Consider the following 57394-nt stretch of genomic DNA (forward strand, 5'->3'; position numbering starts at 1 on the left):
TGACGGCGGATCAACGGCTTGGCGAAGTGGCCCGGCTTATGCATAGGGGAGGCAGGGGAGAACAACAGCCACGTGCATCGTCCGGGAAGGGATCGATCATGAAGCCAACAATGATCCATGGGCTCGCCGCCGCCGCGGCTCTCCTCTTCTGCAGCCAGGCGCAGGCCACCGCGGTGGTGTTCGGCGGCCTCAACGACACCACGACGCTGCTCTACACCAGCACGCTCGACGGCGCCACGCTGTCGGCCACGGTGAAGTTCACGCTGACCAGCTGGTCCGCGACCAGCGCCACCTTCGCGACCATCGTCACGAACAACTCCTTCGGGCCGGGGCAGAACGCGCTGCTGTCGTTCGGCATCGACGTCGTCACGCCGGCACTCCAGGGCGCCACCGCCGGTTCCGGGTGGTCCGCGTCGATCGACGACAACTTCCCGAGCTTCAAGAAGGTCGACCTGTGCGTCTGGGCCGGCAACAACTGCTCCGGCGGACCGATCGGCGACGGGCTGGGCGAGGGAATGATGTCGTCATTCAACCTCGTCCTCACGGCCGAGGCCGGCGGTGATTTCACGCAGGGCATCACCTTCACCAGCCCCTACTCCGCGAAGTTCCAGAGCGTGGGCACGCGCGAAGTCTCGGTGGAATTCGCCGGTTGCGTCGCCAGCCAGCCGGGCTGCGGCGAAGGCGGTGGCGGCGGCTCGGGCGGCGGCGGCGGCGGCAACGTGCCGGAGCCCGACGCGCTGGCGCTGATCGCCATCGCGGCACTCGCCGCCGGCCTGTCGCGCCGGGTGCTGACACGCCCGCTGCGCCGCGCGTCCTGAGACCTGGCTCGGCAGGAAGCCCTCGACAGAAAGCCCGCTTCGGCGGGCCTTCTTGCGTTCCGGCGAGCACTCGCGCCGGTCCGCCCACCTACTTCGTGAAGGACGTCGTCGCCACCGCGGTGTTGCCGGCGGCATCCCTCGCGACCGCCTGGATCGTGTGCGTGCCAGCCGAGGCCTTCTTCAGGTTCCAGGTGAAGCTCAGGGTGGCGCCGGTGCCGCTCGCCACCTGCGCGCCGTCGACGTAGAGGGTCTGGCGGATGCCGGCGTCGCCGGCGTTGTCGCTGGCGCGGGTCGAGATCGTCAGCGTGTTGCCGGCGAGCTTGGCATTGGCCGCAGGCGTCGCGATCGCGATCTCCGGCGGCTGCGTGTCGACCAGCGCCGCATTGGCCACCGTCAGCGTCACCGCCGCGCTGGTGCCGGCATTGCCGGCCGCGTCGACCGCGGTGGCGGTGAGCGTCACCGCGCCGTTGGCGACCCGGGTCGAGTCCCAGCTGAAGCCATAGGGTGCCGAGGTGTCCGAGGCGACGACGCTGCCGTTGACCCGCAGGTCCACGCGGGCGATGCCCTGGTTGTCGGAGGCGCCGACATCGACCGCGACCAGCCCGTTGACCGTCGCGCCGTTGAGCGGCGCGCTGACCGAGACGGCGGGCGGCTGGGTATCGGGCGCGGGCGCGCTCAGCACCGCCTGCATCGCCGCGCCGGCGTTGATGCGGCCCCAGCCGAAATACGGATCGCGCCCGGCGGTGCCGAGATCGACGGCGGTGGTGAACAGCGCGTTCTGGATCGCGCTGCCGCTGAGCGTCGGCCGGGCCGACATCAGCAGCGCGACGGTGCCGGCCACGACCGGGCTGGCCAGCGAGGTCCCCCACCAGGCGCCGTAGCTACCGCCGCGCTGGGTGGTCCAGATGTTCTGCCCGGGCGCGGACAGCGCGACGAAGTTGCCGTAGCTCGACCAGCTGGTCCTGGCATCGGTCTCGTTGGTGGCGGAGACCGGGATCATGCTGGCCGTGGGCGTGATGCCTTCGTCGATGCCGTTGTTGCCCGCCGCGACCACGACCAGCCCGCCCTTGCTGCGCAGGTAGTCGGCAGAGCTCTGCACCGAGACGCTGCCCGCGACGCCGCTGTAGCTGATGTTGGCCACGCGGGCGCCCTGGTCCGCCGCCCAGCTCAGGCCTTGCGCGACGGTGCTCCAGTAGGCATAGGCATTGGGGTCGGCGATGCGCACCGGCATCAGCTGCGCCTGGCCGGCGACGGCCGCGACGCCGATGCCATTGTTCACGGCCGCCGCCGCCGCGCCGGCCACCGCCGTGCCGTGGCCGTGGACATCGCTGGTGTCGGCGTTGCCGTCATAGAAATTCCAGCCCGGGACCATGCGGCCGGCCAGGTCGGGATGGCTGGCGTCGATGCCGGTGTCCAGGATCGCGATCTTGATGCCGGCGCCCTGGGCGGTGTCCCAGGCCTGCGGCGCATTGATGCGCACCAGGTGCCACTCGCTGCCCATGTAGGGGTCGTTGGGCGTCATCGCGGGCGACACCCGCATGTCCAGCTCGGCCGTCTTGAGCTGCGGATGGCGGGCCAGCGTCATCGCCACCGCGGTCTCCGAGGCATTGGGCGGCAGGTCGACGATGGCGACCTGCGTGCGGCCGATGCGACGCGCCTTGCCTCCGTGCGGGCCGAGGATCTTCGCCAGCGCCTTGTCGTCCAGGCCCGCCCGCGTCTGCACCAGCAGCCGCTGGCGCGCCCAGCCGTTGGCCGTGCCGGCCGCGGGCGGCGGCAGCTCGAGCTCCGTCTGCGGGCCGCCGGGCCGGATGCGCAGCGCCTGCGCGAGCGCGTCGAAGGCATCGGGCTTGCGCCGGCTCAGGCGCGTCAGCACGCGGCCGTCGACAGTCAGGGCGACGCAGGTGTCGCCCTCGCAGAACACCAGGGCGCTGGCCTCGTCGGTCGCCTTCCACGACGACAGGTCGAGCCGGTCGCAGAGCAGGTTGCCGATCAGCGCGTGGCGGATCTCGTCGTCGTAGCGGTACTGGCCGTTGACGCCGGCGCGGCTGAGCATCACCAGGTCGTCGATGCGCAACTGGTCGATGCGGCGGACGAGCGCCTCGCGCACGGCGGGGCTCAGGTCGGTATAGCGCTCCAGGCCCTGCGATGGCGACAGCTCGTTGCGCAGTTGCTCCGGACGCGCGGGCGCGCAAGGCGGCGTCGAAGCCGGCGTGGCCGCGGCGGTGGCAAGGACGAAGGATGCAAGCACGGACATGGCGGTCTCCTCCGCCCCGAGCGGCGGTCCCCGGCCTGCGGAGCCGTCCCTGCGGAGCTCGTTGTCGTCCCCCTGACGGCGGCCGGCGCGTCTGCGCGCGCACGGTCGGTCTCTCGCAGCAAGGCCCGGGCCAGAACTGCAAGTGGGGACGGCGATTGAGGTTTTTCCGTCGGCCCCGGCGGGACGGCGCGCGAGTGTCAAATCCGTCGACAGCGCGGAGGCGTCATGGCCTCACGGCCGCGCCGCATTGCCGCCCGCGTCAGTGCGCCTGCGCGGCCAGGCGCAGCCGGCGGTGCACCGCCCGCGCCTGCGGCACCCAGCCCAGTCGCGCCCAGCGGCGCCACATCAGCAGCCCGCGGATCCATTCGTCCGCCGCATAGGCGATCCACAGGCCGACCAGGCCCAGCCCGAGCACCTCGCCCAGCAGCCAGCTGCCGCCGGCCAGCACCACCAGCATCGAGCCCGCGCCGACCATCACCGGATACTTCGCGTCGCCGGCGGCGCGCAGGGCGTTGATGACCACGAGGTTGAAGGTCCGCCCCGGCTCCAGGATCACCGTGATCCACATCAGCACGGCCGCGCTGGCGAGGATGGCCTCGTCGTGGGTGAACAGCGTCAGCAGCCATGGCGCCGCCGCCGCCGCCGCGCCCGCGACCACCACGCTGATCGCCAGCCCGCGCGCCAGCGCGCGGCGCACCAGCCGGTGCGCCTCGTGCAGCTGGCCGGCGCCGATCAGGTGGCCGACGACGATCTCCGCCGCGAAGCCGGTCGCCAGGCCGGGCAGCAGCACGAAGTACATCAGCTGCGAGGTGTAGCTGTGCGCCGCCAGCGCCGACGCGCCCAGGTGCCCGGCCACGGCGATGCTCACCATGTAGGCCAGGCGGTAGGCGATGTTCTCGGCCGCGCCGGGCAGGCCGATGTGCAGCACCGCGGCGAGCTCCGCGCGCGGCAGCCGCCACCAGTCGGAGGCGCGCGGGCGCAGGTCCAGGCGCGCGCGCCACAGCCAGACATGCAGGCCCAGGCCGAAGGCGCGGCTCAGCGCCAGCGCCAGGGCGAAGCCCGGCAGGCCCAGGCGCGGCATCAGCAGCACCGACAGCAGCAGCTGCGCCACCTGCATCGCCACCAGCACCAGCAGCGTGTCGCGGCTGCGCAGGTGGGCGCGCATGACGCTGGCCATCGAGGCATTCCAGGCGTCCAGCATCAGCGCCGGCGCCAGCGCCATCAGGAAGGGCTGCGCCAGCGGCAGCACTTCCGCCGGCGCATTCATCAGGCGCAGCAGCGGGCCGGCGAACAGCAGCGCCATCACCGCGGTGGAGCCGCCCAGCCAGCTGCTGGCGCCGAGCGCGGCGCGCGCGGTCGCGTCCGCCACCGCGCGGCGGCCGCTGCCCAGCGCCTGCGTGATGACCACGCTGATGCCGGCGCCGATGATGCGGAAGAGGATGAACAGCGTGGCCGCCAGCTGGTTGGCCAGCGCGAAGGCGGCCCCGGCGGGATCGGAGATCCGGGCCGCCATCATGGTGCCGATCACGCCGACGGCGATGCCCAGGCAGAGCTCGAGGAACAGGGGCCAGGCCAGCGAGAACAGGCGGGGCGACGGCGGCGTGTGCGAGGGGGACGACATGGTGCGGCGGCGGGAGGCGGACGCGCGCCGCCGCTGACAGCGGTGGACACGAGCGCGGGATTCTCTCGTGGCGTCGCCGCGCCCGGGGGCCGTAACCGCGATGAAACCGACCGGGCCGTCGACGTTGTCGTTTCGCCGCCACCGGGCGGTGGCGAGGCCGGGCCGCGTGCGCCGTATTGGCCGTATCGGTCGGGCGGGGACCGCGTGCGGCGGGGGCGCCGCTCAGGCGGCCGAGGGTCCGGCCGGCGCGGCCACCGGGCACATCGGCAAGCCGCCAGCGAGGAAGGCGCCGCGTTCGGCGTCCAGGGCCGGGCGCAGCGAAACCAGTTCCGCGCGCTCGCCATAGAGCTCGTCGAGCTCCTCCAGCAGCAGCGCGCGCACCGCCGCCTCCGCCGAGGGCGGCAGGGCGCGGACCCATTGGCGGTCGCGGCCGTCCAGGCGATAGAGCACCACCCAGATGACGCAGGTGTCGATGAAAGCGGACATGCGCGCAGCCTAGTCGAGCCACCGCGCGAAGGCGATGGGGGCGGCCCGGCCGGGGTGCGCCATATTCATCGAAACCGGGCCCCGTGACGCGGCGGCGGCGGCCGGTCGTGACGGAAGTCCGCCGGCGGCCGGTCGCGATGAGCGGCCGCGCCTAGCGCCATTCGATGACGGACACGCCCAGCCCCACCCGCGATTCGCGGAAGTTGTAGTCGATCAGGCTCTCGCCGTAGCCGCTGAACAGCTGCAGGTAGCCGTGCAGGCCGCCGCCGATCGGGAAGGCCCATTCCAACTGCGCGGAGCCGCGCGAGCGGTCGCCGAAGCGCAGGCTGTGCCGCGCCGTCAGCGCCAGCACGTGGCGCCCCAGCTTCTGCGTCACCAGCACCTCGCCGCGGCCGACGTAGTCCTGGATGCGCGGGTTGTCGTCGCTGCCGCCGTTCAGGATCCGCCACCAGGGCCGCAGGCTGACGGTGGTCTCGCCGTGTTCCAGGCTCAGGTCGCCGATCAGCCGGTTCCAGCTGCGCGACAGCGGCGCCGCCCGGCCGTTGGACTGGTGGTTCAGGCTCAGGCCCACCATGCTGGCCTTCCAGCCGAAGGGCAGCGCCACGTCGGCGCCGTGGGTCACGATCAGCTCCGGCTCGTAGTTGGTCTCGCGGAACGGCCGCGACACGCGCCCGTTGTAGACCTGCCAGCGCGAGCTCTGGGTGTAGGCGCCCCAGACGGACAGGCTGCCGTGGTCGTCGAGCGACCAGATCTTGGACTTGAGGCTGATCTGGAACTTGGCTTCGTTCTTGTCCAGGTCCAGCGCCTGCACCACGCCGTTGTCCGGCGTTTCGGACGACGGCGCCGGGGAGCGGTTGGAGCGCGAGGTCCAGGACACCGGCAGCAGGTAGACCGGCTTGTAGGGCCGCGGCAGGAAGCGCGGGAGCTGGTCACGGCAGGACAGCTCCCAGCGCTCGGACAGCGTCGAGCCCAGGTAGTTGCGGGCGCTGCCCGAGGCCTCCGGCAGGCGCGAGCACGGATCGTCCACCCGCGGCACGCTGGCCGCGGCCGCCACCGGCAGCGCGGCGGGCACCGGCACCGGCGCCGCCTGCGCGACCGCCGACGGCGGCGCCGCGTCGGGCGCGCGGCCATGCAGGCGGTCGTAGCAGGCCAGCCGGGCGTCGTTGTCCGGGATGGCGGCGCACTCGGACGGCGTCTTCGCCGCCGCGGCGGCGTTCAAGGCCGGGGTCTGCGCCGGCAGCGCCGCGACCTGCGCCGACGCCTCGTCCGACCAGGCGGCGATCAGTGCCGCCAGCACCGCCGCCGCCCACGTCATCGCCTTCGCGAGGCGCAGGCGCCACGTCCTCATCGACACCATCGTGCATCCGTCCTAGTCCAGTCGAAGCGGGCGGGATGCAAACGGCGTTCCCGGCCCAGGCGGCAGAACTTGCCGAGGCACGCTCCCTAGAATCGGCCGCCATGCAGCCGTCCACCGCCCCCGTTTCCTTGTCGACCGCCCCGGCGCCGGGCAAGTCCTGGCCCCACTGGCACCACCGGCCCCGCTGGCCTGCATGGGCCGCCCTGGCCGCGCCGCTGCTGCTGAGCGCCTGCGCCCAGTGGTCGCGCGCGCCCCAGGCCCCGGCCACCACGCCCCAGGCCGTGCCGGGCGGGCCCTTCGCGCCCGCCGCGCTGCAGGCCTTGCGGCCGGAGCAGTTCCGCTCCACCGTCGGCAGCGGCGCCGACGCGCAGGCGCGCTGGATCAACGACCGCGCCCGCATCCGTACCGCCGCCGCGCAGGCACTGGCCGCGCCGCAGGACGGCGCCGCCCTGCGCGAACTGGCGCAGGCGCTGCGACTCGTCGCCCATTACCGGGCCGAGATCGACACCGCCCGCCAGGCGCTGCTGGCCGCGCTGCCCGCGCTGGACAACCAGCCGGCGGAGGTCCAGCGCCCGCTGCTGACGGCCGCCTTCACGCTCTACGCCTTCGACGCGGCGCCGCTGCTGCGTCCGCTGCTGCCGCGCCTGGCCGCGCCGCGCGAATTCGCGATCGCCGCCTATGCGCTGATGCAGACCCGCCAGCCGGCGGACCTGGCGCTGATCCAGTCGCAACTGGCGCAGCGCGACCGCGACGAGCCGCGCCTGCAGGCGCTGGCCCAGGCCCTGGCGACGGCGCAGGGCGTCCCGCAGCCGGCGCGTCCGCCGCTGGCCGATCTGCTGGCGATCCGCCCCGGCTACCCGGTGGTGTTCAGTTTCCAGCGGCCGGGCCGGCAGCAGATGGGCCTGGCGCTGGTGCGGCAGGCCGACGGCCGTTTCGTGCGACGCGCCGATGGCGGTCTCTTCAACATCGAGCAGCTGGCGCTCTCCAGCAGCGGCCTGCCGGGCACGATCACGCTGGGCAACACTCCGCAGGGCCTGTTCACCATCCAGGGCGCCGGACGCGCCGCCTCCAACATCTGGATCGGCCCGACGCCTTACCTCCACACCAAGGTGCCGGGCGAAGCCAGCGTTGCCGAGTACGAACAGCGGGTCCCCGGCGCCAACGAGCCGCCCTGGACGCTGGACCGCTACCGCGCGCTGCTGCCCGCGTCCTGGCGCGACTACGCCCCCTTGCAGGAGGCCTGGCTGGCGGGCCGCGCCGGTCGCGACGAGATGCTGATGCATGGCAGCACCATCGATCCGCGCTACTACGTCGGCAGCCGCTTCTATCCGGGCACGCCGTCGGACGGTTGCCTGGTGGCGATGGAGTACTGGTCGCCGGAGGGCACGATGGTGCACAGCGACCAGATCGCGCTGCTGCAGGCCTTCAGCGCCCAGGGCCGTGACCGCGGCTACATGGTGCTGGTCGAACTGGACCCGGCCCCCACGCCCGTCGCCCTGGCCGAGGTGATCCAGTCCGTGCTCGACGCCGAGGCCCGCACGCCCGGGCGCCGGTGAGGCTCGAACAGGGCGTGAGGTTCGCGGACGCGAGGCCTCATGCCCTGGTCGGGCCTGCGCGCCGAAGGTGGCAGTCCTTGCCAGAGCCCTTGCGATCACCACCGGTTATGGCGTTCCCGCGCCGTTTCATTGGCAGCCGCCGGGCGCGCCCACTAGAGTAGGCCGCACCATGCCCGATTCCCCGCAGCCTCTGAACACCGAAGCCCCGAGCGAGCATCACCCGGATCTGGACCTGTATGAGAGCCTGCGCCTGATGGAGGTCTTCATCGACGACCAGCGCGCGGCCGTGGCGGCGGTGCGCGCGGCGGCCGGGGCGCTGGCGGCGGCCGTGGACGCGGCGCTGCCGCGGCTGGTCGCCGGCGGGCGCTTGCTGTACGCGGGCGCGGGCACCTCGGGCCGGCTCGGGGTGCTGGACAGTGTCGAGCTGGTGCCGACCTTCTCCTGGCCGCGCGAGCGTGCCGTCGCGGTCCTGGCCGGCGGCGAGGGCGCGATGTTCGTGGCCGTCGAGGGCGCCGAGGACGACGAGCCGCAGGGCCGCCGCGACCTGGAGGCGCTCGCGCCGACACCGGACGACGTCGTCATCGGCATCGCCGCCTCGGGCCACACGCCGTATGTGCTGGGCGCGCTGGCGGCTGGGCGCGCGGCGGGCGCGCTGACGGTCGCGCTGGCCAACAACCCGGGCGCCGCGGTGCTGGCCGCCAGCGATCATCCGATCCTGCTGGACACCGGCGCCGAGGTCATCTCGGGCAGCACGCGGCTGAAGGCCGGCACGGCGCAGAAGATCGCGCTCAACAGTTTCTCGAGCGCGCTGATGGTCCGCCTGCACAAGGTCCACGGCAACCTGATGGTGGACATGAAGGCGACCAACGCGAAGCTGGTGCGCCGTGCGGTCGCGCTGACGATGCGTGCCAGCGCTGCCGACGAGCCGGCGGCGCGCGCCGCGCTCGAGCGCTGCGGCTTCCACGTCAAGACGGCGATCGTGATGCTGCGGCGCGCGATCGATGCGGAGGCGGCCCGCGCGCTGCTCGCGCGCCATGCGGGCAATCTGCGCCAGGCGCTGGCCGAGCGCTGATCCGCAAGCGGCCCTCGCACGCAAGCGCGGCAATCCCCATGCGGCCGCCGCTGCGTTTGCACCGACACTGAGGCCCATGTCCGCCGCGCCTGTTTCTCCCGCTTCTCCCGTGACTCCCGCTTCGCCGTCGCCGCGAGGTCCCTGGGCCTGGGTGCCCACGCTGTACTTCGCGCAGGGCATGCCTTACGTGGTTGTGATGACGCTGTCGGTCATCATGTACAAGAACCTGGAGATCTCGAACACCGACATCGCGCTCTACACCAGCTGGCTTTACCTGCCCTGGGTCATCAAGCCGCTGTGGTCGCCGCTGGTCGAGCTGCTGGGCACCAAGCGGCTGTGGATCGTGACGCTGCAGTTCGCGGTCGGCGCGGCGCTGGCGATGGTGGCGCTGACGCTGCCGATGGAGCGCTTCTTCCAGCTCTCGCTGGCGGTGTTCTGGCTGATGGCCTTCGCCTCGGCCTCGCACGACATCGCCGCCGACGGCTTCTATCTGCTGGCGCTGGAGAAGCATCAGCAGGCCGCCTTCGTCGGCGTGCGCTCGACCTTCTATCGCGTGGCCAACATCGGCGGCCAGGGCGGGCTGGTGTGGCTCGCGGGCGAGCTGCACGACCGCGGCGGCAGCTGGGCGCTCGCCTGGCAGGGCGTGATGGCGGTGCTGGCCGGCGCCTTCCTGCTGCTGGCCGCCTGGCACCTGTGGCGGCTGCCGAGACCGGCCGTCGACGCGCCGGTGCCGCCCGCCGAGCGCCGCTGGGCCACCTTCTTCGAGATCTTCCGCGCCTTCTTCCGCAAGCCGGGGCTCGCGGTCACGCTCGGCTTCCTGCTGCTGTACCGCTTCCCCGAGGCGCAGCTGTTGAAGCTGGCCACGCCCTTCCTGCTCGATCCGCTGGACCAGGGCGGCCTGGCGCTGAGCAACAAGGAGGTCGGCCTGGCCTACGGCACGATCGGCCTGATCGCGCTGACGCTGGGCGGGTTGCTCGGCGGCTGGATCATCTCGCGCGTCGGACTCCGGCGCGCGCTGTGGCCGCTGGTGCTCGCGATGCACCTGCCCAACGTGGCGTTCCTGGCGATGGCCTGGGCGCATCCGGGCAGCCTCGCCCTCATCAGCGCGGCCCTGGCGGTCGAGCAGTTCGGCTACGGCCTGGGCTTCACCGCCTACCTGATGTACATGGTGCTGGTCGCCGAAGGCCCTCACAAGACTGCGCACTACGCGATCTGCACCGGCTTCATGGCGCTGGGCATGATGCTGCCCGGCATGTGGAGCGGCTGGCTGCAGGACCAGCTCGGCTACCTGCACTTCTTCGGCTGGGTGCTGCTTGCGACGATCCCGTCGCTGGTCATGACCGCGCTGATCCGCATCCCCGAAGGCTTCGGCCGCAAGGAGCCCGGCGCGTGAGCGCGGCCGCGCCCGGCATGCGACCGGCGGCTGGCGAGCGGCTGCTGTCGCTGGACGCCTTCCGCGGCTTCGCGATCGCGGCGATGCTGCTGGTCAACAACCCGGGCGACTGGTCGGCGCTGTACGCGCCGCTCGGCCACGCGCAGTGGCATGGCTGGACCTTCACCGACTGGATCTTCCCGTTCTTCGTCTTCATCAGCGGGATCTCGATGAGCTTCAGCCTGGCCCGCCGCGGCCAGGTCGACGACCGCGGCGCGCTGCTGCGCCATGCCTGGCGACGCGGGACGACCATCGTCCTGATCGGCCTGCTGCTGAACCTGTTCCCGTTCTTCCACTTCGAGACGGTGCGGCTGCCGGGCGTGCTGCAGCGGCTCGGACTCATCACGATCCTGGCGGCACCGATCGCGCTGTGGTGTGGCTGGCGCGCGCAGCTGGCCGTGTTCATCGGCCTGCTGCTGGGCTACGGCCTGATCCAGACCTTCGTGGCCGTGCCCGATGCGCAGGGCGTCTGGCACCGCGGCTCGCTGCAGCCGGGCGAGGACGTCGGCGCCTGGCTGGACCGGGCGCTGCTGGGCGGGCATCTGTGGGTGAAGAGCAAGACCTGGGACCCCGAAGGCCTGTTGAGCACGCTGCCGGCCGTCGCGAGCCAGATCGCCGGATTGCTGGCGGGCCGCTGGCTCGCGCGACGCGGCCGCGATCCCGCCGAGAAGGCGATGTGGTTCATGGTGGCGGGGCTGGGCTGCCTCTGGGCCGCCCAGGTCCTCGATGCCTGGACGCTGCCGATCAACAAGAATCTGTGGACGCCCGCCTTCGTTTTCCTGACCACCGGCTGGGGGTGCCTCGTGTTCGGCGTGTTCTACTGGCTCCTCGATGCCGCGCCATTGCCCCGGATGCGCGACGCGATGGCGCGGCGCTTGCAGCCGCTGGTGGTGTTCGGCATGAACGCGCTGTTCCTGTTCGCGCTGTCCGGGCTGGTGGCCCGGCTGCTCGGGCTGGTCCACGTCGCCGAGGGCGTGTCGCTCAAGGCCTGGCTCTTCGCGCCGCTGCGCGCGCTGCCGGTGGATCCGCGTTTCGCGTCGCTGCTGTTCGCCGCCGGCTTCGTGGCGGCGTTCTACGGCATCGCGTGGGCGATGTGGCGGCGCGGCTGGATCGTGAAAGTGTGAGCGGGCCGCACGGCGCCGCCGGATGAAGTTTCGATGCGACGACGACAGTGGATGACCGCGGCCCTGGCCGCACCGGTGTTCGGCAGCCTGGGGACGGCGCTGCCGGGTTGCTCGACGGGACGGTCGAGCGCCGTGCCGGCCCGGACCGAGGCCGCCACCGCCGAGGACGGCCCGCCGCCCGCGCCGCGCGAGTTCCGGGCCGCCTGGGTGGCGACGGTCGCCAACATCGACTGGCCCAGCCGCCGCGGCCTGAGCGACGCCGCGCAGATCGCCGAGATCCACGCGATCCTGGACCACGCGCGGGCGCTGCGCCTGAATGCGATCGTGCTGCAGGTCCGCACCAGCGCGGACGCGCTGTACCGCTCCACGCTGGAACCCTGGAGCGAGTACCTGTCCGGCGTCCAGGGCCAGGGACCGGGCTACGACCCGCTGGCGCTGTGGATCGAGCAGGCCCGCGCGCGCGGTCTTGAACTCCACGCCTGGCTGAACCCGTATCGGGCGAAGCAGAGCGGCGGCAAGTCCGCCCCCGCCGCCACGCACCTGAGCCGCACGCGGCCGGACTGGGTGAAGAAGTACGGCGACCAGCTCTGGATCGATCCCGGTGAACCGGGCGCCGCCGACCACACGCTGGCGGTCTGCCGTGACCTGCTCACCCGCTACGACGTCGACGGCCTGCACATCGACGACTACTTCTATCCCTACCCCGTCCAGGACGCGGCCAAGCAGGACATCGACTTCCCCGACGACGCGAGCTGGCTGCGCTACGTCCGAGGCGGCGGCACGCTGGCGCGGGCCGACTGGCGTCGCGACAACGTCGACCAGCTGGTGCGACGCTTGTACGAGCTGGTGCGCGAGCTCCGGCCGGCGGCGCGCGTCGGCATCAGTCCCTTCGGCCTGCCGCGGCCCGACCTGCGGCCGGCGGGCATCACCGGTTTCTCGCAGTACGACAAGCTCTACGCGCACGTCGAGCACTGGATGGCCATGGGCTGGCTGGACTACCTGGCGCCGCAGCTCTATTGGCCGCGCGCGCAGAAGCCGCAAGCCTTCGAGCCGCTGATGCGCGCGTGGCAAGGGCTCAATCCGCTGGGGCGGCACGTCTGGCCGGGGCTGTTCACCAGCCGCGCCGGCAACGAGGCCGATGGCTGGCCGCTGGAGGAAATCGCCGAGCAGGTGGCGCTCACGCGCGCCGCGCCGGGCACTGGCGGTCACCTGCACTTCAGCATGGTGGCGCTGCTGAAGAACCGCCGCGGCATCGCCGACGCGCTGCGCGACGGGGCCTATGCGCAGGCGGCGCTCGCGCCCGCCACGCCCTGGCTCTCGGCGCCCGCATGCGGCGCCGTCTCGCTGTCGCGCGAGCCGGACGGCGCGCTGCGGGCCTCCGCGGCGGGCGCGCCGGCACGTGGCTTCGCGCTCTGGCGCCGCGTGGCCGGCCAGGCCTGGCGCTTCGAGGCCCTGCCCCCGGACGGTCGCATCCCGCGGCCCTCGCCGAGCGAGGCGCTGGTGCTGTCCGCAATCAATGCGATCGGTGAGGAAGGCCCTCGCACTTCGTTCGTCGCCTGAACGCAGGGCCTTCACTGTCGATTCGGCGCAACGACCGACCCCGGCGGCGTGCGCTCATCAGCCCTAGGGGAAACCCTCGAACATCGACGCCGATCGGCGGGTTGCGCCGCGGGGCGCGCGCCCCGTCCCAGGGCGCTGTTGCGCTTCGGTGTGGCGTCAGTGCCTCACCTGAAAACGCCAGTGAACACTTGTCACAGCTCCTCAACATTGGCTATCCAGACTGCGCCGCTGACGCGTTGGTGAGGCCGCCGTGAGCGCCCCGAAAAAGGGCTCGAATGAGGCATTGACGACGCGCTGTGAAGGAGAGGTCTCCCGATATTGCCGCATTGATGTGGCAGGTTTCGGCTGGTAGGCTTTTTGCTTCATAAGCGGAGATGGCGCGCCCAAGAGCGCGCCCGACGCAACAACAAACGAGGGCGGGCATCGCCGCGACGCGCACCACATCGCGTTGAAGTCGGCGACGGAAAACGTTTGCGGAACGTTCACAGCCCCTCGGAACGGGTTTCGGTCTGACGTCGCACAGGAGCACAGGAATGAATCAGAAGGATTGGTTGGGTTTTTCGCGGACGGCGCTGGCCGCCGCGGTCGCCATCGTGGCGGCCGCGCCGGTGATGGCGCAGAACACCACCTCGGCCATCGGCGGCCGCGTGGTCGGCGCTGACGGCAAGCCCGTCGCGGGCGCCACGGTGGTGATCCTGCACAAGGAGTCCGGCTCCTCGAACACGCAGACCACCGATGCCGACGGCCGCTACAACGCGCGCGGCCTGCGCGTGGGCGGTCCGTACACCATCACCGTGACCAAGGGCGGCGACCGCGAGGTCAGCGAGAACGTCTACCTCGCCCTGGCCGAGACGCTGGGCCTGGACGTGCAGCTGGGCAAGAGCTCCACCCAGCTCGAGACCGTGGTCACCACGGGCAGCGCCACCGCGGCGAAGTTCAACAACTCGACGATGGGCTCGGGCACGCAGATCAACCGCGCCGAACTGGACGCCTACGCGTCGATCGCGCGCAACCTGCAGGACTACGCCCGCAACGATCCCCGCCTGGCGCAGACCGACAAGGAACGCGGCGAGATCTCGGCGATGGGCCAGAACTCGCGCTACAACTCGATCACGATTGACGGCGTCGCCATCAACGACAGTTTCGGCCTGGAAGCCAACAACCTGCCGACGGCCAAGCAGCCGATCTCGATCGACGCGATCCAGTCGGTGCAGGTCAACCTGTCCAACTACGACGTGACCCAGAAGGGTTACACCGGCGCCAACATCAACGCCGTCACCAAGTCGGGCACCAACGAGTTCAAGGGCAGCGTCTATTACGTCTACCGCAACGACGACATGGTGGGCAAGCGCTTCGACCGCGGCAACCAGCGCTATACCGATTTCCTGCCCTTCAAGGAAGACACCAAGGGCTTCACCCTGGGCGGCCCGATCCTCAAGGACAAGCTGTTCTTCTTCGTCAACTATGAAGAGCTGAAGAGCAACCGCGCCCAGCCCGAGTTCGGACCGATCGGCAGCTCGCTGACCAACAACGCGATCTCGCAAGGCCAGCTCGATGCGATCACCCAGACCGCAAAGAACGCCTACGGCATCGACACCGGCTCGGTGATCGGTCAGTCGCAGCTGTCGGTCAAGGACTATCTGGCCAAGATCGACTGGAACATCAACGACAACCACCGCGCCAGCATCCGCGTCGCGCGCACCGAGCAGTCGGACACCAACAACGGTTCCTTCGGCGGCTACAGCGCGACCGGCCTGCAGATGACCTCGCAGTGGTGGCAGCAGAAGAAGAAGATCGACACCGTCGTCGGCCAGTGGTTCGCCGACTGGACGCCGGACTTCTCGACCGAGCTGAAGATCTCGAACCGGGACTACAACAGCGTTCCGCAGAACAACAGCAACCTGCCCGCGATCGGCATCCGCTTCAACGGCGCGCTGCCCGACGGCGCCCCGGCCGGCGCGAGCACCGGCAACCGCTTCGTGAACTTCGGCACCGAGCAGAGCCGCCAGTTCAACGTGCTGGACACCAAGACCCTGGACGCCTACTTCGGCGCGACCTGGATCAAGAACGACCACGAGATCAAGTTCGGCGGCGACCTGCAGCGCAACAAGATCTACAACGCGTTCTTCCAGAACGTGAACGGCAACTACACGTTCGGCTGCGAAAGCGCTTGGACCTACAGCTTTGGCGCGATCAACTGCAACACCGCCTCCGCGGCGCAGGTGCAGGCGGCGGTGCTGGAGAACTTCACCCGCGGTCGGCCCTCGAGCTACCAGGTCCAGGTTCCCGTGGCCGGCGGCACGCTGGATGACGGCATCGCCAAGTGGACGCTGGGTCAGACCGGCGTGTTCCTGCAGGACACCTGGAATGTCTCCAAGGACCTGAACATCACGGCCGGCTTCCGCGTCGACCAGCTGAGCACCAACGACAAGCCGACCTACAACGCCGCCGCAGCCGCGGCGGTCGTGCCGGGCGCGGTGACGGGCGCCAGCAGCGTGACGCGTGCCACGGGCGGTTTCGGCCTGGACAACTCGACCACCGTCGACGGCGAAAACCTGTTCCAGCCGCGCTTCGGCTTCAACTACGCGCTGGACAGCCGCACCGGCCACAAGAAGCAGATCCGCGGCGGCGCGGGCCTGTTCCAGGGCGCCGCGGCATCGGTCTGGCTGACCAACCCGTACTCCAACACCGGCATGGCCACGCGCCTGGTCGGTTGTGGAACGGCCGGTCTGAACGCCTGCTCGGGCACCGCCTCGGGCGTGTTCAGCGCTGATCCGAACAACCAGCCGATCCTGGCAGGCGCAACGCCGGCCGCCAACGTCGACTTCATCCAGAAGGGTCTGGGCCAGCCGTCCGTCTGGAAGATGAACCTCGCCTACGACGCGGAGCTGCCGTTCTTCGGCATGAACTTCGGCGTCGAGTGGGTCTACACCAAGGTCAACACCGGCATCTACTACCAGCACCTGAACCTTGGCGACCCGACCGCCACCGGTCCTGACGGCCGCTCGCTGTACTACACGCCGCAGAGCTACAGCCCGAACTGCTGGACCAACACGAACGGCAGTCTGAGCACCACCGGCGCTTGCGCCAACGGCCGCTCGCGCGCACTGTCCAACGCATCGTTCGGCAACGTGACCCTGGCCACGAAGACCAAGAAGGGCGACGGCAACGCCATCACCCTGTCGTTCCAGCGTCCGGCCCGTGACGGCTTCGGCTTCGGCGTCGCCTACACCTACACGGAAGCGTCGGAAGTCAGCCCGCTGACCTCGTCGGTGGCGAACTCCAACTTCAACTCGCGCGCCGTCTTCAATCCGAACGAGAACGTGGCCGCCAACTCGGCGTACATGATCCGCGACCGCTTCACCGCCAACGTGACGTGGCAGAAGGCCTTCATCAGCAACCTGAAGACCAACGTCGGCCTGTTCTGGGAAGGCCGTCGCGGCAAGCCCTACAGCTGGACCTTCCTGAACGACATGAACGGCGACGGCGTCGCCGGCAACGACCTGCTGTACATCCCCGCCTCGCGCGGCGCGGCGGGCGTCAAGTTCGCCACCCCGGCGGACGAGGCGGCGTTCTGGAACATCGTCGACAACAACCCCGACCTGTCGAAGTACAAGGGCGCCGTGGTGCCGCGCAACAGCTCGTTCTCGCAGTTCGTGAACAGCTTCGACCTGCGCGTCAGCCAGGAAGTCCCCGGCTTCTTCCCGCAGCACAAGGGCAAGGTCACCTTCGACATCCTGAACATCGGCAACCTGCTCAACAAGAAGTGGGGCCGCATCGACGAAGTCACCTTCCAGTCCGCCGGTGGCAACCGTCGCAGCTTCGTGAACTTCGCCGGCATCGATGCCCAAGGGAACTACGTCTACCGCACCAACGCCAACGCGATCAACGACAACCTGGCCATCCGCCAGGTCAAGGGCGAATCGCAATGGGCCATCCAGGTGACGGCCGCCTACGAGTTCTGATCGACGCACGATCGATCACGCTCCCTGCGGGCGACCGGCCTCGACGGCCGGTCCTCGCGGACACCACGGGCTCCTTCGGGAGCCCGTTTTTCATGGCGGCCATGAGCCCAACTCATACCCGCCCCGCGCATTGACAATGGCGGGCCCGCGACGCGCCTCTTAAGCTCCGCGCGCCACGCCCTCCCCCATGAGCCTCACTCCCGACGCCACCGCCTCCGCCCACGCGCCCGACCGGCCAGGCAGCGCGCGCGCCGGCGCCGGGCTCGGCCTGGGGCTCGACGCCGGCGGCACGCAGACGCGCTGGGCGCTGTCGCGGCCCGACGGCACGCTGGTGGCGCGCGGCGAGGTCGGCGGCTTCAGCGCGTTGCTGCTGGACAGCAGCGCCGGCCGCGTGGCGCTGGCGCAGACGCTGCAATCGCTCGCCGCCGCAGTGATCGCGCATGCGGCGCCGGGCGCCCTGCGCGGCCTGCAGGCCGGCATCACCGGGCTCGGCGAACCCGACGGCCCCGCCGGCCGGCAGCTGCGTGCGCTGCTGGCGCAGCAGCTGGGCCTGGCGCCGGCGCAGATCCATTGCGACAGCGACATCGCCCAGGCCTGGCATGCGCTCTACCGCCCCGGCGAGGGCTACCTGGTCTACGCCGGCACCGGCGCGATCGCGGCCTTCATCGACACGGACGGCACGCTTCACCGCGCCGGCGGCCGCGGTCCGCTGCTCGGCGACGAAGGCGGCGGCCAGTGGATCGCCCGCGAGGCACTGGCGCTGGTCTGGCGACGCGAGGACGAGGCCCCCGGCGCCTGGACGGATTCGGCGCTGGCGCGCCATCTGTTCGACGAACTCGGCGGCGCGGACTGGCCGACCACCCGCGCCTTCATGTACGGCGGCGACAACGCGGCACGGCGTGGCTCGATCGGCCGGCTCGCGCTGGCCGTCGCGCGCGCGGCCGAGGCCGACGATCCCGACGCCCTCGCGCTGCTGCACCGCGCCGGCCGCGAGCTCGCCCGGCTGCCGCTGGCGCTCGTGCGCCGCCTGGGCGTGCGTCCCGTCACCGCCGCCGGACGTGTGCTGCAATTGCACCCGGCGATCGAGGCCGGCCTGCGCGCCGCGCTGCCGCACGACCTGCCCCTCGCCGTTCAACAACCCGACACCGCCCTGGCCGCTGCGCGGCGCGCGGCCCTCGCCCCATGAAGACCAAGCTCCTGACCCTCGCCGCCGCCGCCCTGCTCGCGGCCTGCGCCTCGCCCACGCTGCAGATCGACAAGACGCATGTCTCCGAGAACCAGGACAGCCGCGCGCAGTTCCTGATCCTCCACTACACGGTGCTCGACTTCGACAAGTCGATGAAGGTGCTGACCACCGGCGGCAAGGTCTCCGCTCACTACCTGGTGCAGGACAACCCGTCCAAGGTCTACCAGCTGGTCGACGAGAACCGCCGCGCCTGGCACGCCGGCGTCAGCTACTGGGGCGGCGCGACCAACCTGAACTCGGCCTCGATCGGCATCGAGATCGTCAACGCCGGCTTCACCGACACGCCGCTGGGCCGCGTCTACGCGCCCTATCCGCAGAAGCAGATCGACGACGTCATCCAGCTGACCCGCGAGATCGTCGCGCGCCACGGCATCCGTTCCGATCGCATCCTCGGCCACAACGACATCGCGCCGGGGCGCAAGCAGGACCCGGGTCCGGAGTTCCCCTGGAAGCAGCTCGCCGACGCCGGCCTGATCGCCTGGCCGGACGCGGCGCAGGTGCAGATCAAGCGGGCGATCTACGAGGTCGGCCCGGTGCCCGACGTCAACTGGTTCCAGCAGCGCCTGGCGCAGGTGGGCTACCAGACGCCGCGCACCGGCGAGTTCGACGTCGCCACCCGCGAGGTGATCAGCACCTTCCAGATGAAATACCGTCCGGCCAACTTCGCCGGCGACATGGATGCCGAGACCGCCGCGCTGCTGGAGGTGGTCACCACGCCCGGCGGGATGCTCATGAAGCAGCCACGCGCCGCGGATTCGCAGGTGCGCTCGGCGTATTGACCTGGCGCCGCCTGCCTTGCTGAACTTCTTCCTCCGCCGCCTGGCCACCTTGCTGCCGACGCTGATCGGCGTGACGCTGGTCGCCTTCGGCCTGATCCGACTGGTGCCGGGCGATCCGATCGCGATCATGATGGGCGAGCGCGCGCTGGACGAGGCCACGCATGCGCGGCTGATGCACGAGCTCGGCCTGGACCAGCCGCTGTGGCGCCAGTACGCGGACTATGTCGGCGGCCTGCTGCACGGTGACCTGGGGCGATCGCTGGTGTCGCACGAGCCGGTCTCGCACGAATTCCGCGCGCTGTTTCCGGCCACCGCCGAGCTGGCGCTGTTCGCGCTGCTGCTGGCGATCGTGCTGGGCATGGCCCTGGGCATCGCCGCGGCGCTGCGTCGCGGCTCGCTGCTGGACCAGGGCGTGATGGGCGTGGCCACGGTCGGTTATTCGATGCCGGTGTTCTGGTGGGGGCTGATCCTCATCATGCTGTTCTCGGTCGGACTGGGCTGGACGCCGGTGTCGGGCCGCATCGCCGTCGAGTACGACGTGCAGCGCGTCACCGGCTTCATGCTGATCGACGCGGCGCTGCACGACGAGGCCGGCGCCTGGCGCTCGGCGCTGCGCCACCTGCTGCTGCCGGCGCTGGTGCTGGGCACCAGCACGACGGCGGTGATCGCGCGCATGACGCGCTCCAGCCTGCTGGAGGTGCTGCGCGAGGACTACATGCGCAGCGCCCGCGCCCGCGGCCTGTCGCCGGCGCGGGTGGTGCTGGTGCACGGCCTGCGCAACGCGCTGATCCCCGTCATCACGGTGATCGGGCTGAAGGTCGGCAGTCTGCTGGCCGGCGCGGTGCTGACCGAGACCATCTTCAGCTGGCCCGGCATCGGCAAGTGGCTCATCGACGCCATCGCGCGCCGCGACTATCCGGTCGTGCAGGCCGGCATCCTGATCTCGGCCTGCACCTTCATCGCGGTCAACCTGCTGGTGGACCTGCTGTACGGCGTGGTCAATCCGCGCATCCGCAAGCAGGGCTGAGATGAGCATGAGCGATCCCACCCGCCCGGCGCCGACGAGCCTCCCACCCGAGGTCCCGCCCGTCATGGCGCCGCCGGTGCTGCCGCCCGGCCCGCTGGCCGAGTTCTGGCGCGGTTTCTCCGCCAACCGCGGCGCGCTGGTGGCGCTGGTCGTGTTCACGCTCCTGGCGCTGGCGGCGCTGCTCGCGCCCTGGATCGCGCCGCACGATCCGGTGAGGCAGTACCGCGAGGCGATGCTGACCCCGCCGCTGTGGATGGACGGCGGCCAGACGCGCTTCCTGCTCGGCACCGATGAACTCGGTCGCGACCTGCTGTCGCGGCTGCTGCACGGCGCGCGCGTGTCGCTCGGCATCGGGCTCGCCTCGGTGGTGCTGTCGCTGATCCCCGGCGTGCTGCTGGGGCTGCTGGCGGCCTTCCACCAGCGGCTGCTGGCGCCGGTCGTGATGCGGCTGATGGACGTGATGCTCGCGCTGCCCGGCCTGCTGCTGGCGATCTGCGTGATCACGGTGCTCGGGCCGGGCCTGATGAACACGGTGATCGCGATCGCCGTCGGCAGCCTGCCGGAGTACGTCCGGCTCACCCGTGCCGCCGCGCTCGCCGAGCTCGGCAAGGACTACGTCACCGCCAGCCGCGTCGCGGGCGCGTCGACCTGGCGGCTGATGTTCTCGACGGTGCTGCCCAACTGCCTGGCGCCGCTGATCGTCAACGCGTCGCTGAGCTTCTCGGCCGCGATCCTCGAGGCCGCCGGCCTCGGCTTCCTCGGCCTGGGCGTCCAGGCGCCGATGGCCGAGTGGGGCACGATGCTGTCGTCGGCGCGCGACTACATCGTGCGCGCGCCCTGGGTGGTGACGCTGCCCGGGCTCGCGATCCTGGTCTCGGTGCTGAGCGTCAACCTGATGGGCGACGGCCTGCGCGACGCGCTCGACCCGCGCCTGAAGAGGGTCTCGTGATGCTGGAGATCCGTGACCTGCGCGTGCGCTTCGGCGCCTTCCCGGCGGTGGACGGTGTCGACCTCGATGTCGCGCCCGGCGAGGTGCTGGGCATCGTCGGCGAATCGGGCTCCGGCAAGTCGGTCAGCATGATGGCGCTGATGGGGCTGATCGACGCGCCCGGCGTCACCAGCGCCGCCTCGCTGCGCTTCGAGGACCAGGACCTGCTGGCGATGCCCGCGGCCGCGCGCCGACGGCTGGTGGGCAAGGACATCGCGATGGTGTTCCAGGATGCGCTGGCCTCGCTCAACCCGAGCTACACCGTCGGCCACCAGATCGAGGAGGTGCTGCGGGCCCACCTCGGCCTGCGCGGCGCGGCGGCGCGCCAGCGCGCGCTGGAGCTGCTGCAGCAGGTCGAGATCCCCGACGCGGCGAGCCGGCTGGGGGCCTATCCGCATGAACTCTCGGGCGGCATGAACCAGCGCGTGATGATCGCGCTGGCGATCGCCTGCTCGCCCAAGCTGCTGATCGCCGACGAACCGACGACGGCGCTGGACGTGACGATCCAGGCCCAGATCATGGACCTGCTGCTGCGCCTGCAGCGCGAGCGCGGCATGGCGCTGGTGATGATCACGCACGACCTCGCGGTGGTGGCGGAGATGGCGCAGCGCGTGGCGGTGATGTACGCCGGCCAGGTGGTCGAGACGGGCCGGCTGCCCGATGTCTTCGAGTCGCCGCGGCATCCCTACACGGCGGCCCTGCTGGCCGCGATCCCCGAGCACAACCGCGGCGGACGCCGCCTGCAGGCGCTTCCGGGCATCGTGCCGGGCGCGCTCGACCGGCCGTCGGGTTGCCTGTTCTCGCCGCGCTGCCCGCGTGCGCAGGACCGCTGCCGCGCGCAGCGTCCGGCGCTGGACGCCGGCGTGCGCTGCTTCTATCCGCTGAGCGAGGAGACCGCCGCATGAGCGCCGCGGACGACGCGCCGACGCCGGCGTCCTCGATGTCCGGGGCGGACGCGACGACAGGCGCTGCGCCGGTGCTGCAGGCGCGCGACCTGGCTCGCCACTACCGCGTGAGCCGCGGCTGGTTCGCGCCGGCCGCGACGGTGCGCGCGCTGGACGGCGTGAGCTTCGAGCTGGCGGCGGGCAAGACCCTGGCGGTGGTGGGCGAGTCAGGCTGCGGCAAGTCCACGCTGGCGCGGGCACTGACGCTGATCGAGGCGCCGAGCGCCGGCACGCTGCGCATCCATGGCCGTGATGCCGCCGACGCGGCCGCGCGCAAGGCCTTGCGGCGCGAGGTGCAGATGGTGTTCCAGAACCCCTACGCCGCCTTGAATCCGCGCAAGACCATCGCGTCGACGCTGGCGGAGCCGCTGGTGATCAACACGACGCTGGGCCGTGCCGAGCGGCGGGAGCGGATCGAGGCGCTGGCGGCCAAGGTCGGCCTGCGGCCGGAGCACCTGCAGCGCTACCCGCACATGTTCTCGGGCGGCCAGCGCCAGCGCATCGCGATCGCGCGGGCGATGGTGATGCAGCCCGGCATCGTGGTCGCGGACGAGCCGACCTCGGCGCTGGACCTGTCGATCCAGGCGCAGATCCTCAACCTGTTCATGGACCTGCAGGAGGAGTTCGGCACCGGCTACGTGTTCATCTCCCACAACCTGGCGGTGGTGGAGCATGTGGCCGACGAGGTGATGGTGATGTACCTGGGCCGCGCGGTGGAACACGGCGACAAGCGCCGCATCTTCGCGCGGCCGCTGCACCCGTACACGCAGGCGCTGATCAGCGCGACGCCGGCGCTGCGCCCGGCCGACCGCCGCCAGCGCATCCGCATCCACGGCGAGCTCCCGAGCCCGCTCAAACCCCCGACCGGTTGCGCGTTCCACCAGCGCTGCCCGCTGGCCCTCCCGCGCTGCGCCGAGGTCCGCCCCGAACTGCGTGAGCTGGACGGGCGGCTGGTGGCGTGTGATGTGATCTGAGCCTGCGATGGCGCGGGGGGAACGCGACTCAGCCCCCGTTCCAAGTCAGCAATTCGACTGGTCGATGCGATTGCCGATCCGAGCGGGTCCAAGTGAAATGACGTCCCCTTCGTTCCGACAGGTGACCTCATGCCCCTCCGTACGCCCGAGATCTCTACCCCGCCCTTGAGCCGTCCCTACCGACCGCGCCTCGAGGCGACACCCATAATCGTCTCGCCTGAAGGAGCCGATATGGAAGCCAGCGACCACGAACTCACCGTCACCCTCTCCGAGTTCAAGAAGCAGACGGCGCTCGTCCTGGACGCCGCCAACCATCGGCCGATCACCGTGCTTCGCAACGGCCATGCGGCCTTCTACGTGATGGATCCCCTCCTGTACGAGGCCATCATGGACGACCTCGCGGACCAGGCCACCTACAAGAAGACGATCGAGCGCCTCGCGGACAAGTCCACGCTGATCGAGGTCGACCTTGACGAACTCTGAACCGCCACCGGGACCCCGCCCGTATGGCCTGCGCTTCCTTCCGCAAGCCTGGGATGAATGGCGGGCGCTGGACGGATCGATTCGCCAAGCGCTCAAGGGCTTGCTGATCAAGCGACTGCATCGTCCTCATGTGCCGGGGTCGGCGCTGAAGGGCGAGCTCTCCGGCCTCTACAAGATCAAGCTGCTGCGGCAAGGCATCCGCCTCACTTACGGCGTCGAAGACGGCCTGCTGATCGTCATCGTGTTTTGCGTCGGCAAACGGGAAGGCGCCTTGGCCTACCGCATGACGCTGGTCCGCCTCAAGCAGGCGAGAGGGGCGGGCAACGGGCTACCGCTGAAGCCAGCGCCCGCATAACCCGGTGTTATGGTCCAACCGCCCCATTTCAGTTGTGACCGTCGCGCCCGCGTTTCGACAATGCGCCGGCTAGCCCTCCCCCCGATGCGCCCTGCCCTTTCCCTCTCGCTGGCCGCGTGGCTGCTCGCGGCACTGCCCGTCGTCCAGGCGGCCGATGCCGCCGCGCCCAAGCCGCTGGTCTACTGCACCGACGCCAGCCCCGAGGGCTTCGATCCCGGCCTGTGGGATTCCGCCAGCACCAACAACGTCAACAACCAGATGTTCCAGGGGCTGGTCCGCTTCGAGCGCGGCGGCACCGCGCTGCAGCCGGCGCTCGCCACCGCCTGGACCATCAGCCCCGACGCCCGCGTCTTCACCTTCACGCTGCGCGAGCACGTCCGCTTCCACACCCGGCCGTGGTTCACCCCCACACGGCCGATGAACGCCGACGACGTGCTGTTCACCTTCGGCCGCTTCCTCGACCGCGAGCACCCGTTCAACAAGGCCTTCCCCGCCAACTTCGTCTATCCGCAGAACCTGGGCCTGGCCAAGGCGATCACGAAGATGGAGAAGCTCGACGACCGCACCGTCCGCTTCACCCTCGCGCAGCCCAACGTCACCTTCGTCACCTGGTTCGCGATGGCCTTCGCCGGCATCCAGTCGGCCGAGTACGGCGCCCAGCTGCTGCGCGAGGGCAAGGCCGCGCAGATCAACCGCCTGCCCATCGGCACCGGCCCCTACCGCTTCCGCAGCTATGCCAAGGACGACGTCGTCCGCATGGAAGCCAACCCCGACTACTGGGGCGAACCGCAGAAGACGCAGAAGCTGATCTTCACCATCAGCCGCGAAGCCGCGGTGCGGGTGCAGAAGCTGCTTGCCGGCGAATGCCAGATCACCTCGCCGCTGCGCGACATCGACGTCGCCGCCATCGACCGCCATCGCGAACGCATCCGGCTCGAGAAGATCCAGGCGCTCAACATCTCCTACCTGTCCTTCAACCTGCGCAAGCCGCCGACCGACAACCGGCTGGTGCGTGAGGCGCTGGACATCGCCGTCGACCGCGACGCGATCTTCCGCGCGCTGTTCCCGCGCGGCGACGCGATGCAGGCGGTCAACCCGTTCCCGCCGGCCATCCCCGGCTACAACCGCGCGCTGAAGAACGAGTACGACCCCGAGCGCGCCAAGGCCTTGCTCCGGCAGGCCGGCTTCCCGGACGGCCTGGACATCGACCTCTGGGCGCTACCCGTCACGCGCCCGACCAATCCCAATGGCCAGCTGATGGCGCAGCTGATCCAGCAGGACTGGGCCCGGATCGGCGTGCGCGCGCAGATCCGCACCTACGAATGGGGCGAGTACCTCAAGCGCGCCAACGCTGGCGAGCACTCGGTCTACATGAGCGGCTGGTCCGGCGAGAGCGGCGACGCCGACGACTTCCTGACGCCCAACCTCAGCTGCGCCACCAACAAGTCGGGCGTCAAGTTCTGCAACCCCGAGTTCGAGCGCCTGATCGACGCGGCCCGCGCCACGCCCGACCAGGCGCGGCGCATCGCGCTCTACGAGCAGGCGCAGGTGATCTTCAAGCGGGAGCGCCCGTGGATCACGATGGCACACTCGACGGTCTACATCCCCACCAGCAAGGACCTGCGCGGCTTCAGGATGCAGCCCAACGGCGGGGTGGTCTTCGAGAACGTCTACCGTGAATAAGCCTGCTCTTCCTCTTCGCGCGCCGGCCCGAGCGCCGGGCCGCCCCCGGCCGGGCCGGGCCCCCTCGGGGGGCCGGACGACGTATTCGTCGGACGGGGGGCCGACATGAGGCTTCGTCACATTGAAGTCTTCCACGCCATCATGCAGGCCGGCACGATCAGCGGCGCGGCGCAGCTGCTGCACATCTCGCAGCCGGCCGTGACGAAGGTGCTGCAGCACTGCGAGCTGCAGCTGGGCATGCCGCTGTTCGACCGCGTGCGCGGCAAGCTGTATCCGACGCCGGAAGCGCAGCGGCTGTTCGTCGAGATCGACAAGCTCAACCGCGACCTCGTCGCCATCCGGCGCCTGGCGGCCAACCTGCGCGGCGGCGAGTCCGAATCGCTGCGCCTGATGGCCACGCCGACGCTGGGCGCCGCGGTGATTCCGGCGGCGATGACGCACTGGGCGCAGGCCTTCCCGCGCAGCCGCTGCCAGCTCAGCACCAACCACACCCGCGAGATCGTCTCGGCGCTGCTGCTGGGCGAAGCCGACCTGGCGCTCAGCCTGCAGGACCCGCGCCATCCCGGCATCAAGGCCGAGGTGCTGGCCAGCGGCACGATGATGGCGCTGTGCCCGGTGCAGGGCCCCGAGGCGCAAGGCAGCGGCCCGCTGCCGCTGGAGGAGATCCAGTCCGAGCTGATCGCGATGGCCGAGGACGACCCGCTGGGCCACATGCTGCACAACGCCAGCGAGGCCGAGGGCCGGCACCTGGACAGCCGCATCACCGTCCAGACTTACCAACTCGCCCGCGCGCTGGTGGAGGCGGGCGTGGGCATGACCGTCGTCGATCCGTTCACCGCCGCGTCGGCCGACCCGACCCGGGTCAAGGTCCGGCCGCTGGCGCCGCCGATGGCCATCCACCTCTACCTGCTGACCTCCGCCAGCGCGCCGCTGGCCCAGGCGGCGCGCCGGCTGGTCACCTACCTGCGGGACGCGGCCCGCGCCAACCTGGACAGCCTCGCCGGATGAATGCCATTCCCTGCGAAGAGATCGCGGCGCACACCGAGTTCCGCTCGCTGCTCACCATCCCCGGCATCGCGGTGGACCTGCGCTACGCGACGCCGGACAACTTCGTCGGCCGCAACGTCTACGGCGGCCTGGACTGCGCCTTCCTGCGCCGCGAGGCCGCCGATGCGCTCGGCGAGGCGGCCGCCTGGCTGGGCCGCCACTGCCCCGGCCTGACGCTGGTGGTGCTGGATGCGCTGCGACCGCAGCGGGTGCAGGAAGCGCTGTGGGCCGAACTGGAGGGCACGCCGCTCACCAAGTACCTGGCCCATCCGGCGCGGCGCTCGATCCATTCATTCGGCATGGCCGTCGACGTGACCCTGCTGGACGACCAGGGCCGCGAACTCGACATGGGCACCGGTTTCGACGAAATGACGCCGGCATCCCATCCCGAGTTCGAGGCCGAGCAGCTCGCCGCGGGCGGCCTCACCGCGGACCAGCTGCGCCATCGCGGCTGGCTGCGCGCGGCGATGCGCCATGCCGGCTTCCAGACCATCACGACCGAGTGGTGGCACTTCGACTTCGGCGACCGCGAGCGCGTGCGCCGCGAACTGCCGCTGGTGCTGTGAGCGGTGGCCGGCGTCGCTCGCGTGCTGCGACAGGCGCCTGAAACCCTCGTACGTCGCTGCTTCCGGAGATCCTCATGACCGCTTCCCGCCGCCACCTCCTCACCGGCGCCGCTGCGGCGGCCGCACTGGGCGCGCTGGGCGCGCTGTCGCCGGCGCGGGCGCAGACCGCCGCGCCGGCCCGCGCCGCACGGCCCAATGCCGCGCCAGAGCCGCTGCGCGCACGCCGACTGCGCCCCGGCGACACGATCGCGCTGGTCAGCCCCGCCAACGCGACCTATGAGCGCGAGCCGCTGGAGATCGCCGTCGAGTCGCTCGAGGCGCTGGGCTTCAAGGTCAAGCTCGGGGCCAACGTGCGCGGCCGTTACGGCCAGTTCGGCGGCACCGACGTGCAGCGCGCCGCCGACATCAACGACGCCTTCGCCGACGACGAGGCGGCCGGGATCCTGGCCCTGACCGGCGGGTCGGGATGCAACCGCATCGTCGACAAGCTGAACTACGCGCTGATCCGCCGCAAGCCGAAGTTCTTCGGCGGGTTCTCGGATCTGACCAGCCTGGTCAACGCGATCCACAAGCAGACGGGGTTGATCACCTTCCACTGCCCGGTCGCGGGCTCGGAGTGGAACGAGTTTTCGCTCCAGCATTTCCGCGCCGTGGCGATGGACGCGCAGGCCGACCTGCTGCAGAACCCGCAGGGCGAGCGCGGGGCCCACCTCGTCCAGCGCGAGGACCGCATCAGCACGCTGCGACCGGGCCTGGCGCGCGGACCGCTGGTGGGCGGCAACCTGGCGGTGCTGAGCTCGCTGGCCGGCTCGCCCTACTTCCCCGACACGCGGGGCGCGATCCTCTTCCTCGAGGAGGTCAACGAGTACATCTACCGCGTCGACCGCATGCTGTCGACGCTGCGGCTGTGCGGCGCGCTGGACCAGCTGTCGGGCGTGGTGCTGGGCAAGTTCACCCAGTGCGGGCCCGGCGATGGGAGCTACGGCACGCTGACGCTGGATGAGGTGTTCGACGACTACTTCCTGCCGCTCAACATCCCGGTGTACCGCGGGGCGATGATCGGCCACATCAAGCGCAAGTTCACCGTGCCGGTGGGGCAGCCGGCGGAAATGGACGCGACCGCGGGAACGGTGCGCTTGCTGTCGCCGGCGGTGAGCTGAAGACCCTCACCCTCTGCGCTCATTGCCGCGCCACCCAGTCGACCAGCGCGTCGATGGCGGGGCGCGCCTTCATCGCCTGCTCGTCGTTGACGATGGCGACGACGATCCAGGTCCGGCCGGTCGAGTCCGGCACGTAGCCCGCCAGCGCCACGACGTCGCGCAGCGTGCCAGTCTTCATGCGGGCTCGGCCCTCGGCCGCCGTGCCCTTCATGCGCCGCGCCAGCGTCCCGTCGACGCCCGCCACCGGCAGCGTCGCCAGCAGCTCCGGCCCGTGCGGCCCGCGCGCCGACGCCCCCAGCATCGCCGCCAGCTGCGCCGCAGTCGCCCGCTCGGTGCGCGACAGGCCTGAGCCGTTCTCCAGCGTCATGCCCGTGGTGTCGATCCGCTGCGCCGCGAACCAGTCGCGCACGACGCGCGCGGCGGCCTGGCGCGTGTCCTCGCCCGGCTGCGCCGCGGCAGCGCCCAGGCGCAGGAACAGCAGCCGCGCCAGCGCGTTGTCCGAAGCCTTCATCACCGGCCGCAGCAGCTCCGCCAGCGGGCGGTCGCGATGCTGGACCAGCACGCGCGCGCCCTCGGGCGTCGCGCCTTCGCGGATCTCGCCCGACAAGCTCCCACCCAACTCACCCCACAACTGGCGCAAGGCCTGCGCCGTCTCCCACTGCCGGTCCAGCACGTTCAGCGACTGCGTCACCTGGCAGCCGCGCGGGAACTCCCCCGCCAGCACCAGCCGGCCCCCACCGCCGGGCAAGGGCTCGAAGCGGGACGGCATCCAGCCGTCGTCCCAGTCCTTGCAGGGCTTGTCGTTGAGCCTCACCGCGCTGGTGTCGATCACCAGGGCGCCGAATTGCGGGAAGGGCCGCACCGTCAGCCCGCGCTCATCGGCGGCGAGGTCGTACTGCAGCAGGCTGCCGTTGAGGTGCAGCGCGTCGGGGATGACGTTGTAGGGAAATTCCGCCTGCTCGTCGAAGCGCGGCGCGTCGATGTCCAGCCGCGACGGGTTGAACAGGCCGCGGTCGACGACGATGCCGCCGGCCAGTTCGCGCACGCCATGGCGCTCCCGCAGCTCGCGCAGCATCGCCCACAGCGCGGGCCAGTCCAGGTCCGCGTCGGCCCCGCCCTTGAGCACCAGCGGCCCGTCGAGTCGCCCATCACGGACCTCGCCCGCGGCCAGCAGCTGCGTCTGCCCGCGGCTGCCCGGCCCCAGCCGGTCCAGCGCGACCACCGCGGTGATCGTCTTCATCGTCGAGGCGGGCGCCATCGGCCGGTCCGCGTTCAGGCGCAGGCCGGTGCCGGGCGCCTCCAGCGGATGGGCCACCACCGCCAGCGAGGCGGCCGGCACGCCGGCCTCGCGCAAGGCGGCCTGGACCGGCGCGGGCGGCGTGTCGATGAGGGTGGCGCAGCCGGTCGTGGCCAGCGCGGCGACCAGGAGAGCAAAGGCGGTGATCGATCGCATGAGGGGCGACTGTATCGGCCCGGCGCCTTTGCATTCCCGCAGGTTATGGACGCGCGACAAGCATTCATCGGGACGGAAGCAACAAATGGGTGAGGTTCCTAGGACCTTGAAATCGTCTCGTGCTTGAAGATCGTTCGCAGCTCGCAACAGGTCGATCGCCAATGGTCGCGCCTCCGTCGTTGGCGGCGTTGCAGGACGCCGGGTCCGGTTAACAAGGAGAAGGTCGTGAAACTGAATCAACTCGCTCGCTGTCTCGTGGTGGTGGGGCTGGGCGCCCATGCGGCGGCCTGGTCGCAGGAGGTCCAGAAGATGGAGCGGGTGGAGATCACCGGCTCGAGCATCAAGCGCATCCAGGACGAAGGCGCGCTGCCGGTGCAGACCATCTCCCGCCGGGACCTGGACCGCCAGGGCATCGTGTCTGCCGAGCAGCTGATCGCCACACTCTCGGCCAACGGCAACGGCCTGGACAACCTGGCCTCCAATGCCGACGTGGTCTCGGGCCAGGCGCGGGGCAACAACGGCGCGACCTCCGCCAACCTGCGCCTGCAGGGCGCCAACGCGACGCTGATCCTGCTGAACGGCCGCCGCATCGCCGCGCACGGCCTCAACGGCGGCGTCGTCGACCTGAACCAGATCCCGATGGCCGCCATCGAGCGCGTCGAGGTGCTCAAGGACGGCGCCTCCTCGACCTACGGCACCGATGCCGTGGGCGGCGTCATCAACTTCATCCTGCGCAAGGACTACCAGGGCCTGCAGGCCAGCGCCTTCACCGACGTGACCGAACACGGCGGCGGCAACATCTACCGCGCGTCGCTGACCGGCGGCGCCGGCAACATCGACAAGGACGGCTTCAACCTGCTGGCGGTGCTGTCGGTGACCGACAACAAGCGCCTGGACGGCTCGCAGCGCGATTTCGTCAACAGCTTCCAGCCCGATCGCGGCCTGTCGCCGGACACGCGCGGCACGCCCTTCGCGACGCTCTTCCTGCCCACGACGACGGGCACGACCATCCGCAACGTGCTGAGCCGCCCGGGCTCCAACGCCAACACCGGCCCGCTGTACAACGGCGCCGCGATCAACAGCGTCAACATCCTGGACCTGCCCGGCCAGGCCGGTTGCGCCTCGCAGCCGGGCATGGGGCCGTATGCGGAGAAGCTGTGGAACTCGGCCTCCGCCTCGCCGGCCAACCAGTTCGGCTGCGCCTGGGACACCGGACGCGCCGCGGTCATCCAGCAGCCGGTCAAGAACACCAACCTGGTCACCCGCGGCCAGCTCAAGCTCGGCGAGCACCTGCTGACCGGCGAGCTGCTGCTGGGCAAGTCGGAGTCGACCAAGTACTTCTCGCCCAACCAGATCAGCAGCGCCGCGTCGACCTCGACGCTGGGCCTGCCCAATGGGACGACCACGCGCAACCCCTTCGCCGACCTGGCCTATCCGTCCAGCGGTGCCGGCTACCAGCGGGTGTTCGACGCGCTGGTGGCGCAGTTCCCTTCGCTGGCCGCCAATCAGGGCCTGCCGATGACCTTCCGCTGGCGCTGCATGGAATGCGGCGAGCGCGCCATCGGCACCGACACCGACACCGGCCGCTACCTGCTGAGCCTGGACGGCCCGCTGCCCTTCCTCAAGGACTGGGACTACAAGGCCGGCGCCTCGCACGCCTACAGCAAGAGCACCTCGACGCTGGGCAGCGGCTATCACAACTACGTCGGCCTGGCCAACCTGATCAACACCGGCGTGCTCAACCCCTTCCTGCTGGCGGGCGAGTCGCAGACGCCGGCGGCGCTGGCGGCGCTCAACGCCATCTCGGCGGCGGGGACGGAGCTCTATGGCGGCAAGTACACGACCGACCAGTTCGACGCCACCGTGTCGGGCCCGGTCTTCAAGCTGCCGGCGGGCGAGGTGATGGCGGCGCTGGGCGTGGACTACCGCATCGAGAAGTACCGCTTCGACGGCAACACCTCGGTCAACACCAACGACATCAACACCTGGGTCTACAACGCGCCGTTCGACAACATCAACGCGCTGAGCGGCGTGAAGCGCAAGGTGGGCGCGATCTTCGGCGAAACCATCATCCCGATCGTCAAGAACCTCGACCTGAACCTGTCGGTGCGCTATGACAAGTACACCGGCTTCGGCAGCACGACCAACCCGAAGGCGTCGGTGCGCTACCAGCCGCTGGAGAGCCTGGTGTTCCGCGCCTCGTACAGCACCGGCTTCCGGGTGCCCACCTTCAACCAGCTGTTCAATGGCGTGACCGAGTCGCCCTACACCGGCGCCGGCGTGCCGGATCCGGCGACCTGCCCCGGCAACGTGGTGAGCAACGCGCCGGGCTGCCAGGCGATCACCTTCAACACGCTCTTCGGCGGCAAGCCGGACCTGCGGCCGGAGGAGTCGAAGATGTCCAACATCGGCTTCGTGTGGCAGCCCTCGCCGGCCTTCAACATGAGCGTCGACCTGTGGGACATCAAGCGCGACGGCCAGATCCAGAGCCTGACGCTGTCGCAGATCCTGAACAACTACCAGCTCTTCCCCGAGGCCTTCCTGCGTGACAGCACCGGCGCGCTGAAGATCGTCGACACGCGCTGGATCAACACCGGCGAGACGCGCACGCGCGGGCTGGAGCTGTCGATGCGCGGCAGCACGCCGCTCAACGGCGGCCGCCTGACGGCCGGCCTGGATGGCACCTACCTGCTGGAGAAGAAGTCCAAGCTGCTGGACAACGTGCCCTTCGGGCCGAGCGAGGTCGGCCGCTTCACGCGCTCGAGCGAGCTGGGCCTGCGCTGGAAGCACAGCGCCTACATCACCTACGCCTATGGCGACTGGGCCTGGTCGCTGCGCCAGCAGTACTCGACGGGCTACTACGGCTACGTGCCGCCGGGCATCGCCAACGGCAACGCGACGGCCCCGGCCTTCGACCCGTGGGTCAAGCCGTACTACCTGCACCACGTCAGCGTGGCCTACACCGGCATCAAGAACCTGACGATCACGGCCGGCATCAAGAACATCCTCGACCAGGACCCGCCGTTCGCGAACAGCTACGACAGCAACACCGGCTCGGGCAGCTCGTGGGAGCCGCGCGTCGCCGACCCGCGCGGGCGCTCGTTCACGCTGGGGCTGGACTACAAGTTCTTCTGATCGCTCCGATGGCCTGCCGCCTCGCGCGGCGGGCTCGGACACACGAAAGCCCGCCGGGGAACCGGCGGGCTTTTTTACGCCTTGCCGCCCAGTGCGGCCGAGGTCAAGGGGAAGATGCGCTGCACGCCCTGCTCCCGGATCGTGTGCAGGAATCGCAGGAGCGGACCGGTCGGTCGATCCAGCCCTTGCTCGTAGCGGCGCAGCAGCCGCGCTGTCGTGCTGAGCATGTTCGCGAAGACATAGAGGCTGAGGTCCGCCTCCTCCCGGATGGCCCGGACCTCGTCGGGCGTCAGCGGCGCCGGCGGTGCAATGCCGCACCACGCCAGGCGTTGGAAATGCTCACCGCTGACCAACCCGCAGGCGTGCATGCCGCGTCCGGTCTTCACCATTCGATCAATCGAGTCGTACTTGCGCTTGCGCATCACAGAGCACCTCCGTCAGAAATCCAGAATTGATTGCGGCATCCCGCTGAACGATGAAGCCATCGCGTTTGCCGGCGCCGGATCGTGCAATCCGCTTCTTGAAGAGTCCACTACCAAGATCTGCATCGATCAGGCCGCGTTCCATTTCAGCCACGGCACGGCAGAGATCACCGTCTGCGCATGCCCTGCTTGCGCCTCCACTTTTGAAAGCCTGGGACCAGATAGACGGCGCGAGCCATGTCGACCTCCTCGCATCTTCGCGAACGAGAAGAGTGCCAGGCCTTGCGTGCCAAGTCGTCGCCCTGAGGTCGGCCCTCCGATGGGGGCAACCTGCTCAGGCTTCGAGCGTTCTCGCGACCGGATCCAGCGTCACCGCGACACCAATCGGCAGCGGAAGGTTCGGCGACGCATGGCCGCTTGGCCAACCGGCAAGCACCGGCACGCCGAGCCCGCCGAAGTAATCGGCCAGCACCTCATCCGGCGAGTCCGCATCGCTGAAGCTGCCCAGCAGCACGGCCGTCAGCTGGTCGAGCGCGCCGCTCAGGCGCAGCTGGCACAGCAGGCGATCGATCTTGTAGGGGTCCTCCCCGACGTCCTCGAGGAACAGCACCGAGCCCCGCAGGTCCGGCATGAACGGCGTGCCCAGCAGCGCCACGAGCACCGCGAGATTGCCTCCCGTGAGCACGCCGCGAACGGGTGCCGTCCCGCGATTCAGCGGGTGCGGTGCGAGCGCAGGCCCAAGCCGCTCTCCTTCCCGCAGACCCCGCCGCAGCCGCTGCGCGAGCGCGACGGCATCGGCCCATCCGGACTCCCCCTTGCACCAGTCCGAGGCCGGCATCGGCGCATGCCAGCTGGCGAGGCCCTCCTGCTGTCGCAGCGCCATCAGCGCCGTCAGGTCGCTGTAGCCGATCAGCGGCTTCGGGAAGCGGCGCAGCAGCGCGCGATCGATCCGGTCCAGCAGCCGCATGCAGCCGTAACCGCCGCGCAGGCCGATGACGGCGTCGACGTCGGGATCGGCCAGCGCGGCCTCCAGGTCGTTCAGCCGCCGGTCGTCGTCCGCCGCGAGATGGCCGAGGAACGCGGGACCCGCGCAGCCCGGGAACACCTTCGCGCGAAAGCCCAGCCGCTCGATCATCGGCACGACCTGATCGAGCCTGCCTTCGCGCGGCGGACCGGCGGGGGCGATGATGCCGAGGCAGGCGCGCTCGGGCAGGGGAGGCAGCAGCATGGGGGTGGAAGGCATCACGATCAACCGTCGAGTTCAGGCCTCGAGCCACGCCGCCATCCGCGCGTCGATCGCGGCGCCGAGCGCCGGGATGCGCCACGTCGTCGGGCAGCGGGAATCGGGAGCGTAGCGCGACCCGAGGCTGGTCAGCAGCGCGATCAGGTAATGGCGCCGGCGCGGCGCGATGCCGCGCACGATGCCGGCATCGGACGCGTAGTTCTCCGTGTTGCCGGTCTTGTGCGCGAACCAGACCTCGCCGCCGGCCGCGAAGCGCCGCAGGTCGCCGGGCAGCGACACCTCGCCCGCCTGCAGCGATCCGTCCGGCTGCAACCACCGCGACGGCAGCCGCGCCGGCAGGCCCGGCACCCAGCCCGGCACGCCCGCCAAGGCGCCACTCGACAGCACCTGATGCAGCGCCTGGTCCTGCAGCGCATGCATCGCCTGATTGCGGCTCTCGGGCGACAGCCGCGGCGCGTCGGCCGCCAGCCAGGGCGCGCGGGGCGCGGTCGGGTCCAGCCACCAGAGCAGGCGCACCGTGTCCCACGCCGTCATCTGGATCTGCCCGACGCCGGACCCCGCCGCGTTGCCCCAGCCGCCCTCGGCCGTCGTGTTGGCCAGGCGCAGCGTCGTCAGCCCGAGCGACGCGAACAGCGCATGCAACTCGTTGCGCACCTCGCGTCCGCCGTCGCGACGGATCGCACCGGCCGCATGCATCAGCGTCACCAGCGCCGAGGTCGCCTCGTTGCTGCTCCAGGTGACCATGTCATAGGCCCAGTCGGCCACCACGCGCTCGCGGCCGCCGTATTCCAGCGACTGCCACCAGCCAGCGCGTCCCTGGTCGACCAGCCGCCCGATGCCGACCAGCACCATCAGCTTCAGCAGCGACGCCGGATAGGGCGCGACCACGCGGCCGCCGCCCTCGCCCGCGGCGCCCGCGAGCGGCACCCAGTCCATCGCGGACCAATCCGAGCCCGGGCGCCACGCGATCGAGTTCCCGTCGGCATCGCGCTGGTCCGCCAGGAAGCGCAAGTTGCGCACCGGCCCGCCATCGGCCGGCAGCTCGGCGATCAAGCCCTGCGGATGCTCGCGCGAGAACGCCACGTTCGCCCACACCGGCGGTCCCGACTCGGGGAAGGCCGCGACGGCCAGGTCGATGCTGGGGAAGTGCCGGATCGGTCGCCCCTCGTCCTGCGGATCCAGCGTCGCGCCGAAGTCCTGCGCCAGGACCGCCTCGCGCAAGGCCTGGGCCAGGGCGGCTTGGGTCAACGGCTGTGCGGGACGAGCGCCCGGACGAAGCGGCGCGCGGCGGTCCGCCGGCGCGGCGGGCGATGGCGCCGTGGGCGAGGGCGCGGTGCGTCCGTCCGTCACCGCGAGCCCTCAGGCAGCACGCAGCTGCAGCCCGTCCAGCGCGATCGGGCTGGGTTTGCCGGAAACCAAGTCGGCCACGATGCGGGCCGAGCCGAAGGAGAAGGTGAAACCCAGGGCGCCATGGCCGACATTCAGCCACAGCCCGCGCAGCGGGGTCTCGCCCAGCATCGGCGCGCCAGACGGCGTGGCCGGCCGCAGCCCGGCCCAGGGCACCGCGCGGTCGTAGTCGGCGGCCTTCGGGAAGGTCTCGCGCACATTGCGCTGCAAGGCCGCCAGGCGCTTGGGATCGATGCGGGTGTCCTCGCCGACCAGGTCGACCATCGCCGCCACGCGCAGCTGCTGACCGATGCGGGCATAGAGCGTCTTGCGTTCGAAGTCAGTCACGCTGACCGTCGGCGGACGGTGCACGCCGTTGATCGGCGCGGACAGGCTGTAGCCCTTGAGCGGATACAGCGGCAGCCGCAGGCCGACCAGTTCCGCCAGCGCCGCGCTCTGCAGCCCGGCCGCCAGCACGACCCCGCCGGTCGCCAGTTCGCCCTGGTCGGTGCGCAGCGCGACGACGCGCTCGCCCTCGACGACGAAACCGGTCGCATGCGCCTGCAGCCGTCCCTGGAAATTCGGATGCCGCGCGAGGCGCTCGCCCAGCTGGACGCTGAGCGCGTGGCAATCGGCCACGGCCTCGCCCGCGGTGAAGATGCCACCCGCGAGCCAGTCCGCGCCGCCATCGCCCAGCGCGGGTTCGATGGCGAGGCATTCGTCCCGGGTCAGCGCGCGTTCCGGTCCGCCCGGCGCGCGCGCGGCCACGCGGGCGAATTCCTCGGCCTTCCGGTAGACGACCAGCTTGCCGGGCGTGCGCAGCTCGATGGCGTCGAGCGCCGCGTGGCGTTGCAGCTCGCCGAAGCATTGCTGGCTGAAGGCGCCCAGTTCGAGCAGGCGCTCGGTGGTGCGCTGGTTGATCGGACCGCGGCAGTGGGCGAGGAAGGCGGCCAGCCAGCGCCACTGCGCGGCGGTGCCATCGGGCTTGAAGCGCAGCGGGCCGTCGGGGTCCAGCAGCCAGCGCAGCGCCTTCAGCGGCACGCCGGCATCGGCCAGCGGCGACACGTAGCGGTAGCTGAGCTGCCCGCCGTTGGCCCGGCTCGCGCCGGTGGCGAGCGCGGCCTCGCGCTCCACCAGCGTCACCCGGTGCCCCGCCTCCGCCAGGGCCCAGGCGGTGGTGACGCCAACGACGCCGCCACCGATCACCACGAGTTGCTTCATCCCGGACGAATTCATTCTTGAATGGTCCGGGAGGGTACGGATTCGCGCCGCCCTCAGCCAATGAAAGCGAGGCCGCCACCCATAACCCTGTTGAATGCGCGCAAATGCGGTGCCAGCGGGTGGCAGCGCAGTGACGGCGCGGTGACAGACAACGCGCCAACCGGGTTACTCCCTCTCCCCGCCGCGTGCGGGGAGAGGGCGGGGGTGAGGGGTCTTTCGATCTGCCGCAGCGCTACGGCGAGAACCCCCTCACCCTGCCCTCTCCCCCTCCCGGGGGGAGAGGGAATGATGCGGGCGCGAGGGGTGTCGAGAGAGGGGATGAATCCCAGGCGAAGGGACCAGACGGAGACGTCGGTCAGGCCAGCACGGCTGCCATCGCGTTCGCGGTGGCTTCGACATTGCGGGTGTTCAGGCCGGCGATGCACATCCGGCCCGAGCGCAGGATGTAGACGCCGAATTCCTCGCGCAGGCGGTCCACCTGCTCCGGCGTCAGCCCGGTGTAGCTGAACATGCCGCGCTGCGTCAGGAAGTAATCGAAGTTGCGCCCCGGAATCTTGGCCGTGATGACCTCGAACAGCGCGTTGCGCATCGCCAGGATGCGCTCGCGCATCTCCTCGACCTCGCCCTCCCACAGCGCGCGCAGCGCCGGGTCGCCCAGCACCTTGGCCACGACCTGGCCGCCATGCATCGGCGGGTTGGAGTAGTTGCGGCGGATGGTGAACTTCAGCTGGCCCAGCACGTTGGCCGCCTGCGCCGCGTCCGGGCACACGACCGACAGCGCGCCGCAGCGCTCGCCGTACAGGCTCATGTTCTTGGAGAAGCTGTTGGCGACGAAGAAGCTCAGCCCCTCGGCGGCCAGCGCGCGGATCGCGAAGGTGTCCTGCTCCAGCCCGTCGCCGTAGCCCTGATAGGCCAGGTCCAGGAAGGCGATCAGCTCGCGCTCCTTCAGCACCGGGATCAGCGCGTCCCATTGCGACTGCGACAGGTCCACGCCGGTCGGGTTGTGGCAGCACGCATGCAGCAGCACGATGCTGCGCGCAGGCGCCTCCGCCAGCGCCTGCAGCATCGCGTCGAAGCGCAGGCCGCCGGTCTTGGCGTCGTAGTACGGGTAGCTGCGGCACTCCAGCCCCGAGCCCTCGAAGACGGCGCGGTGGTTGTCCCAGGTCGGGTCGCTCAGGTAGATGGCGCTGTCGGGGAAGTAACGCTTGATGAAATCCGCGCCCACCTTCAGGCCGCCCGACGAGCCCACGCCCTGGATGGTCGCCACCCGGTTGCTCTTGAGCGCCTCGCTGTCGGCGCCGAACAGCAGCTTCTGCACCTCGGTGCGGAAATTGGCGGCACCTTCCATCGGCAGGTAGGGCCGGGCGCCGGCCTGCTCCACCACGGCCAGCTCGGCCCGGCGCACCGAATCGAGCATCGGGATGCGGCCGTCGTCGTCGAAGTAGATGCCGATGGACAGGTTGATCTTCTGCGTGCGCGGGTCCTTCTGGAAGGCCTCGTTCAGGCTGAGGATGGGATCGCCCGCGTAGGCGTCGACGTGCTGGAACATGCTGGGAACTCCAGGTTGGACAAACGGCGGCGGCCATTATCCCCAGCCGGACCCCGCCGCACCGCAACAGCCCCGCCGCCGGCGCACCGGTACAGCACGACGACAATGCCGGCTTCGCATCACCTGCCCCACCGAATCACATGATCACCGACTTCAACGCGCGTGGCGCCGCCTGCCTGCCGGGCCACCTGGGCATCGAGATCGTCGAGGTCGAGAAGGGCCGCGTCCACGCGCGGCTGCCCGTGCGTCAGCAGGTCATGGCGCCCAACGGCTACCTGCATGCCGGCAGCGTCGTCACGCTGGCCGACACCTGCTGCGGGTACGGCTGCATCGCCTCGCTGCCGGACGGCGCCAGCAACTTCACCACCGTCGAGCTCAAGTCCAACCACCTGGGCACCGCCCGCGACGGGGTCATCGAATGCACCGCCGTGGCCGTGCACATGGGCCGCACGACGCAGGTCTGGGACGCGACCGTCAGCCACGAGGGCAAGACGATCGCGCTGTTCCGCTGCACGCAGATGGTCCTGTATCCGAAGGCTTGAGCCCTCCCGGAATCAGCGACGGGATCGTCAGAGCGCCTTGCCGCTGCCGATGGCCATCACCAGGCGCGTGACCAGCACGAGCTTGGGCGCGATGGCGTCGATGACGACGAACTCGCTGTCGCTGCTGTGCGCGCCGTAGCCGCGCACGCCCAGGCCCTCGATCACCGGCGCCTTGGTCGCCAGCGCCGCATAGGCCGCATCGGTGCCGCCGCCGGTGGGGCGGTCACGCACGACCAGCTCCAGCTTCTGCTCGTCGGCCAGCGCCTTGGCCTTGGCGGCCAGCGCGCGCGAGGCCTCCGTCGCCTGCAGCGGCGGCCGGCGGCGGTCGAAGCTCAGCGTGATCTCCGACTCCGGCAGCAGCTTGTTCTGGATGCGCTTGCGCAGCTCGGCCTCCATGCCGTCGAAATCGGCGACGCGGTCCGCCCGCGCGTCGCCGTTGGCCTCGGCCCGCTCCGGGATCGCGTTGCGGACCGAGCCCGCCTTGGCCATCGTCCAGTTCAGGTGCTTCCCGTTCTTCGGGTCGGACAGGTCGCGGGTCTGCATGATCTGGTGGGCCATCTCGTACAGCGCGTTGACGCCCTTCTCCGGCGCCGCGCCCGCATGCGACGAGCGCCCCTTGACCTTCAGGTCCACCGAGGCGATGCCGCTGGTGGCCAGGCGCACCGTGTCCGGCGTCGTCGGCCCGCCGCCGCCCTCGAAGGACAGCACCGCGTCGTGCTCGCCGCCCAGCCGGGTGATCAACGCGTTCGATCCGGGCGAGCCGATCTCCTCGTCGCCGTTGATCAGCACGGTGATCTCCGCGTAGTCCTTGAAGCCGACCGCCTTGAGCATCGCCAGCGTGTGGAGGATGGTCGCCACGCCCTGCTTGTCGTCGGCGATGCCCAGGCCGTAGGCATGGTTGCCGTCGATGCGGAAGGGCTGCTGCTTCAGGCCGCCACGCTGGTAGACGGTGTCCATGTGCGCGATCAGCATCACGCGCTTGCCGGTGGCGCTGCCGCCCTTGAACGACGCGCGCACGATCTGGCCCACCTTGGCCGGGCCGTCGCCGGCGTCGGAGGTCGGCGACGCGATGGTCGTGTCGGGATCGATCAGCTGCACCTGCCCGCCGAGCTCGCGCAGCCGCTGGGCGATGAGGCCGGCGATGCGGTCCAGGCCCTGGCGGTCGGAGCTGCCGGACTCGATCTCGACGAGTTGCTGCAGCGTCTTCATCAGATGGGGCTGCTCCCTGGCGGCCAAGGCCTGCAGCTCGGGCACGGTCTGCGCCTGGACGCCGAGGGCGGCCATCGCGGCCAGGGCGAGCGCCGCGCGGCGCCAGACGGGGAAGGAAGCCAGCATCGTCGAGGTCTCCGATCGGTGGGGTGCTTGTCGTCGCCGCTCCCTCGGGGGAGCGAAGGAAGGGCCGATCCTATCGGCAGACCGCTCCGCCGTCCGCGCTGAAAGTGTTTCGTGTGCGGAGCGACGCAAGCGCTCGCGGCATCCCTGGCGGCGTCACCGATGCGCTGAGGCCCTTCAGCCGTCGCGGCGGCCCTGGCGGCCGGGCGCGCGTTGAGGCAGGCTCGCGCTCATGCCATCGACACCCTCGCCCGTGGGCCGCTCCCCTGTCACGGATTTCCCGCGCCCGGCACCGGCACGGCGCCGACGGCTCGGGAGCGTCGTGCTGGTCCTGGCCCTGGCCACCGGCCCGGCGCTCGGCGACGACGTCCGCCGCAATGTCTTCGACGATCCCTTCGTCCAGTTGACGTCGGCGATCCCGCCTTCGGTGTGCCCGGTCCCGGCGGGCCCGCTGCTCACCGAGGCTGAAGCCCGGGCCCAGGCCCACGGTCGCATCGAGCGCGGCACGAGCTGCTTCCAGAGTGGCCGCTGCCGCCTGCCCAACGCCTATCTCTACGACAAGGAAATCATGCCGCGGGTGCAGAAAGCCATCGCCGCGGACGGCCGTTTCGCCGCCACGACCAGCGTCTGGGCGCTCGGCCAGCGGCGTTGGATCTGGCTGCAGGGCTGCGTGCGGAGCGCCGGGGACGCCGCGGCGCTGGAAGCGCTGGTGAAGCAGCTGGACGATGTCGAGGCCGTCATCAACGAGCTCCAGGTCGTGCCGGGCGGACCGGCCGCGGCGGCCTCTCACTGAACCGGCGGTGGAGGCGCCTGCGTCAGCCGCCGGCCTCGAACGCCGGATTTCAAGCCTCCAGCCATTCGATCCACCGGCCATGGGGGTGGGACCACGCCAGCGCCCCGGTCCGCGGCTCGCCGCCATCGGCCCACTGCAGCGTCCACAGGGTGCTGCTGCCCGGCGACTCGCCCGGCGGACAGTCGGGCGGCGACGGCAGCGGCGCCAGCTTGCCGATCTCGCCGCTGATCCAGGCCAGGCCGCGCTCGCGGACCAGGCGTTCGATGCGCTCGACGTGCGCGCGAAAGGCCTCGGCGTCGAAGTAGGCCAGCACCCAGACATTGACGAGCACCGGCGTGACGCCGGCCGGCAGGTCCGCCATCCAGCGCTCGAGCACTGACAGGCCGTCCGCCGAGCGGACCAGCGGCACCGGATGCCGCCGCGCATCGGCGAGCGCACGGTCCAGGCGCTCGCGCCGGGCGGCGTCGCCGGGCCACAGGCAGGCGCGCAACCAGCGAGCGGCGGTTTCGTCGGCGGGGTCGGCCGGGTTCAGGTCGACGCCCATCCGCCGCGCCGCCCGCCAGCACGGCGCGCCCAGCAGGCCGGTGGGGCGTTCGCCGCGCCAATGCGTCCGGATCACCGGCGCGTCGGGGCTCGCGCCCGGCGTGACCTCGACACCATCGTCATAGGCATAGCGGTCGACGCCCAGGTTCAGGCCGGCGCTGCAACCGAAGTCGAACAGCGCGAGTTCCACCGGCGCCGACGTCGTCCCGCCCAGCCGCGTCGCGAGCGCCTGCAGGGCCGGCCGCAGCACCGCGCAGCGACCGGTCTCGTTGGTCTGCGTCGTGCGGGTGCGGATCAGCGCGCGCAGCGCCGGGTCCTCGCGCTGGATGAAGTCCCGCAGCGTCGCCGGCAAGGCGTCGTCGGGCGCGCGCGTCCCGCCGACGCTGGCGTAATACGCCGCCAACGGATGCGGATCGCCCGCGAGGATCCGCTCATGCAGCGCCGCCAGCAGCAGCACGGGCAGGCGCTGCGTCGAGGGCGCCTCCAGGAGCAGGCCCATCAGCGCGGCATCGCCGCCGATAACCGTCGCGAGGGCGCGGTACAGCGGGTCATCCTGGCCGTCGATCTCGGCGAAACGGGCGAAGTGGTGGGCGATGCGCCCGAGTGCGTCTTCCATGGCGATGGACTCCAGGCCGTCGTGCGCGGCCAGAATGTCGGCCATCCGACAAATCCGCGTTGCCGGATCGGTCCGGTCGCGGCCGGCCTCCCCGAACGCTGAGGCCGCTCAGCCGCCCAGCGCCGCCTCGATCTCGCCGCGGATCGCCGCCGGCGCGTCGTTCGGCGCGAAGCGCTTGAGCACCTGCCCATCGCGCCCGACCAGGAACTTGGTGAAGTTCCACTTGATGCCCTGCGTCCCCAGGATCCCGGGCTTCTCGCCCTTGAGCCACTGCCACAGCGGATGCGCCTCACCGCCGTTGACCTTGACCTTGGCCATCATCGGGAAGCTGACCCCATAGTTCAGCTGGCAGAACGAGGCGATCTCCTCATTGCTGCCGGGGTCCTGGCCGCCGAACTCGTTGCTCGGGAATCCGACGATCACCAGCCCGCGGGCCTGGTAGTCGCGCCACAGGTCCTCCAGGCCCTTGAACTGCGGGGTGAAACCGCACTCGCTGGCGGTGTTGACGATCAGCAGCACGCGGCCGCGGTACTGCGACAGCGCGACCGGCTCGCCAGCGATGCTGACGGCGTCGAAGTCGAAGGCAGTCTTGCCATTGGCGCTCATGGGGGACCTCCTCGTTGGGGCCGGGTGGGCCGGGGTGCATCCTAGCGCGGCGCGGCGGATCAGGCGCGGTGGCGCTCCAGGGCCGCCAGCATCGCCGCTCCCAGGATCGCCGCACCGCCCAGCGCCGTCTTGCCGTCCAGCGTGCCGCCGCCCAGCAGCAGCGCCGAGATCGCCGCCACCGGGACCTCGGTCAGCATCACGACCGCCGTGACGTTCGCCGGCAGCCGCGCCGCGCCGTACTGCAGCGACAGGTTGGAGACGAAGAACAGCAGCGCCATGCCCGCCAGCGGCAGCAGCCAGATCGCGCCCGGCAGCGAGGGCCAGGGCGCCAGGCCGTGGCCCGCCATGGCGATGGCCGACAGGCCCGCCACCAGCACGCCGCCGGTGAACATCGCCAGCGCCCGCGCCCCCGGGCTGCGGGCGGCCTCGCGGCGCAGCATCACGTTGTTGAACGCGAAGGTCATGCCGCCCACCAGCCCCAGCACGTCCGGCAGGCTGGACGGCACCGGCCAGCCGCCGTCCGCGGGCGCCAGCACGGCCAGCGCGCCCCCCAGCGCCAGGGCGATCCGCAGGCCCGCCATCGCCGTCAAGGGCTCGTGCAGGACCACCCGCGCCAGCAGCACCGCCCACAGCGGCATCAGGTAGAAGAGCAGCACGACCCGCACCACGTCGCCGGTCGACACGCCCCAGTTGAAAGCGGTGTTGGTCATCCCGGCCGCCAGCGTCACCACCCACAGGCCGGGGGAGCGCAGCCATTCGGACACCGCCCCGCGCTGGCTCAGCAGCACCACCGCCCAGGACAGCGCGTACATGATCACCGTGGTCCAGAGCGGGTGCATGCCCGCCCCCTCGAATTGACGGAAAGGCCACCAGGACAGCCCCCAGATGGTGGCGTTGAGCATCAGGGCGAGGATCGGCATGCGGGAACGGCGGCGGGAGCCAGGGGACAGAGGGAAGGGACAGGGGTGGGGCTTGCGCAACAGTCCCCGGGTCGGGACTTGGAACCGGCTCGCGGCGCGGCCAACAATGCCCAGGGTTTGTAGCATGGCGCAAGGACTGACCCTGCCCTCCAATCGGGGCGCCGTGCGCCTGTCATGCACGCGGCCTACCCTGTCGCGTGTGACCCGTCCACCAAACTAGGGAGAGCTTCTCTTGGATCACCTGGCCTGTTTCGCCCCCGAGGATCTGCAGTCCAACCCCGGGCCCGACCTGCAGGGCTACCACTGGCGCCTGCTGGCCCAAGGGGACTCCTGGTTCTCCACCGCCCAGGCCAAGCTCAGCGCGCATGCGAACCTGCTCCAGGAACTGGTGCTGACCAAACCCGCCGTCGCGATCAACTGCGCCGGCCAGCGCGAAAGCCTGTCCAAGGTGGTCGAGCTCGAATCCGCGCCGGACTTCGTGCGCCTGCTGACGGCGCCGGAATCGCCGGTGTGGGACGGCATCCTGCTGTCCGTCGGCGGCAACGACCTGATCAAGGCGGCGCAGACCCCGACCCAGATCGACGGCGCCGAGGTGCCGCTGCACCTGCGCCTGCTGCGCCGCCAGACCGAATGGGGGCCGCCGTCGGCGGGGGTCGGCCGCTACTTCTCGGAGCCGGGCTGGGCGACCTACGCGGACTACCTGAAGGCCAACCTGCGTCATCTGCTGACGCTGCGCGACCAGGGGCCGTCCGCCGGCAAGCCGGTGTTCATGCACTGCTACGCAGTGCCGATGCCGCGGCCGGCCGGCGCGGAGGATGCGGGCCACGGGCCGTGGCTGTATCCGGCGCTGAAGGCCTACGCGATCCCGGCGGCCGACTGGGCCGCGGTCAGCCGGCTGATGGTGATGCACCTGGCGCAACTGCTGAAGTCGCTGATGGCGGACAAGGAGCAGTTCCCGGGACTGTTCGTGTTCGATTCGACCGCCGTGCCGCTGGCCGCGGCCGCGCCCGGTGCCAGCGGCATCAGCGGCGACTGGCACAACGAGATCCACCTCAACCACAGCGGCTGCCTGAAGATCGGCCGCGCGTGGTCGGAGCACATCGAGCAGGTGCTGACCACCGGCGGCCTGGTCGTCGAGACGCCGCCCAGCGGCCGAGGCCGCGCGCGGCGCTGAGCCGCCCGGCCACCGCCGCTGGCCCTCACCCCTGCTCTCTCCCGCAAGCGGGAGAGAGCGGCCTCAGTGCTTGTCGCTGCGCGCGATCGCGAGCAGGCGCTCGAGCTCTTCGGTGTGCTCGCGCTTGTTGTGCGCATGCCAGCGCCCGACGACCCACATGATCCCCGCCACCAGCAGGCCGAAGATCGTGATCGAGCCGAAGGCCGAAGTGCCGAAGCGGGTCAGCATCGTGTACAGCGCGCCCAGCCCCAGGATGCAGGCCTGCTCGTTGAAGTTCTGCACCGCGATCGAACGCCCGGCGCCCATCAGGTTGTGGCCGCGATGCTGCAGCAGCGCGTTCATCGGCACCACCAGATAACCGCCGATGCCGCCCAGCAGGATCAGGAACGGGATGGCCAGGTAGAGGTTGTCGATGAAGTTCAGCACCAGCATCAGCAGCCCCATGCCGATGCCCAGCGGGATGACGCTGGTGGCCTTGTCCAGCCGCACCGCCACCGAGGCGACCACCGCGCCCACCGCCGTGCCGATCGCCACCACGCCCGCCAGCGCCGAGGCCTGCGTCGTGCCGTAGCCCAGCGCCGCGGCGGCCCAGGCGAAGACGATGTAGCGCATGTTGCCCGACACGCCCCAGAACAGCGTCGTCATGCCCAGCGAGATCTGGCCCAGCTTGTCCTGCCACAGCCGCGAGTTGCAGGCGGCGAACTCCCGCACCAGGTCGGTCGCGCTGTGGGCGATGGGCTGGAGGGGGGCCTCCGTGCGGGGGATGCGCAGGTTGAAGAGCGCCGCGATGAAATACAGCACCACCATGAAGGCGATGGCGGCCTCCGGCGGGGTGTCGATGCCGGTGTCGATGAAGGGCACGTCGATCGCCAGCAGCACCGCCGAGGCCTTGGCGCCGATCAGCTGCCCGCCGAAGACGGCACCCAGGATGATGGAGGCGATGGTCAGGCCCTCGATCCAGCCATTGGCCTTGACCAGCTGGGACGGCGGCAGCAGTTCGGTCAGGATGCCGTACTTGGCCGGCGAATAGGCGGCGGCGCCCAGGCCCACGATCGCGTAGGCGATCAACGGATGGACGCCCACCAGCATGCTCAGGCAGCCCAACACCTTGATGGTGTTGGAGATGAACATGACCTTGCCCTTGGGGACCGCGTCGGCGAAAGCACCGACGAAGGGCGCGAGCACCACGTAGAACAGCGCGAACATCGGCACCAGCGCGGCGCGTTGCCATTCGGCGGCTCCACTGGTGCGGAGCAGTTCCACGGCGGCGACGAACAGCGCGTTATCAGCCAGCGAGCTGAAGAACTGCGCTGACATGATGGTGTAGAAGCCTTTTTTCATCGACCCGGCATACCTGGAACTGCGGTGATCACGCTGGGTCCACGGGGTGGGGAAAGGCAGCGCTGCGGCGGGTTTATAGCACGCGCTCGTTTTCGTAACAGACCTTCCCGGGACAGCGGCTCTGTGCTATTTCGCACCGCTTTTCCGACCCTCGCGACCTCTCCCCCCTCGCACCGCCGCGGGGCGTGAAACCGTTCCTGCGCGGCACAATGCCGACCCATGCCGCGTCCGATCGAAGCCATCGTCCACCAGCCCGCGCTGGCCCACAACATCGCCTGTGCCCGCGCCCGCGCGCCGGACGCGCAGGTCTTCGCCGTCGTCAAGGCCAACGCCTACGGCCATGGCATCGAGCGCGTGTTCGACGCGCTGCGCTCCGCCGACGGCTTCGCGCTGCTCGACCTGGACGAGGCCCAGCGCCTGCGCGACCTGGGCTGGCGCGGCCCGATCCTGCTGCTGGAAGGCTGCTTCGAGGCGCGTGACCTGGAGCTGTGCTCGCGGCTCAAGCTCTGGCACACCGTCCATCACGAGCAGCAGGTGGACTGGCTGGCGATGCACAAGACGCACGAGCCGCACCGGGTGTTCCTCAAGCTCAACAGCGGCATGAACCGGCTGGGTTTCACGCCCAGCGCCTTCCGCGGCGCCTGGACGCGGCTGAACGCCCTGCCGCAGGTGGACGAGATCTCGCTGATGACGCATTTCTCGGACGCCGACGGCCCGCGCGGCATCGCGCACCAGACGGCGGTCTTCAAGGAGGCAACGGCCGACCTGCCCGGCGAGCGCTCGCTGAGCAACAGCGCCGCGATCCTGCGCCACAGCCAGGATCCGGCGGTGCGCGCCGACTGGGTGCGCTCCGGGATCATGACCTACGGCAGCGCGCCGGACTTCCCCGAGCACGACATCGCCCACTGGGGCCTGAAACCCACGATGACGCTGCGGGCCAAGGTGCTGGCGGTCCAGCATCTGCGCGAGGGCGACAGCGTCGGCTACGGCAGCAGCTTCGTGGCGCAGCGCGCGATGCGCATCGGCACGGTGGCCTGCGGTTATGCCGACGGCTACCCGCGCCACGCGCCGCACGGCACGCCGGTGCTGGTCGGCGGCCAGCGCAGCACGACGATCGGGCGCGTGTCGATGGACATGCTGGCGGTCGACCTGACGGACCTGCCGGCCGAAGGCATCGGCAGCGAGGTCACGCTGTGGGGCCAGGGCCCGCAGGGCGCGGTGCTGCCGATCGACGAGGTGGCCCGCGCCGCCGGCACCATCGGCTATGAGCTGATGTGCGCCTTGGCCCAGCGCGTGCCGGTGCACGTCGAGACCCTGGGCTGAGGCCCGGCGAGCGCCTGGTCGCGTCGGCGTCATGCATCTGGACTGGACGCCGGCCGACTGGGAGCTGGAGATCTCCGCGATCCGCGCCAGCGGACCCGGCGGGCAGAACGTCAACAAGGTCAGCAGCGCCGTCCACCTGCGCTTCGACATCCGGCGCTCGACGCTGCCGGCGGTGATCAAGGAACGGCTGCTGGCGCTCAGCGACCAGCGCATCACCGCCGAGGGCATCGTCGTCATCAAGGCCCAGGAGTCGCGCAGCCAGGAGCAGAACCGCGCCGACGCGATCGCGCGGCTGGTCGCCCTGGCGCAGAGCGTGGCGCACACGCCCAAGACCCGCCGGCCGACGCGGCCGACGCACGGCTCGCAGAAGCGCCGCCTGGAGGCCAAGTCCCAGCGCGGCGACATCAAGGCCGGACGCGGCAAGGTGCGCGTCGACTGAAGCCATTCACGAGGGAGAACATATGTTCAAGGCACTCCGCATCCTGGTCCTGCTCGGGATCCTGGTGACGGTGGCGGGCACGACGCTGGTCGGCCGCTGGCAGGCGCAGTCGTGGAAGCGGCCGCAGGTGGTGACGCTCTATCCGATCAGCGCCGGTGGCGACGCCGAGACCGAGGCCTACCTGGGCCGGCTGGACGAGTCGGCCTTCGCGCGGCTGGAACCCTACTTCCAGGACGAGGCGCGGCGCTACGGCGTGCCGCTGTCGCAGCCGGTGCGGGTGGTGCTGGGCAAGCGCGTGCGGGTGGCCCCGCCCCCGGCGCCGGCCAGCGCCAATCCGCTGTCGGCGATCGCCTGGAGCCTGCGGATGCGCTGGTGGGCCTGGCGCCAGACGCCGGCGAGCTCGCCGGTGCCCGATGTGAAGCTGTTCCTGATGTATCACCCGCCGGACTACGCGGGCGCGCTGCCGCACTCGATCGGGCTGGAGAAGGGGCGGCTGGGGCTGGTGCATCTCTTCGCCGCGCGCGGCCAGCAGGCGCAGAACGAGGTGGTGATCGCGCACGAGGCGCTGCACACCTTCGGCGCGACGGACAAGTACGACCGCTCGACGCTGGCACCGGTGTTTCCGGACGGCTACGCCGCGCCGCGGCAGGAGCCGCGCTATCCGCAATCCGCCGCGGAACTGATGGCCGGCCGCATCCCGGTGCGCGAGGGCGAGGCGCGCATTCCCTCGAACCTGGGCGAGACGGTCATCGGTCCGGCGACGGCGGCGGAGATCGGCTGGGCGAAGTGACGATCCGCGAGCAGCCCCTGCGAATGCGGGGGGGTGAGCGGCGGCTTTGCAGAACTGACACGAAGAGAATCCCCCCGGTTCGGGAGGGACCTCATGCACAAGAAGATGGGCGGGCGGATGCTCGCCGTGGCGGCGCTGGCCGCAGCCTGCGCCAGCTCGATGCGGCGGTGGTGCCGGAGCCGGCGAGCTAAGCGCTGATGCTGGCCGGCGTCGCCGCGATCGGCGTGGCGGTGCGCCGGCGCAAGGCGGGCGCCGCGGTCAGGGCCTGAGGTCCTCCAGCGGATCCTGCGGCGGCTGAACTCAGCGCTGCGGCCGCGTCGCCGCGTAGATGCTGCCCAGGCACAGCACCATGCCGGCCAGCGCCAGCAGCGTCGGCCGCCAGCCTTCGAAGATCGCGGAGATCCCCAGCGCGATCACCGGGATCACCACGCCGGTCAGCGCCGCGCGCGCCGTGCCCTGGCGCTGCGCCAGCTTGAAATACAGGACGAAGGCGATCACCGAGCCGAACACCGCCAGGTACAGCAGGCTCAGCACGTAGGACGAGGTCCAGGCGAAGTTCAGGCCCTGCCCCGTCGCCACCGACGCCACCAGCAGGAAGACCGCGCCGTAGCCCATGCTCCAGGCGAGCACCGGCACCAGCGGCAGCCCGCGCCGGGTCAGGGTGAGCGTCAGCACGTTGCCGATGCAGGCGGCCAGCACCGCCGCCAGGCCGATCGCCAGGCCGTAGGCCGCGGTCGGGCGCGCGCCGGTCGAGGCGATCTCCGGCCAGAAGATCATCACCACGCCCGCGACCGCGCCGGCCGACGCCGCCAGGAAGCGCCCCGTCACCCGCTGGCCGAAGAAGATTCGCCCGGACAGGGCATTGCCGAACACCATCAGGCAGAACAGCACCGCGACTAGGCCGCTGGGGATGTGGCGCTCCGCCTCATAGACGGAGAAGTAGTTGCCGCTGTACTGCACGATGCCGGTCGCCAGCATCAGCCCGTGCGCCGACAAGGGCAGCTTCAGCGACAGCTTCTGCCAGCGCGCGAAGCCCGCCAGCATCAGCGCGGCCAGCCCGAAGCGCCAGCCGACCGAGTTCAGGATCGGCACGCCCGAGCCCAGCTGGTAGAGGATCACGTGCCAGGTGCTGGCCCAGATCAGCGTCGGGCCCCAGAACAACCAGCGGTCGGAAACGGTGGACATGATGTGCGGCAGCGATCTGTACCGGCCGCCCGCGCGGGGACGCATTCAGCGGGCCGGGGAAAACAACAAGGCCGCCCTTTGGGGGCGGCCTTCGGTGGGAGGCGGTCCTGACGCGGGCCGCCTGGGGGACGTCGGAAATCGTGCGGAATGGGGGCGCGTCGGCCCTCAGTCGGCGGCCTTCTTGAAGGTCGCCAGCAGCGCGCCGGCACCGACGAACAAGGAGCCGAAGATCCGGTTCATCGCCTTCAGGTGGGACTCCGAGCGCAGCGCCCGCAGCACTCGCGCCGCCAGCAGCGTGTAGCCGGCCATCACGACGGCGTCGGTGAAGGCCAGCGTCGCGCCGATCACCGCGTACTGCTGCGTCAGGCTGTGATGCAGGTTCAGGAACTGCGGCACCACGGCCAGCAGGAAGACGGTGCCCTTGGGGTTCACCGCGTTGATCGCCCAGCCGCGCAGCACCAGGTCACGGCGCGAGACCTGCTTGGCCTCGGCCTGCTCCGCCACCAGCGGCCGGGCCGGCGAACGCCATTGCTGGATACCCAGGTACACGAGGTAGGCCACGCCGGCCCACTTCACCACGGCGAAGGCCTGCTCGGAGGCCGCGATCAGCGCGCCCAGGCCGGCGCCCACCACCACGATCTGGGTCAGGATGCCCAGGATCAGCCCGATGGTCATGAAGTAGCCGCGCTGGAAGCCGTGATTCAGTCCGGCACTCATCGCCGCGATGGCGCCCGCGCCCGGGGACAGGCTGATGGCCCAGGAGGCCGCGAAGAACCCCAGCCAGACTGACAACTCCATGATCGACTCCTTCGAAGGACCCGAGGTTGTAGCACGCCGCCCGCCAGCGGACGAAGGTCAGGGTTAACGCCAGGCGCGTCCGGATCGCCCTCCCCGGCCGGTTATGTCCCCCGTCCGATTCGGAATGCGTCCGTGGCGGCGGCGCTCCAATAATCCCGCGCCATGTCCGCCACCGTGCTGCTCGTAGTCATCGCCGCCTACTTCGCGCTGCTGCTGGCCGTGGCGTGGTGGACCTCGCGCCGGGCCGACAACGACAGCTTCTTCATCGGCAACCGCAGCAGCCACTGGGGGCTGGTCGCCTTCGGCATGATCGGCACCTCCCTCTCCGGGGTGACCTTCATCAGCGTGCCGGGCTCGGTCGGCAGCGGCGCGTTCAGCTACTTCCAGATCATGCTGGGCCAGGTCGCCGGCTACGCGGTGGTGGCCTTCGTGCTGCTGCCGCTGTACTACCGGCTCCAGCTGAGCTCGATCTACCGCTACCTCGGCGCCCGGCTGGGCGTGGCGGCGCATCGCACCGGCGCGGGTTTCTTCATCCTGTCGCGCACGCTGGGCGCCACCGCGCGGCTCTACCTGGTCGTGCGCATCCTGCAGGACCTGGTGCTGGCCCAGTTCGGCATGCCGTTCTGGCTCAGCGCGCTGCTGGTGCTCGTGATGATCCTGCTCTACACGCTGGAGGGCGGCGTCAAGACCATCGTCTGGACCGACACGCTGCAGACCACCGGCATGCTCGCCGGCCTGGTGATCTGCGTGGTCTTCCTGCTGCACGCGCTGGGCCTGGACCTGGCCGGCGGCTGGCAGGCGATGCGCGCCGCCGGGCTGGCCGAGGTCTTCGTCACCGATCCGATGAGCGCCGCCCACTGGGCCAAGCAGCTGCTGGCCGGCGCCGCGATCGCGGTGGCGATGACCGGCCTGGACCAGGAAATGATGCAGAAGAACATCTCGGTCCGGCGGCTCGCCGACGCCCAGAAGAACATGATGGTGATGGCGGCCATCATGACCGGCGTCGTGCTGCTGTTCCTGTTCCTGGGCGGCCTGCTGAGCCTGTACGCGCGCCAGCAGGGCCTCGCCGCGCAGGGCGACCGGCTGTTCCCCGCCGTGGTGATGGACCACCTGCCGGCCTGGGTGCAGCTGATCTTCGTCGTCGCGCTGATCTCCGCGCTGTTCCCCAGTGCCGACGGCGCCATCACCGCGCTGACCTCCAGCACCTGCATCGACCTGCTCGGCCTGCAGGAGCGGCGCGACTGGGACGAGGCCCGCAAGCGCCGCGTCCGCAAGGCCGTCCACCTCGGGTACGCGGCGGTCTTCCTGCTGTTGACGCTGGGCTTCCGCTGGCTCGACGACCCCAGCATGGTCAACCTGATCCTGAAGCTGGCCGGCTATACCTACGGCCCGCTGCTGGGCCTGTTCGCCTTCGGCATTCTGAGCTCGCGCACCCTGCGTCCCGGGGTCCTCCCCTGGATCGCCCTGGCGGCCCCGGCCCTGTGCTGGATCGTCGACACCCATCAGGCCGCCCTCTTCGGGGACTACCGCATGGGGCTGGAATTGCTGCTGGTCAACGCCGCCCTGACCTTCGGGGGACTCTGGATCGGCTCGCGCCCCGCTGCTTATCCCCAGCCGAAGGCCGCTTGAGCACAGGCTGGCCCCAGCCTGTCCACAGCTCCTCCCCCGCGGCGACGCCGCTTGCCCACCGCTTGCCCACAGGCGGGGGCCTGGTTGTCCCCCGCTCGCCCACACCCTACCCACATCCCGCCCACAAGCCGGTCACAGGCGGATCACAGCCGCCGCACAGCGAATTCACAGGCTTCTCAACAGGGTTGTCCACAGCGCGGGCGGCGACAATCGCGCCCCATGGCTGCTCCGAAATCCCATTACGTCTGCTCCGAATGCGGCGCCACCAGCGCCAAGTGGCTGGGCCGCTGCCCGTCCTGCAGCGCCTGGAACACCCTGGTCGAGACCGCCGCCGAGCCCACCGGCGGCAAGAACCGCTACCAGGCGCTGGCCCGCAGCCAGCCCGTGGCCACGCTGTCCGAGATCGAGGCCCGTGACTTCGACCGCACGCCGACCTCGCTCGAGGAGCTCGACCGGGTGCTGGGCGGCGGCATCGTCACCGGCGGCGTCGTGCTGATCGGCGGCGACCCGGGCATCGGCAAATCGACGCTGCTGCTGCAGGCGGTCGAGGCGCTGTCCAAGCAGATGAAGGTGCTGTACGTCACCGGCGAGGAGTCCGGCGCGCAGGTCGCCATGCGCGCGCGCCGGCTGGGGCTGGACGGCTCGCAGGTGCGGGTGCTGGCCGAGATCGGCCTGGAGAAGATCCTCGCCACGCTCGAGACCGAACGGCCCGACTTCTGTGTCATCGATTCGATCCAGACGCTCTATTCCGAGCAGCTGTCCTCGGCGCCGGGCTCGGTCGCGCAGGTGCGCGAATGCGCCGCGCAGCTGACCCGCACCGCCAAGGCCACCGGCTGCGCGATGGTGCTGGTCGGCCACGTCACCAAGGAAGGCGCGTTGGCCGGCCCGCGGGTGCTGGAGCACATCGTCGACACCGTCCTGTACTTCGAGGGCGACACCCACAGCAGCTACCGCCTGGTCCGCGCGATCAAGAACCGCTTCGGCGCGGTCAACGAGATCGGCGTCTTCGCGATGACCGAGAAGGGCCTGAAGGGCGTGACCAACCCCAGCGCCATCTTCCTGTCCACCCATGGCGATCCGGTGCCGGGCTCCTGCGTGCTGGTGACGCTGGAGGGCACGCGGCCGATGCTGGTCGAGCTGCAGGCGCTGGTGGACGGCGGCGGGCCCAACCCGCGGCGGCTCTCGGTGGGCCTGGAGCGCGACCGGCTGGCGATGCTGCTGGCGGTGCTGCACCGCCATGCCGGCGTGGCCACGATGGACCAGGATGTCTTCGTCAACGCGGTCGGCGGCGTGCGCATCAGCGAGCCCGCGGCCGACCTGGCGGTGCTGCTGGCGATCCAGAGCTCGCTGCGCGGCAAGCCGCTGCCCAAGGGCTTCATCGCCTTCGGCGAGGTCGGGCTCGCCGGCGAGGTGCGGCCCGCGCCCCGCGGCCAGGAACGCCTGAAGGAGGCGGCCAAGCTGGGCTTCTCGATCGCGGTCGTGCCGCAGGCCAACGCGCCCAAGAAGCCGATCGACGGGCTGACGGTGCACGCGGTCGCGCGCATCGAGGACGCGATCGAGATCCTGCGCGGCATGTGACGCCGCGTGGGGCGACGACAATGCGCGCTCCGCCCGACGCCCACCGCCACGGACCTCCCCATGAGCGCTACCGACCTCCTGCCGCCCGCCTCGCCGTCGATCCAGCCGCCGTACTACGCGGTGATCTTCTGCAGCCAGCGCACCGACGCCACGCCCGACGACGGCTACGGCGCGATGGCCGAACGCATGGCGGCGCTGGCCGCAACGCAACCGGGCTACCTCGGCGTGGAGAGCGCCCGCGGCGCGGACGGCCTGGGCATCACCGTCTCCTACTGGCGCAGCCTGGAGGACATCCGGGCCTGGCGCGCGGTCACCGAGCACACCGCCGCCCGCGACCAGGGCCGGCGCGACTGGTACCGCCATTACGAGCTGCGCATCGCCAAGGTCGAGCGCCATTACCACTGGGACGAATCCGCCGGGCCCGACGATCCGGTGCCCGTCGCCCAGCGCTGAGGCGACACCGCGCCGCTCCTCCCGCTGCCCCCCGCTGTTCCCCACTTTCACCCCTTTCTTCCCCCTTCGGAGTTCCCTCGCATGAACCGCCTCGCCGGCATCCTCCTCGCCCTGGCCGCCATCGTCGCGGGCAGCGTCTTCTTCGGCTGGAAGGGCGCGATCCTGGGCCTGTCCTGCGTCGTCTTCTTCCTGCTGCTGCAGTTCTCGCAGCTGATGCGCGTCATGCGCACCGCCCAGAATGCGCCGCTGGGCCATGTCGCCAGCGCGGTGATGCTCCATTCGAAGCTGCATGCCGGCATGAAGCTGCTGGACCTGATCCGCATGTGCGGCTCGCTCGGTGTCAAGGTCGACCCGAACACCTACCGCTGGACCGACGCCGGCGGCGACGCGGTGGACGTGGTGTTGGAGCGCAGCCTGGTCACCCGCTGGACGCTGATCCGCGCGGCGGACGCGCAGGCGCACACGGGCGCCCCTTCCGACACCCCGGCCGCATAAAATCCACGACTTTTGCAGCACCCGGCCGATTCGCGGCCGAAAAGGAAGACCCATGTCTCTGGACGATCGCGACGGCAAGATCTGGATGGACGGCGAGCTGGTGGACTGGCGCGACGCCAAGATCCATGTCCTGACGCACACGCTGCACTACGGCTGCGGCGCCTTCGAGGGCGTGCGGGCCTACCAGACCGACAAGGGCACCGCGATCTTCCGGCTGCGCGAGCACACCGAGCGCCTGTTCAACAGCGCCAAGATCCTGCGCATGAAGCTGCCCTTCTCGATCGAGCAGGTCGAGGAAGCGCAGAAGGCGGTCGTCCGCGAAAACAAGCTGGCCAGCTGCTACCTGCGCCCGCTGACCTGGATCGGCAGCGAGAAGCTGGGCGTCAGCCCCAAGGGCAACAAGGTCCACCTGATGGTCGCGGCCTGGGCCTGGGGGGCCTACCTGGGCGAGGAAGGCCTCAAGCGCGGCATCCGCGTCAAGACCAGCAGCTACACCCGCCACCACGTCAACATCACGATGACGCAGGCCAAGACGGTGTCCAACTACACCAACTCGATCCTGGCCAACATGGAAGCGACCGAGGACGGCTACGACGAGGCGCTGCTGCTGGACGCCTCGGGCTTCGTCTCCGAGGGCGCGGGCGAGAACCTCTTCATCATCAAGAACGGCGTCGTCTACACGCCGGACCTGTCGGCGGGCGCGCTCAACGGCATCACCCGCAACACCATCTTCGCGATCTGCCAGGACCTGGGCCTGAAGCTCGTGGAGAAGCGCATCACCCGCGACGAGGTCTACATCAGCGACGAGGCCTTCTTCACCGGCACCGCCGCCGAGGTCACGCCGATCCGCGAACTGGACCGCATCGAGATCGGCATCGGCAGCCGCGGCCCGATCACCGAGAAGATCCAGGCGGCCTTCTTCGACATCGTCAATGGCCGCAATCCCAAGTACGCCCACTGGCTGACGCTGGTCTGATCGGGATCCCCCGTCCGGACGCGCCCGCCTTCGCCAGCCCGCAAGAACAAGATCATGAACACCACCACCACGCCCAAGGCCACCGTCGAAGTCACCGCGCAGGACCTGCAAGGTCCGGGCGTCGTCTTCTGCCCGAATCCCAAGATGCCGCTGTGGAGCAACCACCCGCGCGTCTACATCGACCTGAGCCACGGCGGTGAAGGCACCTGCGCCTACTGCGGCACGCTCTACAAGCTCAAGGCCGGCGAGCAGCTGCCCTCCGGCCACTGATCCCCCCGGCCGCCCCCCGACGTGGGGATCCGGTCATTGCCCCGCTCCCTTGAACAAGGAACGAGATCCATGGTGCGCAAGCCTCAGACCGCCCTGCTGCTGGCCTCTCCCGAGGACACCGAAGCGCAGTTCTACGAGGCCTTGCAGGCCGGCGACCTGGAACGCCTGATGGCCGTCTGGGGCGATGAGGACGAGGTCTGCTGCGTGCATCCGGGCGGACCGCGCGTCGTCGGCGCGGCGGCGATCCGGGCGAGCTTCGAGCAGATCTTCGCGCGCGGCGCGATCCCGGTGCATCCCGAGTGCCAGCGCCGGCTGGTCAACGGCGACACGGCGATCCACCAGGTGCTGGAGCGCGTCGAGATCACCGACGAGGACGGCACGCAGAGCGCCTGGGTCGTCGCCACGAATGTCTACCTGAAGACGGCGCTGGGCTGGCGCCTGGTGGCGCACCACGCCAGCCCGGGCACCTCGCAGGACGTGAAGCAGGAACTGTCGATCGTGTCCGTGGGCGCTCCCACCACCCTGCATTGAGAGAGGTCCGCTGATGCAGTACCAGGCGCCTCCCTGGTTGCCCGGAGGCCATGCCCAGACGATCTGGCCCGTGCTGTTCGCGCGGCGCTACGACGGCCCCGCGCCGCGCTTCCGACGCGAGCGGTGGCACACGCCGGATGGCGACTTCATCGAC

Annotated in this window: 52 protein-coding genes (1 of these 52 running past the window's edge); 34 read left to right on the forward strand and 18 right to left on the reverse strand. The window is 70.6% G+C overall.

The genetic code is table 11. The features are described 5' to 3' along the window. The first annotated feature begins 98 nt into the window (after window positions 1–98). Window positions 99–818, forward strand: coding sequence for a cistern family PEP-CTERM protein (locus BM393_RS17115; protein ID WP_141225372.1), 720 nt, complete (start codon window positions 99–101; stop codon window positions 816–818). 88 nt (window positions 819–906) lie between these two features. Here BM393_RS17115 and BM393_RS17120 read toward each other — a convergent pair whose 3' ends face one another. From BM393_RS17120 to BM393_RS17135, 4 genes are all read right to left on the reverse strand, one after another. After that, window positions 907–3072 carry a S8 family serine peptidase gene (locus BM393_RS17120; RefSeq protein ID WP_254783483.1) on the reverse strand — a complete coding sequence of 722 codons (2166 nt, stop codon included), beginning with the start codon at window positions 3070–3072 and terminating at the stop codon, window positions 907–909. Between the two features lie 259 nt (window positions 3073–3331). Next, on the reverse strand, window positions 3332–4693 hold the full coding sequence (locus BM393_RS17125; RefSeq protein ID WP_091728982.1) for an MATE family efflux transporter: 1362 nt from the start codon (window positions 4691–4693) through the stop codon (window positions 3332–3334). Between the two features lie 222 nt (window positions 4694–4915). Then, the gene (locus tag BM393_RS17130) at window positions 4916–5179 is read right to left on the reverse strand and encodes a hypothetical protein (protein WP_091728987.1); all 264 of its coding nucleotides are present in this window, start codon (window positions 5177–5179) and stop codon (window positions 4916–4918) included. Between the two features lie 151 nt (window positions 5180–5330). Then, complete coding sequence (locus BM393_RS17135) at window positions 5331–6527, reverse strand: phospholipase A (RefSeq protein WP_141225373.1); 1197 nt, start codon at window positions 6525–6527, stop codon at window positions 5331–5333. Between the two features lie 110 nt (window positions 6528–6637). On the opposite strand from BM393_RS17135, the gene BM393_RS17140 reads away from it, so the two are divergent. The 18 genes from BM393_RS17140 to BM393_RS17225 all read left to right on the forward strand — a co-directional run bounded on the left by BM393_RS17140 (window position 6638) and on the right by BM393_RS17225 (window position 28497). Next, a complete protein-coding gene (locus tag BM393_RS17140) occupies window positions 6638–8092 on the forward strand; it encodes a hypothetical protein (protein WP_091728995.1) in 1455 nt (484 codons plus the stop codon). Between the two features lie 169 nt (window positions 8093–8261). Further along, on the forward strand, window positions 8262–9164 hold the full coding sequence (locus BM393_RS17145) for an N-acetylmuramic acid 6-phosphate etherase (protein WP_091728998.1): 903 nt from the start codon (window positions 8262–8264) through the stop codon (window positions 9162–9164). Window positions 9165–9273: 109 nt separating this feature from the next. After that, entirely contained in the window at window positions 9274–10557 is a 1284-nt protein-coding gene (locus tag BM393_RS17150; protein WP_256382281.1) for an MFS transporter, read from the forward strand. After that, entirely contained in the window at window positions 10554–11720 is a 1167-nt protein-coding gene (locus BM393_RS17155) for an acyltransferase family protein (RefSeq protein ID WP_254783484.1), read from the forward strand. The genes BM393_RS17150 and BM393_RS17155 overlap by 4 nt, the downstream gene beginning before the upstream one ends. Window positions 11721–11753: 33 nt before the next feature. Then, window positions 11754–13280, forward strand: coding sequence for a glycoside hydrolase family 10 protein (locus BM393_RS17160; protein WP_091729005.1), 1527 nt, complete (start codon window positions 11754–11756; stop codon window positions 13278–13280). 533 nt (window positions 13281–13813) lie between these two features. Next, a complete protein-coding gene (locus tag BM393_RS17165; protein WP_091729008.1) occupies window positions 13814–17245 on the forward strand; it encodes a carboxypeptidase regulatory-like domain-containing protein in 3432 nt (1143 codons plus the stop codon). A 187-nt stretch (window positions 17246–17432) separates the two neighbouring features. Next, on the forward strand, window positions 17433–18431 hold the full coding sequence (locus BM393_RS17170; protein ID WP_091729010.1) for an N-acetylglucosamine kinase: 999 nt from the start codon (window positions 17433–17435) through the stop codon (window positions 18429–18431). Further along, window positions 18428–19270 carry an N-acetylmuramoyl-L-alanine amidase gene (locus tag BM393_RS17175; RefSeq protein ID WP_091729013.1) on the forward strand — a complete coding sequence of 281 codons (843 nt, stop codon included), beginning with the start codon at window positions 18428–18430 and terminating at the stop codon, window positions 19268–19270. Before BM393_RS17170 ends, BM393_RS17175 begins: the two co-directional genes overlap by 4 nt. A 16-nt stretch (window positions 19271–19286) precedes the next feature. After that, a complete protein-coding gene (locus BM393_RS17180; protein ID WP_091729016.1) occupies window positions 19287–20297 on the forward strand; it encodes an ABC transporter permease subunit in 1011 nt (336 codons plus the stop codon). Between the two features lie 64 nt (window positions 20298–20361). Further along, complete coding sequence (locus BM393_RS17185) at window positions 20362–21246, forward strand: ABC transporter permease subunit (RefSeq protein ID WP_091729019.1); 885 nt, start codon at window positions 20362–20364, stop codon at window positions 21244–21246. Next, on the forward strand, window positions 21246–22190 hold the full coding sequence (locus BM393_RS17190; protein ID WP_091729022.1) for an ABC transporter ATP-binding protein: 945 nt from the start codon (window positions 21246–21248) through the stop codon (window positions 22188–22190). Before BM393_RS17185 ends, BM393_RS17190 begins: the two co-directional genes overlap by 1 nt. 35 nt (window positions 22191–22225) lie before the next feature. Then, the gene (locus tag BM393_RS17195) at window positions 22226–23203 is read left to right on the forward strand and encodes a dipeptide ABC transporter ATP-binding protein (protein WP_091731733.1); all 978 of its coding nucleotides are present in this window, start codon (window positions 22226–22228) and stop codon (window positions 23201–23203) included. Between the two features lie 231 nt (window positions 23204–23434). Beyond that, complete coding sequence (locus tag BM393_RS17200) at window positions 23435–23686, forward strand: type II toxin-antitoxin system Phd/YefM family antitoxin (protein ID WP_091729025.1); 252 nt, start codon at window positions 23435–23437, stop codon at window positions 23684–23686. Then, window positions 23673–24041 (forward strand): type II toxin-antitoxin system RelE/ParE family toxin, encoded by a 369-nt coding sequence (locus BM393_RS17205; RefSeq protein ID WP_091729028.1) that lies wholly within the window; start codon window positions 23673–23675, stop codon window positions 24039–24041. Before BM393_RS17200 ends, BM393_RS17205 begins: the two co-directional genes overlap by 14 nt. Before the next feature lie 84 nt (window positions 24042–24125). Then, complete coding sequence (locus BM393_RS17210; protein ID WP_091729031.1) at window positions 24126–25724, forward strand: ABC transporter substrate-binding protein; 1599 nt, start codon at window positions 24126–24128, stop codon at window positions 25722–25724. Between the two features lie 105 nt (window positions 25725–25829). Continuing rightward, on the forward strand, window positions 25830–26732 hold the full coding sequence (locus BM393_RS17215; protein ID WP_091729036.1) for a LysR family transcriptional regulator: 903 nt from the start codon (window positions 25830–25832) through the stop codon (window positions 26730–26732). Beyond that, window positions 26729–27337 (forward strand): M15 family metallopeptidase, encoded by a 609-nt coding sequence (locus BM393_RS17220; RefSeq protein ID WP_091729040.1) that lies wholly within the window; start codon window positions 26729–26731, stop codon window positions 27335–27337. The genes BM393_RS17215 and BM393_RS17220 overlap by 4 nt, the downstream gene beginning before the upstream one ends. A gap of 74 nt (window positions 27338–27411) precedes the next feature. Further along, window positions 27412–28497 (forward strand): LD-carboxypeptidase, encoded by a 1086-nt coding sequence (locus BM393_RS17225; RefSeq protein WP_091729043.1) that lies wholly within the window; start codon window positions 27412–27414, stop codon window positions 28495–28497. 19 nt (window positions 28498–28516) lie between these two features. Here the strand turns inward: BM393_RS17225 and dacB are convergent, their stop codons facing one another. Further along, window positions 28517–29950 carry a D-alanyl-D-alanine carboxypeptidase/D-alanyl-D-alanine-endopeptidase gene (dacB, locus tag BM393_RS17230; RefSeq protein WP_175538384.1) on the reverse strand — a complete coding sequence of 478 codons (1434 nt, stop codon included), beginning with the start codon at window positions 29948–29950 and terminating at the stop codon, window positions 28517–28519. Between the two features lie 225 nt (window positions 29951–30175). On the opposite strand from dacB, the gene BM393_RS17235 reads away from it, so the two are divergent. After that, the gene (locus tag BM393_RS17235) at window positions 30176–33085 is read left to right on the forward strand and encodes a TonB-dependent receptor domain-containing protein (RefSeq protein ID WP_254783485.1); all 2910 of its coding nucleotides are present in this window, start codon (window positions 30176–30178) and stop codon (window positions 33083–33085) included. 74 nt (window positions 33086–33159) lie between these two features. Here BM393_RS17235 and BM393_RS17240 read toward each other — a convergent pair whose 3' ends face one another. The 6 genes from BM393_RS17240 to BM393_RS17265 all read right to left on the reverse strand — a co-directional run bounded on the left by BM393_RS17240 (window position 33160) and on the right by BM393_RS17265 (window position 38906). Continuing rightward, complete coding sequence (locus tag BM393_RS17240) at window positions 33160–33507, reverse strand: DNA-binding transcriptional regulator (protein ID WP_141225374.1); 348 nt, start codon at window positions 33505–33507, stop codon at window positions 33160–33162. Further along, complete coding sequence (locus BM393_RS26205; RefSeq protein ID WP_404932667.1) at window positions 33479–33730, reverse strand: type II toxin-antitoxin system RelE/ParE family toxin; 252 nt, start codon at window positions 33728–33730, stop codon at window positions 33479–33481. Before BM393_RS26205 ends, BM393_RS17240 begins: the two co-directional genes overlap by 29 nt. Window positions 33731–33841: 111 nt before the next feature. Continuing rightward, window positions 33842–34735 (reverse strand): LD-carboxypeptidase, encoded by an 894-nt coding sequence (locus BM393_RS17250; protein WP_217648460.1) that lies wholly within the window; start codon window positions 34733–34735, stop codon window positions 33842–33844. A gap of 33 nt (window positions 34736–34768) precedes the next feature. Then, window positions 34769–35998 carry a serine hydrolase gene (locus BM393_RS17255; RefSeq protein ID WP_141225376.1) on the reverse strand — a complete coding sequence of 410 codons (1230 nt, stop codon included), beginning with the start codon at window positions 35996–35998 and terminating at the stop codon, window positions 34769–34771. A gap of 111 nt (window positions 35999–36109) precedes the next feature. After that, window positions 36110–37483 carry a D-amino acid dehydrogenase gene (locus BM393_RS17260; protein WP_310732159.1) on the reverse strand — a complete coding sequence of 458 codons (1374 nt, stop codon included), beginning with the start codon at window positions 37481–37483 and terminating at the stop codon, window positions 36110–36112. A 229-nt stretch (window positions 37484–37712) separates the two neighbouring features. Further along, complete coding sequence (locus tag BM393_RS17265) at window positions 37713–38906, reverse strand: amino acid aminotransferase (protein ID WP_091729074.1); 1194 nt, start codon at window positions 38904–38906, stop codon at window positions 37713–37715. Window positions 38907–39046: 140 nt separating this feature from the next. Here BM393_RS17265 and BM393_RS17270 point away from each other — a divergent pair, with 140 nt between their 5' ends. Then, window positions 39047–39448, forward strand: a complete 402-nt coding sequence (locus BM393_RS17270; RefSeq protein ID WP_091729078.1) for a PaaI family thioesterase — start codon at window positions 39047–39049, stop codon at window positions 39446–39448. A 27-nt stretch (window positions 39449–39475) separates the two neighbouring features. Here the strand turns inward: BM393_RS17270 and BM393_RS17275 are convergent, their stop codons facing one another. Beyond that, on the reverse strand, window positions 39476–40783 hold the full coding sequence (locus tag BM393_RS17275) for a glutamate carboxypeptidase (protein ID WP_091729083.1): 1308 nt from the start codon (window positions 40781–40783) through the stop codon (window positions 39476–39478). A gap of 319 nt (window positions 40784–41102) precedes the next feature. On the opposite strand from BM393_RS17275, the gene BM393_RS17280 reads away from it, so the two are divergent. Next, a complete protein-coding gene (locus BM393_RS17280) occupies window positions 41103–41573 on the forward strand; it encodes a BON domain-containing protein (protein ID WP_091729086.1) in 471 nt (156 codons plus the stop codon). Between the two features lie 49 nt (window positions 41574–41622). Here BM393_RS17280 and BM393_RS17285 read toward each other — a convergent pair whose 3' ends face one another. From BM393_RS17285 to BM393_RS17295, 3 genes are all read right to left on the reverse strand, one after another. Further along, on the reverse strand, window positions 41623–42777 hold the full coding sequence (locus tag BM393_RS17285) for a DUF2332 domain-containing protein (RefSeq protein WP_091729090.1): 1155 nt from the start codon (window positions 42775–42777) through the stop codon (window positions 41623–41625). A 63-nt stretch (window positions 42778–42840) separates the two neighbouring features. Then, the gene (locus BM393_RS17290; protein ID WP_091729093.1) at window positions 42841–43338 is read right to left on the reverse strand and encodes a glutathione peroxidase; all 498 of its coding nucleotides are present in this window, start codon (window positions 43336–43338) and stop codon (window positions 42841–42843) included. Window positions 43339–43397: 59 nt separating this feature from the next. Continuing rightward, a complete protein-coding gene (locus tag BM393_RS17295) occupies window positions 43398–44258 on the reverse strand; it encodes a DMT family transporter (RefSeq protein WP_091729096.1) in 861 nt (286 codons plus the stop codon). Window positions 44259–44490: 232 nt separating this feature from the next. Between BM393_RS17295 and BM393_RS17300 the strand changes: the two genes are divergently transcribed. Then, window positions 44491–45432 (forward strand): hypothetical protein, encoded by a 942-nt coding sequence (locus BM393_RS17300; RefSeq protein WP_091729101.1) that lies wholly within the window; start codon window positions 44491–44493, stop codon window positions 45430–45432. A 63-nt stretch (window positions 45433–45495) separates the two neighbouring features. On the opposite strand, the gene lplT is transcribed toward BM393_RS17300, so the two are convergent. Beyond that, window positions 45496–46773, reverse strand: a complete 1278-nt coding sequence (lplT, locus tag BM393_RS17305) for a lysophospholipid transporter LplT (RefSeq protein WP_091729106.1) — start codon at window positions 46771–46773, stop codon at window positions 45496–45498. A 219-nt stretch (window positions 46774–46992) separates the two neighbouring features. Here lplT and alr point away from each other — a divergent pair, with 219 nt between their 5' ends. The 3 genes from alr to BM393_RS17320 are packed head-to-tail and all read left to right on the forward strand — an operon-like array spanning window position 46993 to window position 49325. Beyond that, window positions 46993–48096, forward strand: coding sequence for an alanine racemase (gene alr, locus BM393_RS17310; RefSeq protein WP_091729109.1), 1104 nt, complete (start codon window positions 46993–46995; stop codon window positions 48094–48096). Window positions 48097–48127: 31 nt separating this feature from the next. Continuing rightward, on the forward strand, window positions 48128–48535 hold the full coding sequence (gene arfB, locus BM393_RS17315; protein WP_091729111.1) for an alternative ribosome rescue aminoacyl-tRNA hydrolase ArfB: 408 nt from the start codon (window positions 48128–48130) through the stop codon (window positions 48533–48535). A gap of 22 nt (window positions 48536–48557) precedes the next feature. Next, on the forward strand, window positions 48558–49325 hold the full coding sequence (locus BM393_RS17320) for a hypothetical protein (RefSeq protein WP_091729114.1): 768 nt from the start codon (window positions 48558–48560) through the stop codon (window positions 49323–49325). A 300-nt stretch (window positions 49326–49625) separates the two neighbouring features. Here the strand turns inward: BM393_RS17320 and BM393_RS17325 are convergent, their stop codons facing one another. After that, complete coding sequence (locus tag BM393_RS17325; RefSeq protein ID WP_175538385.1) at window positions 49626–50510, reverse strand: DMT family transporter; 885 nt, start codon at window positions 50508–50510, stop codon at window positions 49626–49628. Window positions 50511–50675: 165 nt separating this feature from the next. Next, window positions 50676–51308 (reverse strand): LysE family transporter, encoded by a 633-nt coding sequence (locus tag BM393_RS17330; RefSeq protein WP_091729120.1) that lies wholly within the window; start codon window positions 51306–51308, stop codon window positions 50676–50678. A gap of 162 nt (window positions 51309–51470) precedes the next feature. On the opposite strand from BM393_RS17330, the gene BM393_RS17335 reads away from it, so the two are divergent. The 8 genes from BM393_RS17335 to BM393_RS17370 form a co-directional block, all read left to right on the forward strand. Next, window positions 51471–52937 (forward strand): sodium:solute symporter, encoded by a 1467-nt coding sequence (locus BM393_RS17335; RefSeq protein WP_091729122.1) that lies wholly within the window; start codon window positions 51471–51473, stop codon window positions 52935–52937. 219 nt (window positions 52938–53156) lie between these two features. After that, window positions 53157–54515 carry a DNA repair protein RadA gene (radA, locus tag BM393_RS17340; RefSeq protein ID WP_091729126.1) on the forward strand — a complete coding sequence of 453 codons (1359 nt, stop codon included), beginning with the start codon at window positions 53157–53159 and terminating at the stop codon, window positions 54513–54515. Between the two features lie 60 nt (window positions 54516–54575). Beyond that, the gene (locus tag BM393_RS17345; protein WP_175538386.1) at window positions 54576–54968 is read left to right on the forward strand and encodes an antibiotic biosynthesis monooxygenase; all 393 of its coding nucleotides are present in this window, start codon (window positions 54576–54578) and stop codon (window positions 54966–54968) included. A gap of 81 nt (window positions 54969–55049) precedes the next feature. Then, window positions 55050–55463 carry a hypothetical protein gene (locus BM393_RS17350; RefSeq protein ID WP_091729130.1) on the forward strand — a complete coding sequence of 138 codons (414 nt, stop codon included), beginning with the start codon at window positions 55050–55052 and terminating at the stop codon, window positions 55461–55463. A gap of 52 nt (window positions 55464–55515) precedes the next feature. Continuing rightward, window positions 55516–56439 (forward strand): branched-chain amino acid transaminase, encoded by a 924-nt coding sequence (locus BM393_RS17355; protein ID WP_091729133.1) that lies wholly within the window; start codon window positions 55516–55518, stop codon window positions 56437–56439. 54 nt (window positions 56440–56493) lie between these two features. Beyond that, window positions 56494–56709, forward strand: coding sequence for a zinc-finger domain-containing protein (locus BM393_RS17360; protein ID WP_091729136.1), 216 nt, complete (start codon window positions 56494–56496; stop codon window positions 56707–56709). Between the two features lie 69 nt (window positions 56710–56778). Then, window positions 56779–57240, forward strand: coding sequence for a nuclear transport factor 2 family protein (locus tag BM393_RS17365; RefSeq protein WP_091729141.1), 462 nt, complete (start codon window positions 56779–56781; stop codon window positions 57238–57240). Between the two features lie 13 nt (window positions 57241–57253). After that, a protein-coding gene (locus BM393_RS17370) for a YheT family hydrolase (protein WP_091729144.1) crosses the window boundary here: on the forward strand, window positions 57254–57394 show its start. It continues 894 nt past the right edge of the window; 141 of the gene's 1035 nt are visible here — the first part of the coding sequence; the start codon lies at window positions 57254–57256; its stop codon lies off the right edge, out of view.

The sequence above is a fragment of the Mitsuaria sp. PDC51 genome, from assembly GCF_900113225.1.
Lineage (GTDB): Bacteria > Pseudomonadota > Gammaproteobacteria > Burkholderiales > Burkholderiaceae_C > Roseateles.

Coding starts and splice junctions, on each gene's coding strand:
- BM393_RS17130 (WP_091728987.1), bottom strand. CDS start 5,179: ATGTCCGCTTTCATCGACACCTGCGTCATCTGGGTGGTGCTCTATCGC.
- BM393_RS17125 (WP_091728982.1), bottom strand. CDS start 4,693: ATGTCGTCCCCCTCGCACACGCCGCCGTCGCCCCGCCTGTTCTCGCTG.
- BM393_RS17345 (WP_175538386.1), top strand. CDS start 54,576: ATGAGCGCTACCGACCTCCTGCCGCCCGCCTCGCCGTCGATCCAGCCG.
- arfB (WP_091729111.1), top strand. CDS start 48,128: ATGCATCTGGACTGGACGCCGGCCGACTGGGAGCTGGAGATCTCCGCG.
- BM393_RS17295 (WP_091729096.1), bottom strand. CDS start 44,258: ATGCCGATCCTCGCCCTGATGCTCAACGCCACCATCTGGGGGCTGTCC.
- BM393_RS17215 (WP_091729036.1), top strand. CDS start 25,830: ATGAGGCTTCGTCACATTGAAGTCTTCCACGCCATCATGCAGGCCGGC.
- BM393_RS17135 (WP_141225373.1), bottom strand. CDS start 6,527: ATGAGGACGTGGCGCCTGCGCCTCGCGAAGGCGATGACGTGGGCGGCG.
- BM393_RS17270 (WP_091729078.1), top strand. CDS start 39,047: ATGATCACCGACTTCAACGCGCGTGGCGCCGCCTGCCTGCCGGGCCAC.
- BM393_RS17165 (WP_091729008.1), top strand. CDS start 13,814: ATGAATCAGAAGGATTGGTTGGGTTTTTCGCGGACGGCGCTGGCCGCC.
- BM393_RS17115 (WP_141225372.1), top strand. CDS start 99: ATGAAGCCAACAATGATCCATGGGCTCGCCGCCGCCGCGGCTCTCCTC.
- BM393_RS17210 (WP_091729031.1), top strand. CDS start 24,126: ATGCGCCCTGCCCTTTCCCTCTCGCTGGCCGCGTGGCTGCTCGCGGCA.
- BM393_RS17240 (WP_141225374.1), bottom strand. CDS start 33,507: ATGCGCAAGCGCAAGTACGACTCGATTGATCGAATGGTGAAGACCGGA.
- BM393_RS17160 (WP_091729005.1), top strand. CDS start 11,754: ATGCGACGACGACAGTGGATGACCGCGGCCCTGGCCGCACCGGTGTTC.
- BM393_RS17140 (WP_091728995.1), top strand. CDS start 6,638: ATGCAGCCGTCCACCGCCCCCGTTTCCTTGTCGACCGCCCCGGCGCCG.
- BM393_RS17265 (WP_091729074.1), bottom strand. CDS start 38,906: ATGTTCCAGCACGTCGACGCCTACGCGGGCGATCCCATCCTCAGCCTG.
- BM393_RS17250 (WP_217648460.1), bottom strand. CDS start 34,735: ATGCTGCTGCCTCCCCTGCCCGAGCGCGCCTGCCTCGGCATCATCGCC.
- BM393_RS17225 (WP_091729043.1), top strand. CDS start 27,412: ATGACCGCTTCCCGCCGCCACCTCCTCACCGGCGCCGCTGCGGCGGCC.
- BM393_RS17355 (WP_091729133.1), top strand. CDS start 55,516: ATGTCTCTGGACGATCGCGACGGCAAGATCTGGATGGACGGCGAGCTG.
- BM393_RS17350 (WP_091729130.1), top strand. CDS start 55,050: ATGAACCGCCTCGCCGGCATCCTCCTCGCCCTGGCCGCCATCGTCGCG.
- BM393_RS17335 (WP_091729122.1), top strand. CDS start 51,471: ATGTCCGCCACCGTGCTGCTCGTAGTCATCGCCGCCTACTTCGCGCTG.
- BM393_RS17200 (WP_091729025.1), top strand. CDS start 23,435: ATGGAAGCCAGCGACCACGAACTCACCGTCACCCTCTCCGAGTTCAAG.
- BM393_RS17290 (WP_091729093.1), bottom strand. CDS start 43,338: ATGAGCGCCAATGGCAAGACTGCCTTCGACTTCGACGCCGTCAGCATC.
- BM393_RS17320 (WP_091729114.1), top strand. CDS start 48,558: ATGTTCAAGGCACTCCGCATCCTGGTCCTGCTCGGGATCCTGGTGACG.
- BM393_RS17220 (WP_091729040.1), top strand. CDS start 26,729: ATGAATGCCATTCCCTGCGAAGAGATCGCGGCGCACACCGAGTTCCGC.
- BM393_RS17325 (WP_175538385.1), bottom strand. CDS start 50,510: ATGTCCACCGTTTCCGACCGCTGGTTGTTCTGGGGCCCGACGCTGATC.
- BM393_RS17285 (WP_091729090.1), bottom strand. CDS start 42,777: ATGGCCGACATTCTGGCCGCGCACGACGGCCTGGAGTCCATCGCCATG.
- lplT (WP_091729106.1), bottom strand. CDS start 46,773: ATGAAAAAAGGCTTCTACACCATCATGTCAGCGCAGTTCTTCAGCTCG.
- BM393_RS17330 (WP_091729120.1), bottom strand. CDS start 51,308: ATGGAGTTGTCAGTCTGGCTGGGGTTCTTCGCGGCCTCCTGGGCCATC.
- BM393_RS17145 (WP_091728998.1), top strand. CDS start 8,262: ATGCCCGATTCCCCGCAGCCTCTGAACACCGAAGCCCCGAGCGAGCAT.
- BM393_RS17195 (WP_091731733.1), top strand. CDS start 22,226: ATGTCCGGGGCGGACGCGACGACAGGCGCTGCGCCGGTGCTGCAGGCG.
- BM393_RS17175 (WP_091729013.1), top strand. CDS start 18,428: ATGAAGACCAAGCTCCTGACCCTCGCCGCCGCCGCCCTGCTCGCGGCC.
- BM393_RS17360 (WP_091729136.1), top strand. CDS start 56,494: ATGAACACCACCACCACGCCCAAGGCCACCGTCGAAGTCACCGCGCAG.
- BM393_RS17170 (WP_091729010.1), top strand. CDS start 17,433: ATGAGCCTCACTCCCGACGCCACCGCCTCCGCCCACGCGCCCGACCGG.
- BM393_RS17120 (WP_254783483.1), bottom strand. CDS start 3,072: ATGTCCGTGCTTGCATCCTTCGTCCTTGCCACCGCCGCGGCCACGCCG.
- BM393_RS17185 (WP_091729019.1), top strand. CDS start 20,362: ATGGCGCCGCCGGTGCTGCCGCCCGGCCCGCTGGCCGAGTTCTGGCGC.
- BM393_RS17275 (WP_091729083.1), bottom strand. CDS start 40,783: ATGCTGGCTTCCTTCCCCGTCTGGCGCCGCGCGGCGCTCGCCCTGGCC.
- dacB (WP_175538384.1), bottom strand. CDS start 29,950: ATGCGATCGATCACCGCCTTTGCTCTCCTGGTCGCCGCGCTGGCCACG.
- radA (WP_091729126.1), top strand. CDS start 53,157: ATGGCTGCTCCGAAATCCCATTACGTCTGCTCCGAATGCGGCGCCACC.
- BM393_RS17190 (WP_091729022.1), top strand. CDS start 21,246: ATGCTGGAGATCCGTGACCTGCGCGTGCGCTTCGGCGCCTTCCCGGCG.
- BM393_RS17365 (WP_091729141.1), top strand. CDS start 56,779: ATGGTGCGCAAGCCTCAGACCGCCCTGCTGCTGGCCTCTCCCGAGGAC.
- alr (WP_091729109.1), top strand. CDS start 46,993: ATGCCGCGTCCGATCGAAGCCATCGTCCACCAGCCCGCGCTGGCCCAC.